The organism is Thermohalobacter berrensis, from assembly GCF_003609645.1.
Classification (GTDB): domain Bacteria; phylum Bacillota; class Clostridia; order Tissierellales; family Thermohalobacteraceae; genus Thermohalobacter; species Thermohalobacter berrensis.
The window spans coordinates 57,672-115,342 of the sequence record NZ_MCIB01000034.1 but is presented as its reverse complement, the minus strand read 5'-3'; the positions used below and the strand labels follow the sequence as shown (position 1 = coordinate 115,342).

Below are 57,671 nucleotides of genomic sequence, written 5' to 3'. Positions count from 1 at the left end.
GGTTGATACAAGTGCAAATGCCAAAAGAGAGGGTCTTTTAAATAATACAGCAATTAAATGTCCTTCTTCAGTTCTTTCATCGGTTTTAAGCTTTTTACCTTCTTCCATTTCTTTTTCCGAAGGAATTGTTTCTTCTACATAGATTAAAACTAAAATAAGCGAAATTAAAGTCGTAAAAGCATCCCCTAAAAATATCCATTTAAGATAGTTGTTATAAAGAAAACCTGCAATTAATGGTCCAATACTAAAACCAATATTAGTCCCTAGGTATAATAATGAAAATGCTCCTTTTCTATTTTCTGCAGTAGTTAAATCTGCAGTCATAGCACTACTTGCAGGCTGTGCTGCCCCTCCAAATACACCTGCTAATATAAGTAACCACGGGACAATCATAGAATTTCCTAAAAATGCACAAGGGACAAAACATAATGCAGCTAATCCCTGGAAAAATACTAGTATTTTTTTACGGCCAAAGTGGTCTGATAACTTTCCTCCTATAATGGAACCAGGTACATATGATACTGCTGATAACATCACATAGGTTCCTGCTACTTCTTCCCTTATCCCTAAATTTTCAGTTAAATAAAAAGTTAGAAATGGAAATACGAATGCTCCCATAGTGTTAATTATTCGTGCAAAAAATAATACATAAATACTCCTTGGAAGGCCCTTATAAGTATTGAAGGTTTCTCTTAATTGCATATTACCAACTCTTTTCTCAATTTTAATTAAATTCCATTATACATTATATTTTTAAGGGATTCAATTTAAAACAGAAAATTGTTTTTAAATTTTTGTAAATTTTAGAAAATAATTAAGGACTCCATTTAGGAGTCCTTACAAAATATTATCTCATTCTTCCTCCGCCAACACCTTGAGCTTGAGTTAATTGAGATTTAAGTTGTTGTCTTTCTTGAGAGCTTACTTGCCCTGCTGGTTGATAATAATTCTTTTGAGTAGCTATTTGAGCTAATTGACTTTGAAATTGCTCAGCTTCTCCTCTTAATTGTTGTAATGCTCCTCTTAGTTGTTGATTTGAGCATTCACTTATAGCTTTTGTATAATCACTTAAACTAGCTTTAGTCATAGCTAAAACATCATTAACAATATCTCTTTCTTGCATAATCATACCTCCCATTTATTTTTTATAGTGAATTAATTAAGTTTTGAGCAGTAGTTCCTGCTGAACGAGCTCCTTGCTCAAACATTTGTTTAAGTTGTTGATCTCTACAATTTTGTGCATAAGTTCTTAACTTAGATTCCATCATTTGATGGTTCATGATAATGTGTCTTAAATTTTGTAATTCCTGTTGATTCAAATTACTTAAGTTTAAAGTGTTTTTAAGAGTCATAAAACCTCTCCTTTCGTTATACTTATTTTTTCTTTGTTCCTCTAATATTTTGTGCAACAGAAGATATTATATTCATAGCTAAAAATTTTTTTGCAAAAAAAGATAAACCTTCGCTTTAAATTTAAAGCGAAGGTTTCGGCTATCTATTATAATTGAAAAATGGGCTATTCATCATTCCAGGTCCAAATCCTTGTCTATTTCCAAATCCTCTTTTATATCCTCTAGGACCAAATCTATGACATCCACCTGGAAAACCGAATCCATTTGTACTATGGAATTCTTCCATATATTCAAAGTGTTCTTCCCAGGCTTTAGCTTGTTCTTCTGTTATATATCCCTCTTCTAAAGCATCCTTTACTTGTTCTTTTCTCCATTCAATCATTTCTTTAAACCAATTAGGTACTTCGTCATTATCTGCTGCAAAAGCAACAATTCCCATCGTTAAAACTAATACAACTACAAGTGATAATCCTAAAATCTTTTTCATAACTTCTCTCCTCCCTTAACTTATTTTGTACTTTAATTATAGGTTATAATTTTGAAGATATTATGAAGATATAGGAAGGATTATTATAAATTTAGTCCCTTTTTTCTCCTGACTTTCTACTCTAATTTTACCTTTATGTGCCTCTACTAACTTTTTTGCAATAGTTAAACCAATACCTGCTCCTCCAGTTTTCCTATTTCTTGATTTTTCACTTCTATATAATCTTTCAAATATAAAAGGTAAATCTTCTTTCGGAATACCAATGCCATTATCTTCAATTTCAATTATTATATTCTTCTTATCTTGTCTTAATTTTAAATTTACCCTTCCACCGGTTTCAGTAAATTTTAAAGCATTAGATATAATATTAATCATTACCTGTCTTATTTTATCCCTATCTGCCATAATATCTACGTCTTTCTCAATATCACTTTCTAAAGATACTTGTTTATTGTAGAACTCAACCTTAAAGCTTTCCACTATTTCCTTTAATAGCTTTGTTAAATTTATTTCTTCTATTTGAAGTTCTATTTTATGATTTTCAATATCTGTAAGATATTTTAACTGTTCAACCAATTTTATAAGTCTGTCTACTTCATTTTTAAATATAGTCATTCTCTCAATATTTGGCTCCCATACTCCATCTATAATAGCTTCAATATGACTTTGAAGTATTGATAATGGCGTCCTAAGCTCATGGGCTATATCTGATGTAAGTCTTTTTCTTAATCTTTGTTGTTTTTCTAATGAAGCTGCTAAATGGTTTATGGAATTTGTAAGTTCATTTAATTCATTTATATTATTTAATTTACTTATTCTCGTATCTAGTTTCCCATTTCTTATATCATTAGAAGCCTTTGTGATATTTATAATAGGCTTTGAAATAATTTTTGATAAATATGCTCCTAACCCAATAGCAATAATAATTGATATAAGTGCAGAAAAGATAATAGATGTATTTATTCCCTTTGCAAACTCTATTTCTCTTTCAGATACCATGAAAGGACCTATATAACCTATTTCCACATGTCCAATTATTTCTCCATTTTTATTTAGTTCAATAACCTCACTTTTATACTCTCCATTTTCCAAAAAGCTTCTTCTTCGTCTTCCCATTCCCATCATACTATGACCCATTTTTCTCATCATTTCAATATGCATTCTCATCATATTATTTTGCACATAGTGAGTAAATATAACATTCCCTTTATTATCTCTAATTACAATATCAAAATTTTTAATAAGGGAAGAAGTAGCAATATTTTCTAGACTATCTATTGTCCAACCAACTTCTGGTTCATATGACTCTTTAATAAGATGAGTTAATTCTTTTATCCTATTTTTCTGTTCTTTTTTCATGTATAAATCAAACTTATTAAACAGGGTAATATTTGATATTATACTAACTAAAATAATAGAGAATATAGTTCCTCCTAAAATAAAAAGGGTTAACCTTGTCCTTAGTCTATTAAACATTTTTATCCTCCTAAAAACTTATATCCCACACCATAAATAGTTTTGATATATTTATTTTTTTCATCTTCAATTTTATGTCTAATATTCTTTATATGGGCATCTATTGTTCTATCATATCCTTCAAAGTCAAACCCTAAAGCCTTATTAATTAGCTCTTCTCTACTAAAAACTTTCCCTATGTTTTTGCTTAGTAAAGATAATATCTTAAACTCAGTAGGGGTAAGTTTTATTTGTTTACCCTTTTTTCTAACTTCCATTTTACTAAAGTCAATAGCTAAATCACCATTATTAAATTCAATTATGTCTGCCTTTATATTACTATTTTCAAGCCTTCTTAATATTGCCCTAACCCTTGCTACTAATTCCTTAGGACTAAATGGTTTTACCATATAATCATCTGCCCCTATATTTAATCCGTTAATTCTGTCGCCTTCTTCTACCTTTGCTGTTAGCATTAGTATTGGCACTTGTGATTTAACCCTTATTTTTTTACAAACCTCCTCACCTGATAAATCAGGTAACATTAAATCTAGCACAATAAAATCTATAGTTTCTAAATTAAATATATCAATTGCATCTTTACCACTAAATGCTGTAAAAACCTTATAACCTTCCTTTTCTAAGTATGCTTTTACAACATTAACTATTTGCTCCTCATCATCTACTACAAGAATACTTTTTTCATTTTCCACTATATCACCTCTATTCCTTAACTTTCCCTTCTAAATTAACTTAAAACAGAGAAAGCCCAGTATTATACTGGGTTTCTAACTAATCCTTTAAAATATCCATTTTTCTTCTATACTCTTCTTCATCTATTTCTCCCTTTGCATATCTTTCTTTTAATATTTCAATAGCCCTATCATTTTTTCTATAATTATTATTTGAATTTTTATTTATCAGTTTGAAAACTAAAACAACTGCAATTACTATTACTACTATTCTAATTAATCCCATACCAAATACTAACCATAACATATTTCCCGGTAATCCAACATTAAACATATGCCACATTAAATTTCCTCCTTATTATCTTAATCTAATAATACCCTCTTTTTCTCAAGATATTCTTCTTCTGATATTTCTCCCCTTGCATACCTTTCTTTTAATATATCTAAAGGGTCTCTTCTACTAGATTGTTCTCTAAAAATATTATCACCCTTTGAACTAACAAGCCAATATACTACTAAAAGGGTTAATATTAGCCCAAATCCCATCATATTTATCCCTCCTTACTTCTTGTTTACATTATAATCTAAAAATTTGAAGAAAATATGAAGGAAAACAAAATTTAAATTAGCTGAAAACCTTCTCTATTTTATCTTTATAAACCTCAAAATCTTCCCCTGAATAAAGAATAAACCTTACTTCTTCAAAGGTTATTTTATTCAACACTTCTTTAACTGCATTTAATGCAACTATACTAGCCTTTTCTATTGGATATCCATAGGCTCCTGTGCTTATTGATGGGAAAGCTATTGTTTTAATATTATTTTCATGGGCTAATTTAAGACTATTTTTATATGCATTTGATAACAATTGAGGTTCTTTATTATTCCCTCCCCTCCAAATTGGACCTACTGTATGTATTACATATTTTGCTTTTAGGTTTCCACCTGATGTTATAACAGCTTCTCCTGTTGGACATTTACCCTGATTTTTCCTTATTTCTTTACATTCCTTAAGTATTTCAGGACCTCCCGCCCTATGTATAGCTCCATCTACTCCTCCACCGCCCATAAGTGAGCTATTAGCTGCATTTACTATAACCTCTGTATCCTGTTTTGTTATATCACCTTTTAAAAGAGTTATTTTAGTCCCATTATATGTAAAACCTATACTCTTCATTATAATCCCTCCTAATATATTATTTTTATAACACATAGGAAAGTATAATCAAATAAAAACTATGGATAAAATATGATTTCCGTTATGTGTTTCAAAAAAGTCAACCTTGAGAATTTTCTATTTTAAATAGAAGATTTTTTTATTTATTATATCAGGAAAAATTTTGTATTAAAATATTTTTACCTTTTCTGGTAATAATAAATTAGAGAAATGGAGGTGAAACGATTGGATTATAAAAAAATAGTTGTTGAAAATACTCTAGAGCCATATATAGAATATTTAAAAAACAATGGATATGATGTCCATAAACTATACTTAAACAAAAATGCAAATAATATTACTTCACCAGAATATGAAGCTATTATACTTTCTAATAAAAATAAAATGAATACAACACAAGGAAATATAAATAATCTACCTGTGATTGAAACTAAAGGAAAATCACCTCAAGATGTTTACAATGAATTAAGAAATTTAAGATAATAAAAAAGTGACTGCTATATTGGCAGTCGCTTAACTTATTTAAACATCACTAATTTTTTTACACCTTAAAAATAAAAATTGTGGCCTCTTTGTCAGTCTTTGATAACTTTCTGGTTGTTTTCTTTTAAATTCTTCCGTTGGCATAGGTTCATCTAACTTTTCTATCATGAAACCTGATTTAATTACAGGAGATATTATATCCTTCAATGGTCTTCTATAAAATTGTACCTTTACCTTACCTTCATGTGTATCCCATTCATCATCTAGTAGTTCAATAGCAAAATAATTTTCTCTATTAAACACTGTAAAATCCATAAAGGGATGATGTACTGAAAATACTAAATAGCCAGATGGTTTTAATATTCTATTAAATTCCTTCATAACATTATTCCAATTTTTAATATAATGAAGTGTTAATGAGGATATGACTAAATCAAAATTTTTATCTTCTAAAAAATCTAATGGTCTATTTAAATCAGTCCTTATAATTTCAGCCCTATCCCCAACCCTTTTTCTAGTCATTTCTATCATTTTAGGACTGAAATCTATAGCAGTTACCTTTGCTCCATGTTCTATTAACCACTCTGTATACCATCCAGCTGCACAGGCTGCATCTAAAACCCTTTTATTATTTACATCTGGTAATAAAGCTAATGTTCCAGGTCTTTCATAATATGCATTAAATGGCTTATTGTCTACATGTTTAAAGTAATATTCAGCCAATTTTTCATATGAATCATAGGATATTCCCTTTTTACAAGTCATATAATCCCCCTATCTCTTTACTAAATAAAAAAGCATCCAACTTTGGGATGCTAACTTAAACTTATGTATAATTAATTTTATATATTTTCAATAACTTTATCAATATTATTGTACGCATTTTCATATTTTATTTTAGGTCTTTCAATAAGTAGTATATCTATCCCCATTTCCTTAGCTGATTCAATTTTTTCCTTTGTACCTCCTATATCTCCACTATCTTTGGTAACTAGATATTTAATATTATAAAAACTATAAATAGCAATATTAAGCTCCTTCGAGAAAGGTCCTTGCATTCCTAATATTTGCTTTGGTAGAAGTCCTAAATCTTCACATTTTTTTATAATCTTTGACATGGGCAAGAGTCTAATATAAAGCCTTTCTTTTTGTACTGTGTTTACAAAGGCTTCTAAATTATTACTTCCAATTGTTAATAAGATATTTCCTTGCTTATTTTTTAGCCAGTCTGCTGCTTCCTTAAAGGACTTAAAATTTCTTACCCCTTCGTATTCTCCTTTAGATCTTTCGTACCTTATATATTTAACTAAAGTCTTTTTGCTAGCATTTATGGCATTTTTTGATACTTCTTTTGCATAAGGATGGGTAGCATCAATTATACAGTTTATTCCATATTCTTTTATAATATGCTTCATTTCATTTTCAGTAAGTCGTTTTGATATTATTTTTAAGTTATGATGTTCTTTAATTAATGCTCCTCCATATTCTGTTGCAGTAGTAGCTAATACTTTATATCCCTTTTCTATAAGTTTTTCAATTATTATCCTTCCATCTTTAGTACCAGATAAGACTAGTATCAAACTTTGTACCCCCTAGGTGTCACCATTTTTCCATTTTTTATAAATGTCTGTGAATTTCCTATTACTACTACAGTAAGCATGTCTATTTTATTTTCTAGCATTTTATCTAATGTTGTTAATATTATCTGTTCTCCTTCTCTTTTGGCATTTCTTACAATTCCAACTGGAGTATCCTTATCTTTATACTTAAGCATTATTTTTCTAGCAATTTCAATTTGTTTTTGCCTTCCTTTACTCTTTGGATTATATAAACATATTATAAAATCGCCTTTAGCTGCACATTCTATTCTCTTTTCTATAACTTCCCAATCAGTCAATAGATCACTTAAACTTATAACAGCATAATCATGCATAAGTGGTGCCCCTAAACAGGCTGCAGCTGCATTTGCTGCAGTAACACCCGGAATAACTTGTGCTTCTATGTTACTATCTTCCTTTAATAATATCTCTAACATTATTCCTGCCATTCCATAAACTCCTGCATCACCACTACTTATAAGTGATACAATATTTCCTTTTTTAGCATATTCTAATGCCTTTTTACATCTATCGATTTCCTTTCTCATTCCAGAAGAAATTACTGATTTATTTTTTAATAAATCTTCAACTAACTTAATATAAGTTTTGTATCCAATTATAACCTCAGACTTTTCTATTGCTTCTAAAGCTTCTGGTACCATATATTCTCTTTTTCCAGGACCAAGACCTACTATGTAAATTTTCCCTTTTTTATAACTCATATTTCTTCCTCCCATACAGCAATGGTTATTCCATTAAATGATGTTTTTTTTAATAAAAATTTTCCCTTATTTGACGAAAGATAAGCACACGGTTCACAAACTGCACCTACACCAATAGTCTTTCTTACAAATTCAGAGGTGTTAAATTTATTTTCAACCTTTTTTATTTCATTTTTTGTAAATATCTTGATAGATACATTGTAATAATTTGAAGCTTCTATTAATCCCTTTTCATTTCTTTTTATATCAACAGTTGCAAAATTTTTAATACTCTTTGGATGAAGATTTAATTTGTTTAATACAGTATCTATTGCATTAATAATGCTTTTTTTAGGTATTCCCCTTCTACATCCTATACCTATTACAATATTCTTAGGAATTAGATGAACCTTTGATTTGTGATCATCTATTATTTTTTTATTTGTTATGTGAATAGTTCCCTTTATGTTGTGATTATTATTTAAATCATTTAAAATTATGTTTTTAGGTAGAGGAATTCTTATTTTTATATCAGATTTAATCTCTACTATTTCATCATTTACAATTAATGAGGTAATCTTTTTTGCATCCTCTAAATTTTCAATTTCACAGTTTAACTTCATGGCTAAGGTATCTACTGCTATAGTATTTTTAACATCTGAAGCAGTAGTAATTATAGGTTTTGCCCCAATTAATTCTGCAACCTTTACTGCTGCAGAATTAGCACCTCCTATATGACCTGAAAGTAGGCTTATTACATGATTTCCTTCCTCATCTATTACTAAAACTCCAGGGTCTTTAGTTTTATCCTCTATATATTCTGATATTGTCCTTACTACAATTCCTGTTGCCATAATAAATATAATTACTTCATATCTTGTAAATATATTGCCAACAAAATTCTTAAAGTTTTGAGCTATACTTATAGCATCTGTATCATTCCATTTAGGTTGTGTATATAAATCTATATCTGGTATTTTTCTCTTAATCCTTTTACCTAAACTAAGAGCTCCCCTTGTAAGGGTTATAACTGCCCATTTCACTTCTTTGCACTCCTATATTCATGGCTAAAATTTTTATCATAAAGTTTAGATAGTTCATATTTATTTCCTAGGAAATTGCCAACTAAAATCTGAGCTGTCTTAGTAATATTTGCTTCTTTTACTTTCTTTTCTATATCTTTTAATGTACCCTCTACAATTTTCTCATCTTCCCATGTAGCCCTTTGTACTACTGCAACAGGGGTATCCTCATCATAATGTTTCTTTAATTTTTCTACTACTCTATCTATCATATGTACTGATAGAAAAATAGCCATAGAAGCCTTATGGGAAGCTAAACTCTCTAAATTTTCCTTCTCAGGTACAGGGGTTCTTCCTTCAAGCCTTGTACATATTACAGTTTGAGAAACCCCTGGTAGTGTAAATTCCTTCTTTAATACTGCTGCTGAAGCCACAAAGGAACTTACCCCTGGTATAACTTCATAATCTATTCCTAACTTATCAAGTTTATCCATTTGCTCTCTTATTGCACCATAAATACTAGGGTCCCCTGTATGTACTCTAGCTATTTTTTTACCCTCGTATATACTTTCTTTAGTAATATCTATTATTTCTTCTAAAGTCATTTTTGCACTATTATAAACTTCACTTTTTTCCTTTCTACAATTAATAACTTCAGGATTAACAAGTGAACCTGCATATATTATTACATCAGCTTCTTCTATTATTTTTCTTCCCTTTACTGTAATAAGGTCTGGGTCACCTGGTCCAGCACCAATAAAATATACCTTACTCATCCCTTATCCCACCTTTTTTTACAATTACAGTCGATAAATATGGAATCTTTTCATCCTTTAAGCTTTCTATATCATAGGATATCTTTTCCTTATCAGTTCCACACTTTGATATTAAGACAAATTTATCCTCATATCCCTTATCTATTAATTTCTCTGCCAACATTTGATTAGCATGGGATGGTTTCATAATAATAACATTGTCAAAGTTGTCTAACATTTTCTCTAGTTTTTCTTCATCTTTCATTAATGGTAATATACAAAAGGATTCCTTTCCTTCAGCCAAAGGAATATTAACCCTACTGGCCACAGAGCAAAAGGAAGTGATACCTGGGATTGTCTCAATTTCTACTTTATATTGCTTTAGAAATGGAACTATATACATATATGTACTGTAAACTGTTGGGTCTCCTAATGTTAAAAATGCCACATCTTTACCCTCATTTAGTTTATTCTTTATTATTTGAGCATTTTCTTGCCATTTTTCTTCAAGGGCTTTCCTATCATGTATCATTGGAAAGTGAAGATTTATTTTTTCTATATCCTTCCTTAAATATCCTTTAGCTATATCTAAGGCAATACTTCCCTTTCCTACTTTACTTTCTGGATAAACTACAACATCTACTGATTTTAAAATTTTAACACCTTTAATAGTAATAAGCTCTGGATCTCCAGGACCTACTCCTATCCCATAAAATTTCCCCTTCATAATTAACACTCCTTATCTGCAGATATTATATATACAGGATTTTGTCCTTTCATCATTGTAAGATTTCCAATATTTTCACCCTTTGAAACAGCTATTTGCACTACTTCTATATTTTTATATTTTCGTCTCTTAATCTGTTCTAAAGCTTTATACAAGTTTTCAATAGTTATTACATTAATTACTAACCTGCCATGACTCTTTAAGTTGTCATCTACCCAATCAAAAATTTCTTTTATTTTTCCTCCACTTCCACCAATAAATACTTTATCTACCATTGGAACATTTCCTAAATCATTAGGAGCTATACCTTTTATAAGTTTAATATTTTTTATATTGAATAATTTAATATTTTTCTCTATAAGCTTTATCCCTTCCTGTTTTCTTTCAATTGAATATATAATACCTTCTTTTGCAAACAAAGCTGCCTCTATAGATATTGAACCCGTCCCTGCACCTATATCTAAGATTATATCCTTAGGTCTTATTCTAAGTTTACCAATAGTTAAAGCCCTTACTTCTTCCTTTGTCATAGGTACATTCCCTCTTATAAACTCACTATCAGGAATAGAAAAAAGATTATAATTTGTCATCCGTAATCACCACCACGCACATTCCAAAACCTTCTTTTGTTGTAAAGTACTCTATATTTCCCTTAGTTATCCTTTCATCTTCATAAGAAAGTCTCTCACCTACATACATTACCCTATCTTTTATTCCATTATCTAATAACTTTTTGGCTATTTTTTTAGGGGGCCAATTTTTATCTGTAAGTAATCCAACTTTTTTATATTCTCTAACCTTTTTAACAAAATCTAAATTCCTACCATGTAAACTTCCTATAAAGGCATCATCCCAAGTATGTCCTAATTTTGAAAACATATATTGTAGTGAACTTATACCAGGAATAACCTCTAGGTATTCACTTTCAATGTACCTCTTTAGATATCTTAATAAACTATAGAAACCTGTATCACCAGATACAATTACAGCAACTTTTTTAGTTTTATATTTCTCTTTTATAAAAGGAATAAGTTTCTTAAGATTTTTTTCAATAATAAAAATTTCCTTATCCTTTGGATTAATACTTTCAATATTTCTTCTACCACCTATTAATATATCTGCCTCATTAATTGCCCTTTTTGCAACAGGTAAAACATAATCAGGGTGTCCTGGTCCTAAGCCAACTACCTTTATCTTATTCATTTTTAAATTCCTCCAATAATTTTTTTCCATAAGGACATATACCTAATATTCCATATTGATTACTAAAAAGTAATGTTCCAACCTTAAGCTTATTTTTTACCCTATTTTCACATCTCTTACTAACCCTTTCTGCTATATATTTAAATACATCTTTATTGTTTTCATTAAGTATATAGCCTACTGCTTCCTCTGTTGTTTTACACTCTAATATCTTGCCTATTAATTCTTTAGAATTTGACATTAATCCATAATATGCTGCAAGAATTTCCATCCTTCCATCTGCAACTTTACTATGGGTATTAAATATTCCCCCTGCTACTTTTACCAATTTTCCAATATGTCCTATCCAGAGTGTTTCCTCTATACCATATTCCACTGCCTTTTCAAGCATAAACCCTATAAAATTACTTGTTTTAACTACATAATCCTCTTTTAATGAGATCTTTTTTGCAAAATCCCTTCCATAATTTCCAGGAGCAAAAATAGCCTTGTTTACACCCTCTTCCTTTAATATAGAAAGTTCTAACGCCAATGAATCCTTAAAGGCTTCTTCTGACATTGGCTCAACAATTCCAGTTGTTCCTATAATAGATATACCACCTATAATACCTAAATTTGGATTAAAAGTTTTTTCAGCTATCTTGACACCCTCTGGAGCATATATAGTGATAGTTACTCCTCTATCTTTATGTAATACCTTTTTTACCTCTTCTTTTATCATCTTCATAGGAACAGGATTTATGGCAGGTTTTCCTACTGGGACAGAAAGCCCTGGTTTTGTAACCTTACCTATCCCTATTCCCCCTGTTATCTCTATTCCTTTATCATTTTTCCTTTCAGCCTTTGCATAAATTTTTATCCCATCAGTTACATCAGAATCATCCCCACTATCTTTTATAACACAACAGCTTACACAATCTTTTTTTATTTCAATATCCTTTATGTCTAACGTTAAATTCCATCCCTTAGGAGTATTTATAGTTATGTTATTAATTTTCTCCTGTAAATAAAGCATCTTAGTAGCAGCCTTTGCTGCTGCAGCTGCACACGTCCCTGTAGTATAACCATACCTTAGCTTTTTTCCTTTTTTAATAATATAACGTTCCATACTATCACCTCTATATAAGGTAAAGAAGAGCATTAATGATTGCAGCTGACACTGTACTTCCGCCTTTTCTTCCTTTAGTGATTATGTAAGGAACATTAATATTCATTAAAGCATCCTTAGATTCTTTTGCTCCAACAAATCCGACTGGTACACCAACAATTAACTCTGGTTTTGCTTTACCTTCCTTTATTAGATTTATAAGTTGGAATAAAGCAGTTGGAGCATTTCCAATTGCAAATATTTTAATATTTTTATTATCACATGCCTTTTCAATGGCAACCATTGAACGAGTAACTCCTCTTTCTTTTGCCTCTTTAACAACCTCTTTATCATGTACTAAATTGCACACTTTTCCACCTAGTGTTGAGAGTTTTCTTTTGTTTATCCCAGCTTTTATCATCTGGGTATCTGTATATATATAACTTCCATCCTTTAAAGCCTTAATACCTTTGTCGATAGCTTCAGGATGAATTTCAAGTAAATCGGCATATTCAAAATCAGCAGTAGTATGTATTACCCTTTTTATTATTTTATCTTCCCTATGATTAAATTTCCTATCTCCTAGCTCCTTTGTAATAATTTCAAAACTCCTTTTTTCTATTTCCCTTGGATCTTTTATATACTTCAATTTTTGTCCCCCTTCTAAATTATTCTTGGACCACCCTTTACAATATTATGTTCCCTCAATCTTTCATAATTTGGGGAAAACCCCCTTTGTTTAAACTCATATTTAAATGCTTTTTTATCAAAATATGCTTCATCATAAAGGATTCCTATAACTGAACCACTATGGGCTACATTTACTCCATACGCCCCTAGTTTTTTAGCTAAATTCACTATATCCTCTAACCTGTCCTTATATAAAATTTTTTGATTTGCAATTCCACTTATAATGGCAGCTTGTCCTATATAGTTTAAATCCTTGTTTTTAATCCCATTTTCAAAGTAAGTAAAAGCCTTCTTTAAAAGCTCTTCATTTTTCTGTAATACTTCTTTTCTGTCTACCCTTCTAAAACTTATAGTATCTACAATTTCCTTTCCCTCTAACACTAAAACACTACACTTTGGAAAATCTCCATATTCTTTTATATAATCTCCTTTTAAATGGTCAAAAAGGGTTATATTTGGGAAAACAATACTATCTGTAGGCTCAATTTCTACACATAGTTTTGCTATTTCCTCTTTTGATATTTCTTTTCTAAGATATTCTGCAGTAGCTAGGGCTGTTGCAGCAAGGTCGGCAGTACTACTGGCCATACCTTTACCTATGGGAATATTAGATTCTATCTCAATTGATAATAAATTGCTAGCCTCTTTAGGGTAATTAAAATATTCAAAAACCCTTTCAACCATTTCATGGGCCTTTGACCATTTTGTCTGCTTTTTATTACCTTCAGTAATAGTTACATAGGTATAGCAGTCTATTGGATATGATATAAGCTTTTCACTTCCGTAAATCCATCCCTGCAACAATTCACCACATGAAGCAGGACACTTTGCTGTTATCATCAATAACCTCCTATATTTATATAAACTTTCCTATAGTTCGTATTGGTATATTAAAACTTTCTTTTAAATCTTTAAATCTATTTTTATCTACAGACAATACTGCACATGTAGAAGGCCCAGCCGATTTATTTAAATCTATATCAATATCTTTATTAAGGATATATTTTAATCCATTTGTTCTTGCCATTTCGTTAATTTCATATAGTATCCCCTTTGAGCCTACTGGTAAAATGTCATATACATAAGACTTTTCCCTTAACTTAATAAGAGTAGAAACTGATAATATCTCATTATCTCCCATTTTTACCTCATTTCCTACTTTGGGAATACCTGCAACTACAACCATTGAATTTTTAGGTATATTTATACTATTTAGTTTACTTTTATTTATAATTCCTATAACAGTAATACCCATACCTGTCTGACATACAGGGAAGTTTTCCTCTGTACTACCTGTAATTATCTTATTCTCATCCAAATTTAATGGTTTAATTGCTTCTTTAATTCCCTTTAATATTTTCATTCCAGTGTTGTCCATTTCAACAGAAAGGGTATTTATAATAGTCATGGGTTCTGCCCCTACACTAATGACCTCTGATAAAGCAACATGGGATGTAAAGTATCCTAAAACATTAGGTGGTACCTTAATTACATCCCTTTCCTTGTTCCCAACCCCTCCTGATGAATCACAGGATACTACTAAAGCCCTTTTAGCATCTATAGAAATTATTGTTAAATCCCTAAATTTTTCTATTTTCATATAATCCCTCTTTCTAGCCTATCCTCTTTTGAAGGACTTTATATAACATAAAAGCTAACACCACATTTGCTGCTGATGCTACAGTAAGTGGAATTATAACTGCATAAAATAAAGACCATCCCCTTAAGGGTAATCCTAATATTAAAGAAGTGGGCACTGCTATTAATGCTGCTACTGGACCGTTTAAAATTATTGCTATCATTGACGCAATTATTCCATTGATTTTCTTATATACAATTCCAAATATATAACCAAATAAAGCCATTTCCAATGCAACAATTATATGCATTGGAATAGTAAGCCAAAATCCACTAAGGGTTGCTGTAAGAAAATGACCTATACCTGCCACTACTGCACCATAAACAGGACCAAGAAAAAGTGCTGCAAAAAATCCCGGCATAGAATCAAAGGCTATACTTCCCTGGATTTTTATCATTGAACCTATTGCTGATAATGCAATTAAAAGGGCACAATAGGTTAGTTTTGTAACTTTACTCCTTTTAATAATAGAACTTTCCCTCATATTAATCCCCCTTTGGATTTTTCTTTGAATTCTTCACATTTATTAATAAACTTTAATAGAAAATTTGGATTACTATAAAAATGAATATGTGCATATGCTGCAAGGGTATTATTCTTTATTACCCCACATCTCCATCTTTTCTTTACCTTTCCATCTCTTATTTTATAAACATTATAGCTATAATTAAGCTTTTCATTATCTTCTATCATTGATCTATGGAATTCATGTCCCCTAATTTTAAGTTTAGAATCAACCTCTATCTCAACATATCCAAAACGCTGAAGTCTCTTAGTCATTTTAGCTTTAGTTGGAATAAAACCAACCATTTTATAAAACTCTCCATTAAGGTCTTCTATACCTTCAGTTAGGTACATTAATCCCCCACATTCAGCATATGCTGGCATTCCCTTTTCTAAACTCTCCTTTAAATTTTCTCTAAACCTTAAATTTTCTTCTAACTCTTTTCCAAATACCTCAGGAAATCCACCACCAATATAGAGACCAGCTAAATCTTTAGGTAACTCTCTATCCTTTAATGGACTAAAGTGAACCAATTCAATCCCAATATCTTTCATTAATTGTAGATTATCTTCATAGTAAAAGCTAAAGGCCTTATCCATTGGAATTCCTATTTTTAATCCTTTAATTTTTTCATTTATTTTAGGAAAATTTAAATCTACTTTATCTATAGGCTCAGCATTTGCTGCAATATCCTCTAATTTATCTAAATCAATATATTTTTCAATTAATTCAGCAATAGTATCTACTTTATTTTTTAAATTATCTACTTCTTCAGCTGGTATTAATCCTAAATGTCTACTATTTAAGGATATTCCTAAGTTTTTGGGAAGATATCCTATACAAGGTATATTAGTATCCCTTTCTATAACCTTTTTTAAAATCTCATAATGAGCCTTACCTGAAACCCTATTTATTATGACACCCTTAATTGGAACCTTTTCATCATAAGCTTTATATCCTAATACCATTGCAGCAGCGCTGGAAGACATACCACTGCCGTCAATCACGAGAATTGTGGGAATTTTTAATATTTTAGATATATGTGCTGTACTTCCGCAATCTTTATTAACACCAAAGCCATCATATAGACCCATTACCCCTTCAATAATTCCAAAATCCTTATTTTCCATTCCCCTTATAAATAGATATTTAAGAGTCTTTTCATCTAAAAGCCAGCTATCAAGATTTCTTGAAGGATTTTCTGTTACAAATCTATGAAAACCTGGATCTATATAATCAGGTCCAACTTTAAAGGGTGCAATACATCTACCCCTTTTTGTTAGGGCTGCCATTATACCTAGACTTATTGTAGTCTTTCCAACTCCACTTGAAGTTCCTGCAATTAACACTCTTTTCATAATCTTAACCCCTTTTAAAGTAAATCTATTCTTTACTTACAAATCAATCTATTTAAAATTCCATAATTTTCTTTATATTCTATTTCTAATAAACATCCTGTTGATGTTCTAAAATGCCACATTTTTTCTAATTCAAGATCTAATAAATAGGTTAATATAATCTTAATAATTCCACCATGTGTTACTAAAAGATAGGTTTTATCTTCCTTTTTTAATCCATCTATAAAACTAATAACCCTATTGTAAGCATCATTTAGTGACTCACCTTTTGGTATTCTGTAATTTATATAATCATTAGTCCAATTATTCCACTCACTTTTATGTTCTTTTACAATTTCATCTACTCTTTTCCCATCAAATATACCAAAGTTCATCTCCTTTAAGGAATCAGTAACTATGATATCCTTATTTAGCTTTTTTGCAATAGCCTTTGCTGTATTATAAGTTCTAGTAAGTGGACTTGAATAGATTAAATCAATTTTTTCATTTTCCAAAAGTTTTTGTAATTTCTTTACTTGTTTTTGTCCATCTTCCGTTAGTGGAAAATCTGTCCATCCACTATATCTTTTTTCTTTATTTGCCTTTGTTTCTCCATGTCTTACCAATATTACCTTCATTATCAAATACTCCTTAATACATAGTTTGATAAAAGAAAGAATGTTTGGGATAATTCAATAACAAATCCAACAGTATCTCCTGTCATCCCACCAATTTTTCCTTTTATATTTTTAGTTAGCAAATAAATAATTACTAAAACTATTAAAGTTGTAGCTAAACCTTTTACATACCCTAAAACTATAATAGAAGTAATTAAAGAAAAAATAACTCCAAATATAGCTTCCTTAGTTCCACAGTTTTTTATAAAGGATTCTCCCATTCCATCTTCTCTAGCATAATTACTTAATGAACAGGAAAATAAAGCCATTGCCCTACCTATTATAGGTACAAGTAATAATACTTTAAAATCAAGATAATATGTCAATGTAATATTAAATATAAGGACAAAGAATATAGATAAAACACCAAAGGTACCGATCCTACTGTCCTTCATTATCTCTAAAATTCTTTCCCTATTGCGATTACTAAAAAGGCCATCAAAGGAATCAGCTAATCCATCAATATGTAATCCTCCTGTAACCCATAAATAGACTAACCAAACTAAAACTGAAATAAAAAATCTATCAAAATATACATATAAAAATGTAGGTAACCAAAGTATTAAACCAATTACTAATCCCACAATTGGAAGATATAAAATCCCCTTTACAAAATCATCTTCTTTAAACTTATATGGGTACTTTATAGGCAGTCTTGTCATAAAAGTCAACATTAAAAGTAAACCTTTCATTTTTTCACCTACTTTATTTTCATTGGTATTCCAGAGACTGTAAAATAAACTTCTTCAGCTTCACTAGCTAAATATTGATTAACTCTACCGGCAATATCTCTAAATATATTCCCAAATCTATAGGGGGGAACTAATCCCATTCCAACTTCATTAGTAACAAAAACTAAATTTTTATTGTATTCCCTTGCTATTTTAATAAGCCCTTTAACTTCATAAAAAACCTCATCTTCCACCTTATCTATTTCTTCCATTGAACATTTATCAAAATCTAGACCACTATCCATAAGTATGTTAGTAACCATAAGTGTTATACAATCTAAAAGTACAGTATCTGCCTTAATAAAATTCTCATCTTTATCTAATTTTTTAAAATCTTTATATTTTTCTATAGTGTTCCATTCCTGAGGCCTTGATTCTTTATGTTTTTTTATTCTATCCTTCATTCCCTCATCAAATGGAATAGCAGTAGCAATATAAGTTATTTTATTGCCTGTCCCTTTAGTAATTTTTTCTGCAAATTTACTTTTACCGCTCCTAGCTCCCCCTGTTATCAGGATAATTTTTCCCATATTTTCACCTACCCTTAAACTAAGGTCATATCTTTTAAAGCCTCAATTAACTTCATATTTTCACTTTCTCTTTTAACAGCAATTCTAAAAAAACTATCATCAAGTGCATAAAAATCCTCACATGTCCTTATAAAAATATTTCTTTTTAGAAGTTTATCCTTTAAAATATTTACATTTCCTTTTTTAAGCTTACATAGATAAAAGTTAGATTTGCTTGGAAAAACATCTATATAATCTAAATCTTTTAGTTTACTAAATAAAAATTCTTTTTGACTATTACACCATTTTTCAACCATTTTTATATATTCTGCATCCTCTAAAAGAGTAGGAATAATATCTAAAGACAAACTATTTAAAGTCCAAGGCTCTTTATATTGATTAAGCCTATTAATTATTTTTTTATTTCCTATTCCGTATCCTAATCTCAATCCAGGAACTGCAAAAAATTTAGTCATAGACCTTATAATAAATATTGGATATTTATAGATTAATTTAAGGTACGACTTTTCATTAGTAAAATCTATAAAGGATTCATCTACAAATAAAAAACCACCTATTTCATTTAATACATTAACAACCGGAATGATCCTTTCAATTTCAGTAAAGGTTCCAGTTGGATTATTAGGATTGCAAATTATAACAACTTCTGGCTTAACTTCTTTAATTTTCGTTATTAAAGAAGTTATATCTATGTTAAAGTTATCCCTTTTATCTGTAACAAAATGATATACTTTTGAACCATTTATTTTAAAAGCCCTTTTATATTCTGTAAATGTTGGTTGTATAATAATCACTTTTTTAGCTTTAATAGACTTAGCAAAGAGATATATAAGCTCTGTAGCACCATTTCCTAAAATTATCTCTTTATAATCTAAACCTAACTTTTCAGCAAGTTTTTTTCTGGCACTTAATCCGTCTATTTCTGGATATTTAACTATATTTTTTAAACTCTCCTTTAATTTTTCTAAAACTTTTTCAGATACACCTAATGGATTAATATTTACGCTAAAATCAATAACATTATTCTTTTTCCCATAGTATCCACCATGTTTATTCAACTTAAAACACCCCATTTAAAAACTAAAATAAATATTATAATTAATAAAAGTATCTCAGAACAATACATTATTTTAGCAGAATCCTTTATATTTTCTGGTATTAATTCATTCTTGTTATCTCCTATTGTAGGTTTATATACCCTTTGCCCAAAATAAGTATTAGTACCTCCTAATTGAATATTTAAAAGTCCAGCTACAGCAGCCTCAGGGTATCCAGCATTAGGACTTTTATGATTTCGTCTATCTCTTAAAAGTATCTTAAAGCCTGCTCTTCCATCATATCCTAAAATGATACCTGATAATACCATTAAAACACTTCCTAATCTGGCAGGTATATAATTTATAATATCATCTAATTTAGCCGAAGCATAACCAATTTCTTTATATGGTTCTTGCATATATCCTACCATTGAATCTAAGGTATTTATAGTCTTATAAGCAACTAACATTTCAGCTGGAACTTTTAAAAATAATCCTACACCTATATAAAAGATAGGCGCTAAAACACCATCTATAGTATTTTCTGCCAATGTTTCTACTGCTGCTCTTGTTACCTCTTTTTCATTTAATTTAGTAGTATCCCTTCCTACTAAATAGGACAATAGTTTCCTAGCTTTTTTAATATCGTTATTTTTAAGTGCCTTATAAACCTTAAAAGTTTCTAAATGAAGGCACTTTGCAGCTAATAGGGAATAAAAAATATATATTGTTACAATAATTTCAGCTATTGGATGAACTAACTTTGATATTTTTAATATTAAAAAAGTAGCTGAAACTGTTGTTATAAGTGTAAAAGTAGTTAACAAAAAACCCCCTATTTTTAATGGTACAATTCTCCAACTCCTAATTATTCTTTCGTATTTACTTATAATTTGTCCTATATATTTAATTGGATGGGGCCAGTTAGGGGGATCACCAATAATATAGTCTAGTATCACTGATAAAGTTATTATATAAACATATTCCATACCTATAACCCCATTATTTTTTTTATTTTGTTAATATCTATATTTTCCTTAACTATTCTTGCTAGCTTTTCATATTCCTTCTCCTTTAATTCTCTATAGCTTAAATTACTCTCTTTTATTTCTATTCCTTTTTTAGCCCTTAGGGTATTAATAATACTATTTCTAAAGGAATCATTTTCAAAAATACCATGTAAATATGTACCAAAAACATTACCTTTGGAATTAATTGCTCCATCTAATCTTCCATTTTCTAATTCTATTAATGATTTATTACCTTCAAAAATCTCCGTTTCTCCCATATGTATTTCATATCCAGTAATAACTTCTTCTTTCATATTAGAGCATACCCTTGGAATTATCTTAAATTTTCCTTTTACCTGTTTAGTCCTTTTTTCCTTTGCCATTACAGTTTTTGTATTAAGGAGTGATAATCCATTTATCCTGTTTATTGGTGACTCTACAGAATATGGATCCACTATTTCCTTTCCTAATATCTGATATCCTCCACAAATGCCTATTATAGGCACACCATCTCTATGTTTTTTATATATTTCTTTATCTATTCCTGAGTCATATATAAACTTCATATCCATTATAGTGTTTTTGCTTCCTGGAATTATGATTAAATCAGCATTTTTAAGCTGTTCTTTGCTGGATACATATTTTACTTTCACTCCACTTTCTATTTCCAATGGAGTAAAATCCGTAAAATTTGAAATATAGGGAAGTTTTATTACTGCTATAGTTATATCACCACTAATTTTGTTTCTAAACCTATCTGTAACACTATCTTCATCATCTATATTTATATCCATAAATGGTATAACACCTAAACATTGCTTATTTACCTTTTCCTCCAACATTTTAATCCCTGGTTTTAAAATTTCTACATCTCCTCTGAATTTGTTTATTATAAAGCCCTTTATTCTTTCTCTTTCTTCTGGCTCTAAAAGCTCTATTGTTCCATATATTGAAGCAAATACTCCTCCCCTATCAATATCTCCCACAAGAATCACAGGAGAATCTACTAGTTTTGCCAATCCCATATTCACTAAATCATTTTCCCTTAAATTTATCTCTGCAGGACTTCCAGCCCCTTCTATAATAATTACATCAAATTGTGAATTAAGCTTATCATAGGCCTCTTTTACTCTATTCTTAAATCTAGGTTTAGCTTTATGATATTCTTCAGCTGACATGTTCTTATAAACTTCTCCATTTAATATTACTTGACTTCCTACATCACTAGTTGGTTTAAGTAAAATAGGATTCATTTCAACCATAGGGTCTACCATTGCTGCCTCTGCTTGGACAACTTGAGCCCTTCCCATTTCTTTACCATCCTTTGTAACAAAAGAGTTTAATGCCATGTTTTGTGACTTAAAGGGGGCAACCTTATAACCTTCCCTTTTTAAAATTCTACAAAGAGCTGCAGTAATAATACTCTTCCCTGCAGATGATGCTGTACCTTGAATCATTATATTTTTGGCCAAAATCCCCATCCCCTTACTCTTTAATCTTTTACAAAAAATAAAAAAACACATAGAGAAGCTATGTGTTTTAGTTAAGGGTATACTATACCTTTACTAAAACTACATACTTCCCTCCGAAGTAGTAGTTTTCCCCTTCAAAGCAGGTCTCCTGGCTTGTAGATCATCTTACTCTCTCTCCCTTCCCAGGTAAAACCCAGTGGATGTGAGAGATTTCATCCCTACACACAGTAGCGGGGGCTGCAGAGGATTCGCACCTCTTTCCCTTTTAAACCCTCAAAAGGGTACTTTGAAGGTCGATATTAATTTGTCAATGTTATTTTAATTATAGAAAATATAGTAATCTTTGTCAATTTAAATAGACCATATAAAAATTTGTCCTAACTAAATCCTTGGATTTATTTTAATTTTTTTGAAAAATTATTGACATATTTTTAAAAAACAGTTAATATGTTAGTTAATAAAAATAAATAATACGCTCTTATCAAGAGAGGTGGAGGGACTGGCCCGATGAAGCCCGGCAACCTGTGTTATCCAAAAGATAACATAAGGTGCCAATTCCTGCGGTACTAAATGTACCGAGAGATGAGAGAGGTCTAATTAGAATTTTATGCCTCTTTCATCTGAAAGAGGCATTTTTTATTGCCTAAATTACTTTAATATTAAACCTAAAGGGGTGATATTTTGATAAGTATTAAAAATCTTAGTAAGAAATATACAAGTGAAAACAAAATAGTTAATGCCCTAAATCACATTAACTTTGAAATTAAAAAGGGAGAAATATTTGGGATTATTGGATTAAGTGGGGCTGGTAAATCAACACTTATTAGATGTATTAATCGATTAGAAGAACCATCTGAAGGAAATATTTTTATTAATGGTGTGGATATAACAAAACTAAATAAAAAAGAACTTAGAGACTTAAGAAAACGAATAGGTATGATATTTCAACATTTTAATTTACTTGACTCAAAAACGGTATTTGATAATGTAGCCTTTCCCCTTCAAGTTTCAGGTTTTAAAAAGAGTGAAATTAAAGAGAGGGTAGAAAGGTTATTGTCCCTTGTGGAACTATCTGATAAAAAAGATGAATACCCATCTCAATTAAGTGGTGGACAAAAACAAAGGGTTGCAATAGCCCGTGCATTAGCAAATAATCCAGATATCTTATTAAGTGATGAAGCAACTTCTTCCCTTGATCCTAAAACTACTAAGTCTATCCTAAGCTTAATAAAAAAGATATCTAATGAATTTAATTTAACTGTTGTACTTATAACTCACGAAATGGAAGTAATCAAACAAATATGTGACAGAGTAGCCGTAATAGAAGATGGAGAAATTATTGAACTTGATACAGTAGAGAGGATTTTTTCAAATCCTAAAACTGAAACTACCAAGTCCTTTGTATCCAGTATACTAAATAATTCTGAAAATGAGATAGTATATCCTAAGATACCAAATTCTAAAGTTATAAAGCTAAACTTTTTAGGTGACACAGTAAAAAAGCCTATTATTTCACAAATGATTAAGAATTTTAGTATAGATGTAAATATTTTATCAGGTAATATTAATGAGCTACAAACAACAAGCGTAGGAAATCTCCTTGTTCAAATTTTAGGTAAGGACAAAGATGTAAATAAGGCTTTAAATTGGTTAAAAAAAGAAGAGATTAGATGGGAGGTTATATGGAATGGTTAAATATATTGACTTACTTTTGCCTACATTATTGGAAACTATATATATGGTTTCAGTATCAACCCTATCTGCAATATTATTAGGTTTTCCACTGGGCATCTTGCTTGTTATTACTGAAAAGGGAAACATCTTAGAAAATCAATCTATTAATTCATCTTTAAGTCTAATAATTAATATAAGCCGTTCTTTTCCCTTTATAATTTTGATGATTTTGGTATTTCCTCTTTCAAGGCTTATAGTAGGAACTACCATAGGTACTACAGCTAGTATTGTACCTTTAGCTATAGCAGCAACTCCTTTTGTTGCAAGGATAGTGGAAAATTCTCTAAAGGAGGTTGATAAAGGAATTATAGAAGCTGCTGAAGCAATGGGAGCAAATAACTTTCAAATTATCTTTAAGGTTCTTTTACCTGAGGCAATGCCGTCATTAATTTTAGGAATTACATTAACTATAATTAATTTGATTGGCTACTCTGCTATGGCAGGGGCTATTGGAGGAGGTGGTTTAGGTGATTTAGCAATACGTTATGGTCTATACAGATTTAAAACTGATATTATGATAGCTTCTGTTTTACTTATTATTCTTTTAGTCCAAATAGTTCAATTAACAGGTAATAAGTTGGCAACAGTCCTTAATAAAAAAAGATAGGGGGAATAAAAATGAAAAGAAATTTACTTATATCACTTGTAGTAACTTTAATAGGTGGTTTGCTTTTAACTGGATGTGCAAATTCAAAGGCTGATAATAATGTTTTAAAGGTAGGAGCAACTCCAGTTCCACATGCTAAAATTTTAGAGCTAGTAAAGGATGATCTTAAAAAAGAAGGAATAGAACTAAAAATAATAGAGTTTACTGATTATATTAAGCCAAATCTAGCCTTGTCAGAAGGTGAGATTGATGCTAACTTTTTTCAACATGTTCCATATATGAAAGCATTCGCTAGAGAAAATGATCTAGACATTGTGTCTATTGGAAAAGTTCATGTTGAACCTTTAGGGTTATATTCAGAAAAGGTAAATTCAGTAGAGGATTTAAAGCAAGGTGCTGTAATTGCAATTCCAAATGATCCTACAAATTGTGGAAGGGCCCTTTTACTTCTTGAAAAAAATGGACTTATAAAACTTAAAGAAGATGCAGGGCTTGAAGCCACTGAAAGGGATATTGTTAAGAATCCTAAATCACTTAAGTTTAAACCATTAGAAGCAGCCCAGCTTCCAAGGGTGTTAAAGGATGTGGATGGTGCTATAATTAATGGAAATTATGCCTTAGAAGCTGGACTTGTACCAACAAAAGATTCATTAATCCTTGAAGATGGTGATTCACCTTACGCTAATATTATAACAGTTAGAAAAGGTGATGAAAATAATCCTAAATTAAAAACTCTAGTGAAAGTACTTCAATCTGAAGAAGTTCGTAAATTTATTTTAGAAAAATATAATGGAGGAGTTGTACCAGCATTCTAGTATAAGGTAGCTATTTAGCTACCTTATACTAGAATGCTACTCCAGATTATCATCGTAAATATAAAAAATAAAAGCATTAAATTAGAAGTTTGAAAGGAAATCTTTGTATGCCTTATTTTCTTTATTAAACAATAATCTCTGTCAATAACTTTTTTATATATAACATATCCTATGGCTAAATTAACAATATACTTAACCCATTTTATGATATCTAAGTGACAAACATATGGTAAATCTATATTTAATAAGTGACTGGCTATAGGATTGTAAAAGTTACCAATTATTATGCACATTAAAGCCAATAAAAATATTGAGAAAGTTCTATTTATATGTTTGTTGATTTTTACATCAGAATTGCCGAAAAATATTTGGGAAAATTTCACAAAGGATATTATAGTTCCTAAATTTACAATATTAAGCATAATAACCTTAATAAAACTATTTTTTAATTCATATTCAATAATACTTTTACTAACAAAACCATTAAATAAAGGTGCTCCAGTAATAGATAGTATTCCAACAATCATGTATATTGACATAAATGGGAAGTTCTTAAAAACTCCTCTTATTTCTGTAACTCTCCTCACTTTATATTCATTAATTATAAGTCCTGCTCCTAAAAATAAAAGTGATTTAAAAAAGGCATGATTAAAAAGATGTAACAACCCTCCATAATATAAATTTCCTGACATCGAACTTAATCCCATAAGAACAATACCTATTTGTGAAATTGTATGAAAGGCTAAAATTTGTTTAATATCTTTTTGGCTTATTGCAAATAACACCCCAGAAAAAGCCGTAAAAAAGCCTATTAGGAAAAAGAATTCATTAAAATAATTAAACTGGAAAATTTGACCTATTCTAATAAATCCATACAATCCACTCTTTACTAATAACCCAGAAAGTAAAGCCGATATTGACGCTGGTGCTGCTCCATGGGCTTTGGGAAGCCAGTTATATACTGGAAAGAAGGCAGCTTTAACTCCCATTGCTACTATCATAAATATATATGCCATTTTTACAATATTGGTATCTTTAATTAAAATAATAGTATTAGAAATTACATCCATGTTTAATGTACCTACTACTATATATACTAATATTAAACCTATTAGGTAAAATATCATACCTACACTATTAAAAAGCAAATAGTAGAATCCCGCCCTAATTGAGTAACCATCTTTTTTATAGATAATAAGGATGGCAGATATTATAGTAGTCGCTTCAACAAACACAAAAAAGTTAAATAAATCATTTGTTTGAAGTAGCCCTAAAAATACCCCTTCTAAAAACAAAAAGAAAAATAAAAACTTATAATCTACTTTCCTTCTATCCCAAAAATAGATCAAAATTAACCACCATATAATTATACTAAGACAGATAAATGCCAGCGATAACATATCATTTTTTAATGCTATCCCTATAGCCTTGTTCCAACCTCCTATATAAAGCTCATGAATTCCATGTTCCTTTAAAAAATTAAAGTAAGGGATAAATATTATTGTAATCAATATTTGAGATACCAAAGCCAAATAACTAATATATTTATTATTAAATAAATATACTATCATCGAAGCTATAATGGGTATAAATATTATATATACTGGGATAAACTCCATATCAGCCCTCCCTTTTTATTAACTCATCCCAATCAAGTGTCCCATAATAATGGAAGATTTTTATACTAAACATAAGAGCTAAGGCAGTTATAGCAGCTCCTATTACAATAGCTGTTATCATAAGAGCTTGTGGTAAGGGATCTACTATATTTTTGTTTGAATCTATGGAAGATAATATGGGAATGACAGCTTCTTTGGAATGGACAAAATTTAAAAACAAAAGTACTGCTGATGCCTGTAGCATGTTAAAACAGATTATAGATTTTATTATATTTCTACTAACTACTAATCCAAACAAAGATATGAGTACAACGAAAAAAGATAATAATATGTCTATATTCACTATCTTCCCTCCTCAATAAAAGCTGAAAATACAGCAATAAGCCCTGTAGTTACTTTCAATCCAATGAAGAAATTAAGCAAAATTAAAAAAATCCTTTTATTTTCTATAGGACTATCAACAGGTATAAAGTTAGTAAAAAATTCTCCATTTGTAAAATAACTTATACATGCAACAATCAATATTAAAGCAAAAAGATATTTCTCTATTTTAACCAATAATTTTAAATTGATTATTTTCTTAGGGTCAATAAAGTAGGTAATGAAAAAAGCAGTGGCTAATATTACTCCTCCTTGAAAGCCTCCACCTGGGGATTTGTCCCCATTTAATATAATATAAAATCCGAACAAAAGAATAAAAGGATACAATAACCTACTTATACATACTAAAATTAAAGATATCCTCAATATACCACCCCATTAACTTATAATTCATCTACGTTCATCATTTTTAGACATAAACATTATTCCTGTTACAGCTAGTAGCAAAATTCCTGCCTCAAATATAGAGTCAAATAGTCGATAATCTAAATAAATAGCTGTAACTAGATTTTTTGATCCTGTTTCTTCAAATCCTTTATCTAAATAATAATTTTTAGCATATTCATTTTTCAGTTCACCAATTTCTAGATATGCAAGCCAAAAGGCAAACATAATTACAACTAAAATAATAATTGCAAACATCCTTTTAATCATATCTTTCACTCTCTTCTACTTTTATTATTTTTATATCTTCTATATCTTTGGTCATTTGTTCTAACTTATTCATAAGGATACTTGCTTTTTTTCCTATAAAAAGATATTTTCTATTATCTTGAGGAGATTTTTCAACAATTAAATCAATATTTCTTTCTCTAAAAGCCCCTTGTATTTGTCCATCATCGTTTTTGTATACTGATAACTTTAGTCCATAATGCTTAGCAAATTCCTCTAAAACCTTATAGCCTTTTCCAGTATCTCTATCTAAAAATTCATCATTTAAATGGTTTACTACAATAAATTGCTTTTGTTTCTCTATTGCTATTATAAAAATCAAAGGAATTATAGCACTTCCAATTGCAGCTTCAGCTAGTGCAACATCTGGAGATTTATTCATATAATATAAACTAGCTGCTATAAGTGAAAAAGCTGATGAAAATATTACTAATCTTAAATTGTCCTTATCTAAAATAATAGTTAAAGCAATTATTATCATAATAATTTGTAATAATGTTTCTATTCTCATCCTTTCCCCTCTTTCTTTACTTCAATACCATTTAGATAAGCAGATCTTGCTAAAACATGATTACTTATTGGATTGGTAACCATTAAAAATAACAATATTAAAAGTAATTTGATGGAAAATTGACTTATTCCCGCTCTAATAATTAAGGCTGCTATTATTGTTATACTAGCAGCTGTATCAATCTTACTACCTGTTAATAACCTTGCATACATATTATTAAACCTAAAAATACCTATAACTCCAAAGATTACATATATCCATGAAATAATAAGAAGGATTTTGTAAATCATTTTTGTCTTCCACCTCTTGAAATGAATAGTGACAATAAAGTTATAGTTAAAAAACCTATAATTCCATACGCTATACTTACATCTAAGACGTGTATATTATCAGTATAAGACCCATATAAGGTAAGCAATAAAATTGTTTTTGCAGAAATTAGATTTAGGGCTAGAAGTCTATCCCAAACTGTAGGACCAATAATCATTCTAATTGAGGTTATTACCATTGCTACAACTATAAGGACCATAGTTATCAGTAGAAACAATATTTTCATCCTTTCTTAATAGAATACTTTCGAACTTATCTTTTATATTTCTCTCAATTGATTTCCCAAATTCTCCATCATTCTCTATAGATAATACCAAAAGTTTGTTATCATATGAGTCAATAGTAATAGTTCCTGGTGTTAAAGTTATGGAATTAGCAATAATAGTAATTATTAAAGGGTCTGTAGTACTTAATTCTATTTCAACAATCATTGGAGCATATTCTTTTTTTATTATTCTGAAAATATGGAAAAACGAAGCCTTATATATTTCACATATTAATCTAAGTGAATACTGTATTAGTACGGTAAACCTAGGAATTTTAATCTTAAACCCCTTAATATCATAATAAATTCCAAAGGATAATCTGCTAATAATATAACTAACTATTACACCGGCAATTAAATTCCACATGCTAAAATCTAACGTAAACATTATCCAAAATATAACTAATACAATAAAAAGTCTATAGCTAATTTTCTTTTTGTACATATAAGCCTCCTTTAGCTTGTTTTTAAATGTACAATGTTTATTTTAAATTTTTTATTAATTTTAGAATTTCTTTTTTATCCACTATAGTATATCTATATTTGTTTAAAGTTTCAATGTTTTGTTTTTGTTACTTTCTATAAATATAAAATAACTGAAGTAGTCAGTAATTGTAAATATAAGCATTTTGATTTGTACTTTCTATCTTCTTTAAAAACTTTAATTTTTAAGAAAGTTTATAATAATTTTATTCTTAATTTTCTATAAAAAGACATAAAAATGTCTACTTAGATTTTATGTCCTTCATCCTACAAATAACTATCTTAAATTCTTGGCTTTTGTTATAATACACATTTGAATCATTAATCATATTTCCTATTAAAAATAAACTTTCTTTTCCTTCTATATTACCGGCTAATTGCCAATAATACTCCTCTATTTCTTCTACTCTAGGAATATCTAATTTTTCTTTAAGTTCTCTAATTTCCTTTTTATCGATATAAAATTTATCTTTTATAGTAAGCTCTACTATGGTAAATTTTTCTTTATCTTTTATCTCAATGTTAATATTTGTGGCATTATTTTTAAGTAAGAAATAAATCAACTCATTAATAATTGAAGCAATTCTCTTTTTTTCTTTGTTCATAAAAATCACCTTCTTTGAAAGAATATTATTTGTAATACAAATATTAACTTTAATCATTATATATAACTAAAAGTTTTTTTGTTTTTTTACCCTTTATAAAACTATTCAAACCTATCAATATTTAGCAAAAAATCAATTCATAGGTATATAAATATAGAACAAATGCGTTTGACGACGCTTTGTTAGCCCTCAGGTCCTAGCTCTTAGCTCTTGGTTTTAAGGTCAATCTTTAAGAATAAAAATATCATTTTATGGTAAATATTTACAATTTATTATCTGCCTTAAATTCACTTAGATTCACACCTGCAATTTCTTCCAAAAAATGTTTGAGTTCCTAAACAGGGAAAACATCGACTTTATAGATTTGTTAGTTAGTTGTTATTTGTCTTTGTTTGAGCAATTTATAGAAATATACTTTTTACTTCGACAATAAAAAAAGCGAGCAAAGCTCGCTTCCGCTAGGGGAACCTAGTTCCCCTTCGGCGGGTACTTCTTAACCCTTAAGCACCCCTCTAATAAGGCAGGGGATTTAATCCCCTACAACCCCTCTTTTTTTATTGTCTTACAAAATTTTCAATAATACATAAATACAGTATTCTTCATTGTTTCAACAATTCATAGAAATATACTTTTTACTTCGACAATAAAAAAAGATTGCCAGAGGGCAACCTTTTTCTATTTTCAATTGATTTATATCTTTATTCTCCCCTTAACTTACTTAATATAATCTTTTGTTCAACCTGTGCAACAAGTTTTCTAGTATATGCAACAGTATCCGGGTTTATACTCATACTATCTATACCCTCTTTTACTAAGAACTCTGCAAATTCTGGATATAATGAAGGTCCTTGGCCACAGATTGATACAATTTTTCCATACTTATGGGCAGCTTTAATTAGTGTAGATATTGCCTTTTTAACAGCAGGGTCCCTTTCATCAAAATATCCCATACTATTTAATATTCCTGAATCCCTATCTGCACCTAAAATTAATTGTGTTAAATCATTACTACCTATACTAAACCCATCTACAAGTTGTGCAAATTCTTCAGCTTGGAATATAACTGATGGTACTTCCGCCATTATCCATATTTTAAAGTTATTACTTTGAACAAGACCCTCTGATGCCATTATTTCCTTAGCCTTTTTAAGCTCCCATGTAGTTCTAACAAAAGGAAGCATAGTCCATACATTGATTAAACCATATTCTTCTCTAACCTTTCTTATAGCTTTACATTCTAATCTAAAACCTTCTTCATATTCAGGAGAAATATATCTTGATACACCTCTCCAACCTATCATAGGGTTATTCTCTACTGGTTCTACCTCTTCTCCACCCTTTAGTCCTCTAAATTCATTGGTTCTAAAGTCACTTAATCTTACTACAAGGGGTCTTGGATATATTTTTTGAGCTACTTTTGTTATTCCCTCAGCCATTTTCTCTATAAATAATTTTTCTTGGCCTGTTTTAAGTAAATACATTGGATGGGCACCAACTAGATTTGTAAAAATAAACTCTGTTCTCATAAGACCTATGCCATCAAAAGGTAAGTGCTTATATTTATCTATTATAGAAGGTTCTCCTAAATTCATATATATTTTTGTTCCTGTTATTGGTGCTAATTGGTGTAATAACTCTTCATTTATACTTATATTACCTGACTGTTCCTTTTTACTTTCTTTATCTTCATCAATAACCTTTCCATCATATACTACTCCTCTAGTTGCATCTACTGTAATAACCTTTTCATCCTCAAGTATCTTACTTGCATTCTTAGCTCCTACTATACAAGGTATTCCCAATTCCCTTGAAACAATAGCTGCATGACAAGTTCTTCCACCTTCATCAGTTACCACTGCTTTAGCCCTTCTCATTGCAGGAACCATATCAGGATTTGTCATTGTAGTTACAAGAATATCTCCTTCTTGAACCTTTGATATTTCATTTATATCTTTTATATTTCTAACCTTACCAGCACCCATTCCAGGTGATGCAGCTAATCCCTTCACTAAAACTACCTTTTCCTTTTTCACTTCAACCACCTCTTCTTTTTTGTCTTTAAGTGTAGTAATAGGTCTAGATTGTAATATATATAACTCTTCAGTATCATTATCAATTGCCCATTCAATATCCTGTGGAGAGTTATATAGTTTCTCAATTGTAATTCCACTATTAGCTAAATTCTTAACTTCCTCATCACTTATACATTGTGCATTTACAGCATTTTCTCCTAATATATCCTTTACCTTTACTTCTATAGTTCCAATACCTTCTTCCTTTTCTATTATCATAGTATTTTTTTCTGCTATATTCTTTTCAACAATACTTAACCCTTCCTTATTTACAATAAATTCATCTGGAGTAACTGTTCCTGAAACTACTGACTCTCCTAATCCCCAGCTTGCATTAATCATTATTTCTTTAGAATCGTTTGTAATAGGATTAGCAGTAAACATTACACCAGATATCTTACTATTAACCATCTTTTGTACAACAACACTTAATGAAACTATAAAATGGTCAAATCCCTTTTTCTCTCTATAATATATTGCTCTACCTGTCCAAAGAGATGCCCAACACTTTTTGGCATATTGAATAACTTCTTTAACTCCCTTTATATGAAGGTAAGTATCCTGCTGTCCTGCAAAGGAAGCATCAGGAAGATCTTCTGCTGTTGCAGAACTTCTTATTGCAACCCTTGGATTCTGTAAATTTACTTTTTCACTAAATTCTAAATAAGCATTTTCTATTTCCTTAACTAACTCCTCTGGAATATCTGCCTCTTCAATTAATTTTCTTATTTCTGCACTTTTTTCTTGAAGCTCATTAGAATCTTCTATATTAAGACCTTTAACAATCTTTTTTATTCCATCATCTAGATTAGCACTGTTTATAAAGTAAGTATATGCAGGTGCTGTTATACAAAAACCAGGTGGTACATTAACACCCTTTATGGTTAATTCACCTAAATTAGCTCCTTTACCCCCAACTAGTGAAATATTATCTTTATTAATTTCATTGAACCATTTTATATACTTATAATTACTCATGTTTTTCCTCCTTTTTTATATCATTATCATGAATATTATAACATACTTTTTATTGTTTGTGTTATACTATTTAGGATTTTATTTTGTTTTATGTATACTATTATTAAATATGTTACACATTTACCTTCTACTTTTCTGAAAAAACAAGTCCCCTAATAGCTAAGATTTAACTATTAGGGGTTTTTTATCTAAGAAAATATATTTAAATAAATTACTAAAATACTGAGTAACTTCCCTCGCCTTTTTAAATAATATAATCAATTGTACTCTTTTTAAAAAGAGAATTTATATTATCATTAAAAAATTCTTTTATTTCTTCTAAGTCTTCTTTTTTATATACATATTTGCCATAACCAAATTGTCCATACTTAAATTTTCTTTCTTCTTCATCCATAGGAAGCTTTGTTTTTGGAAATACCTCTAATATTCTCTTTTTAGCACTACTAGTAAATCTATGTGAAATAACCTCAAAACGAATTTCCCTATCTATATCTTTCCCTAAGCTATTTTTTAGGGCTTTTAACATATTCAAATAATCTTCCTTCCAACCATCATATCTAATAATAGGGGCAATTATGAAACCAAGATGGTATCCATGATCAAAAATTTTTTTACTTGCTTCTATTCTCTTTTCCAAAGGAGATGTACCATGTTCATACTCCTTTATTACCTTTTCTGAATTTATGCTAAATCGTATAGTAGTATGACCTTTATGGTCTATACCTAATAAGTTGTCTACTTGATGAAATTTAGTTACAAATCTTAATCTTCCAAGTTCCTCTCTTCCAAAAAATTTTATAGTTTCTGCTAAACTTCCAGTATATTCTTCAAATGGAATAGGGTCTGAAGTTGCTGCAGCTTCAAAATAAGTAATATCAGGTTTTCTTTCTTCTATATAATCCTTTGCCTTCTCTAAAATTTCGTTAATATTAGCATAAATAGTAGTATATGGCTTGTTTCCAAACCTTGTATTTAAATAACAATATTCACATTTTCCAGCACAGCCAGACACTAAAGGAAGCTGATAATGTGCCGAAGGCTTACAAGTTTGAAATTCTTGTTTTTTTCTTACCCTCACAACTAAAGTATTTTTCCCCTCTCTGTAAGCCTCTTGAGGTGTCTTTCCAGGTATTGATGTAACTCTATTTGATTTTAAAATTTTAATTTCAACATTTTCTTTTTTATTAAAAAGATTATAAAGTTTTTCTCCTAATGGATATTCTAATGCTCTTTTTTCAAAATATACCCTTTTGGGAATATAATTCATATATTATCTTCTCCTTTAATTTACTTTTATCTATAGTATTTAAAAAAACCTAATAATAAATTCTAGCCTTTTTATGTATATAAAAAAAAGTTCTTGAAATACTATATATGAAAAAGTTTATAACAAGGAGTGATTTAATGGATAGACTAGCTCTAATTTTAGTAATTATTGGAGCCTTAAATTGGGGGCTTATTTCATTATTCCAGTTTGACCTAGTAGCTTCATTATTTGGTGGTCAGACTTCAGCTTTAAGTAGAATAGTATATGGTCTTGTAGGTTTAGCTGGTTTATATTGTATATCATTATTATTTAGAGAAAGAGAAAAGGTTGAATAATTAAAAAAAGAAATTCGCCAGTTAAAAGTTGGCGAATTTCTTTTTAACAAAATTTTTTCTTCTTGTATAATCTATATAAGTTTAAGATCATATAAATCTGTTCTTCTATGCTTTAATAATGGTAATTGATTTCTTATTTTATCAATTTTTCCTAAGTCTAAATCTTCCACAAGTATACCTTCTTTTTCATCTAATTTATTTACTATACTTCCCCAAGGGTCAGTTATAATAGAGTTCCCATAAGATACATAAGGTGAGTTTTCATCCCTTGCAGGTGCTGCACCTATCATATAAACCTGATTATCTAATGCCCTTACTTTAAATAGTGGATCCCAATGGGCTGGTCCAGTTGTCATATTAAAAGCTGCAGGAATTATAATTATTCTGGCTCCTTTTAAAGCCATAAGCCTAATAAGTTCAGGAAATCTTATATCATAACATATAGCTACACCCATTTTTCCATAATCTGTATCAAAAACTGTTATGTCTTTACCATAACTTAATGTATCAGATTCCTTAAAGCTTATTCCTCCCTCAATATCTATGTCAAACAAATGTACTTTTCTATGTCTCCCTAGAATATTACCTTTATTATCAAAAGTATAACTAGTATTGTAAATATTACCCTCTTTATCCCTTTCAGGTATTGAGCCACCTATTAAGTAAATATTTTTCTCCTTTGCCAAATTAGATAAAAACTTAATGGTTCTTCCCTCTGGATAACTCTCTGCAAATTTAGGAAAATATTTATTGCTATAGGGACAATTAAATATTTCCGGAAGAACTACAAGCTTTGCACCTTTTTCTACTGCTTTATTAACCATATTTTCTGCTTTTTCTAAGTTTTTATCTTTATCTGTAGTAATAATCATCTGGCATATACCTACTTTTAGCTTATCCAACAATCTCCCTCCCATTTACCTTTTATATTATTACTTCTATACCTATTATAGGAACCCTTGAACTTTTTATTATTTTTAATATATTAATTAAACCATACATTTATTTCTCTCTTTGCTGATTCTACACTGTCTGAACCGTGAACAATATTCTTCGTAATACTACTTGCAAAGTCTCCTCTTATTGTGCCAGGGATTGCCTTAGTAAAATCCTTATTACCATTGATATTTCTTACTAATTTAATTGCCTCATTACCTTCAAGTACCATCACTATTATCGGTCCTTCTTGCATATATTGAATAAGTTTTCTAAAATAATCCTTACCCTCATGCTCTACATAATGTTTCCTTAGTGTTTCTCTATCTGCATTAATTAACTTACAGTTTTTTATTTTTAATCCTTTCCTTTCATATCTATTAATTATTTCTCCCACTAATCCCCTTTTAACACCATCTGGCTTAATAATAACTAAGGTTTCTTCCAAGATTCTTCCTCCTTTCTTTAGTAAAACTTTATCTTGAAAAAAAACATCCAGCTTGAAATAGCTGGATATTTATCTTCCAAATAGACTAAATAGGAGCACTACTATTATTATTCCTATTATATACATTAAATTTACATTTTTATACCATTTTTCTCCTTCCTCTGGTACAAAACTTTTTATTTGTTGTTTCTTTTTCTCATCTTTTTTCTTAAGTTGAGGCTCTATTTGAAAAATTTTATTCTTATAATATCTTACAAGTAAGTTTTTAACTATTAAATAATATGTAAATGTAATTACAAAGAAAGTAAATTTATTATTACTAATACTAAAATATCCAAAATAATTTAAGGTTACAGATAATGCAATATACAACACAAGTAGAAGTGATAAAACAAAATAATAACTTCTAATAAGCCTCTCCTTTTTCTTTGCCATAAATCTTCCTCCGTTTCCTGCTTATTTCCCTGAAATTGAAAGTTTTTTAATTTTCAATGAAGGAGATCCTATAAATCCATTACCTGAAGGTAATACAAATTTAAGATCATCAGCTATAACCTCTATTTCTTTTAACATATCAAAAAAGTTACCGGCGATAGTTATCTGATTTATAGGCCTTTTTATTTTCCCTTTTTCTATTTCATATCCATATGCAGAAAGGGAAAAATCTCCTGAAACTGGATTAAGTCCAGAATGTAGTCCCTGCACATCAATTATTAATATTCCCTTTTCAATATCTTCTATTATTTTATTAAAACTATTTTGTCCTTTTTTAATATACATATTTGATGGAGCTATGGAAATAGGTGATTTATAAGAACCTTTATATCCATTACCTGTAGACTCTACACCATCTTTTTTAGCTGTTTTTAAATTATGTAAATAAGTTTTTAATATTCCATTATCTATAACCTTTTTATATTTTGTACTAACACCTTCTGCATCAAAAGAACTTGATGCTATTCCTCCTTCCATATATGGGTCATCTACTATTGTTATATTAGAATTAGCTATTTCCTTACCTATTTTATCTTTAAGCAATGATAAACCCTTTTGTACATTTTCTGCAGAAAAAATTGGAACAAAGGCTTCTAAAATATTAGCAGCCACATCATTTCTTAATATAGTAGTATATTCTCCGGATTCAATGCTATCAGCACCTAGCATTGAAATAGCCTCATCAACTGCCTCTTTTGCTAATGATTTAACATGAAACTTTGAAAAATCATTTGTAATTATATATTTTCCTGATGTTTTTACATCATCTCCATCTTTAACCACCACAGAGATATAGGAGTATGCAATATTAGAGTTGTTTTCTAAATCTAATCCTTTAGTATTAACTATCCTACTATAGACAGTTTCTTCTCCATAAAAACAATAATCTACGGCTACTACCCTTTTATCTAAGGCAAAGGCTTCTTTTTCTAACTCTTTTACAAAATTTATTTTTTCTTTTGTAGATATATTTTCTAGTTCTTTATTAAAACTTTTTACTTCTTTGTAATTTTTAGAACCTTTAAATATAAACTCCTCATCATCACTATCAATGTTTAAAGCATTATCCATTGCATCTGTAACAAGGGTTTTTATAGAATCCTTATCTAATTTTTCTGTATAGGAATATCCCATTTTTCCCTTATATATTCCTCTAAAGGATAATCCCCTTTCATCTGCAAGACTATATTTATCTATTTCCCCTTTAAATATTTTTATATCTAACTTTTTATTGCCATGGATATAAACTTCCATATCTTCAAAACCTTGCTTTTTTCCATATTCAAATAATCTATCTACTAGCTCTTTAATGTCCATTATTCTGCCCCCTTTTTGTTAATTCTAAATATGACTATTTTAATTTCAGTTTCTTTAGTAAATTAGTGTTCTCAAATTTTTCTCCGAAGTCTTTTTTAAACTCTGTAAATAATGGTAGTGGGGAAGCTTTTATTTTTTTGCCTTTCTTCCCCCTACAGTTATAGATCTTACCCTTATTGTTGGTTGGCCAACATTAACTGGTAAAGAACCACTTAATGAACCACACATCCCTTGACCAAAGGCAAGATTATTCCCAACCATATCTATTTCTTTTAAAATATTTCTTCCATTACCAATAAGTGTAGCTCCTCGTACTGGTTTTTCTATTTTTCCATTTTTTACAATATATCCTTCCATTACTGCAAAGTTAAAATCTCCCGTTGAAGGATTTACAGAACCCCCTCCCATATATTTTGCATAGAGTCCATATTCCGTATTCTCAATAATTTCCTCTCTAGTAGATTTTCCATTACATATATATGTATTTGTCATTCTTGATGTTGGGGCATATTTATATGATTGTCTTCTCCCTGAACCTGTAGGCTCCATATTCATTTTTCTACTATTTAGCTTGTCTATTAAATATCCTTTTAATACTCCCCTTTCTATTAATACATTTTTTCTAGTCTCCATACCTTCGTCATCTATATTTTGTGACCCCCATTCATTAGGTATAGTTCCATCATCTACTACAGTTACTAAGTCTGATGCTACTTTTTCACCAATTTTCCCTGTAAATATGGAAGTACCCTTTGCAACTGATGTAGCCTCTAATCCATGTCCACATGCTTCATGTAATATAACTCCTCCGAATCCATTTTCTATAACAACAGGCATTTTCCCACTAGGGCATAGGTCAGCATTTATCATAGTTTTAGCAATTCTAGCTGCTTCCTTAGCATATTCTTCAATATTAATTTTCTCGTAAAATTCAAATCCCATATGGGCACCTGGACCAAAGAAACCGGACTGCATTTCTCCATCTTTTGAAGCAACAGCGTTAATTGCAATTCTAGTCCTAACCCTTTTATCTTCAACAAATAGCCCTTCTGAATTTGCAATCAAAATATTTTTTTCTACATCCATATAATTAACTGTAACCTGAGAAATTACTTCATCATAATTTTTAGCTGTATTATAGGCCCTTCTCATAAGCTCTACTTTTTTAGCCTTTTCTACGTTATTTGGAAGTACCTTAATAAAGTGTTTATTGTCTAATGAACTTTTCCTTAAATCAATAGCAATATCCTTCTTATTTTCTGATAGAGCCTTTGCAGCTTCCCTTGCTACTTTAATAAGGTTTTCTTTAGATGAATTATTAGTGTATGCATATATGCTATTGTTTTTATTAAAAATTCTAATACCTACTCCATAATCCCTTCCCGAAAGACCTTTCTCAACCTTTCCACCTATCATAGTTAATCCAGTATTATACTTATCTTCTAAATAAACTTCTGCAAAATCCCCTCCAGTAGATAGTGCATCATTAATTACAGCCTCTATAACCGATTTATTCAACATACAATTCCCTCCTTATATTTAAATTCCAATATTTTATTGGTGTAAATATTCATATACAAATACATCTAATGGTTTCTCATTAAAGAATATTAAGTTTAATTTTTGTGCAGTCTTACGTAATTTTTCTATATTTGGACACATAAAGACTAATTCACATATCCTTTACTTTTAAATTTGTTAACTGCAAATTTTAATCCATCCTCATAATAATCCTCACCATCTATATATGAAAGTGATAGACCATTTGCTTTAGACATTTTATTACTTAATATTAATGTTGATTTGACTTCATTGTTTTCTTTTAATACGTAAACATCCCCTCTATTAATTAATTCTTCTAATAATTTTTTATCCAATTTTATAAAAGTCCAATCAAAAGCTATATAATTTTTTCTTAATTTCATCTGATTACTATCTAAAATATAAGATATATCATCAAAGTTATCTACCTTTTTATATTTCTTGGCTTTTTTGGTACTTTGGTAATTATCATTACCATAAAATATCTTAAAAGAAACAGATTTTTTAAATCCATTTTTCTCAATAATTTTTATACTTTCATGATTTTCTATATAAGTTGAAAGTGATATTGATTTTGCTTTCATCCTTTTTGCTTTATCAATAAAATACCTGGTCATCTCTTTTCCAATTCCTAACCCTCTATACCTTTTATCTACCCTTATACCTTCAAGCCATATATCCCCTGGTTTTAATACAGTAAGTTTTGCAAATCCTACAACTTGTCCATTAAGCTCTGCTACTGTGAATTCTCCTTCTCTATCATCAATCCATTTATCCACAATATTAGGTATGTAATCATCACCTTCCCAAATTGTCGTTGATATAGAGATTATATCTTCCCTATCCTCCTTATTGACTCTCCTTATATTAAGCATTTTATTTATCCTCCTTTAAAAAGACCCTAATGTTATATTTCTCTAAAATATAGAATTTTCCTCTCATATTTTAAATTTATAATTACTTTCATAAAATGTTTAGGGCTGAATAAATTCAGCCCTACAATAATTTTCAATTTTTTATTTTAGATTTTTAATTTGAAATATCTATTTCTCAAACAACTGAAGCTAAAATTAATAGTTCCTCATTATCATTATATATTCTGTCAAATTGAGTTATTGGCAATGGATTTCTACCCCTTCCAACCTCTATTGTGTATCCCGGCTTTCCATATCTATAAATAAACCAGTCTTTGTAACCTGCATATGAAGCAATTCCATAAGCTTCAGCAAGTCTATATCCACTTACCTGTGATAATAATTCTCCTATTCTTCTAGCTACTGGTGGAGCCATGTTTTGAAAATCCCAAAAGATAACTTCTCCTTGACTATGATATGCTAATACTAATCTAAAATTATGTTGTCTAGTAAAGTTTGCTACTGCACTTGATTCCGGTTCTGATTCTGGATAAGGTCCTGAATATCTTGTAGGTCCTGGACCATCAACTCCATATCTAGGTTCTGCTTCCTTTGAAAGCTCCCATAGAGCATTATAGTTATGATTTAAATCTACTCCCCTTATGTTTGCCTGCCACACCTGTGAGAAGGGCAGACCGGTATCATTCCATTCTAATAATTCTTCATAATATGGGTTATCTCTCTGGAGGCCATTAAGAACTAAATCAATACCATCAGGGTTTACCATAGGTACAATATAAATTGTACTTTGATTCCAGATATCCCTTATATCATATCCGCGAATTGAACTTCCTTCTGCATAAGCTTCTGAAAAATTCTCAATAAATTTCATTAATAAAGGTACAGTTATCCATTCAAGGGCATGGTGTGCACCATTATAGAATACTTCATTAGGGCCATTTCCCAGTTTAATATAATATAACTCTCTTCCTAACACACTATTACCTATAGAACCTACTTCCAAAAATGGATACCTAGCCTGTAATCCCCTTATATCCCTTTCCATTATTTCATGGGTATATTCAATATCTGTATCTACTACATCAATTCCATATGGAACAACAATTTCTCTGCCTATAGTTAAATTATAAGGGTTAAGACCAGGATTGGCAGTTAAAATTTTATCTACTTGAGTATAATACCTTCTAGCTATGTCATATAATGTATCTCCTGGTCTTATTACATAATTATCATATCCAAGTAAAAACCTTTCAAGTATACTATATGTTCTAGGTCCAACGATACCGTCTGGTACAAGGCCATTATCACGCTGAAAATTAATAACTGCCTGCTGAATTCTATATCCAAAAATACCGTCAATAGGTCCAGGGTTATATCCAATTTTATCTAAAAGTGATTGTATTTCCATTACATCTGTTCCTGTGGAACCTAATCTTAATACTCTCATTATCACCACCTCTTATTCTATAATCTATTCAAAATAATCAAAAACGGTACAAATATCATGAGTCAGAGGAATATCCCCTGACTCATGATTCATTAATTTTTAAGTATTTTAGTAGCCGTATCCAAATAGTATAACTAATAGTAGGAAGAAGAATAGTAGGCTTTCATCTCCTTCTTCTCCAAACCAATTTCCATTATTAAAGAACAATACTAAAAGTAAGAAAAAGAAAAGTAAACTTTCATCTCCATCTCCAAAAAATCCTTTAGACATTAGAAAACCCCCTTAAACAATTAGTTGATTTAATTTAATACATAATATTCATCAAGGGGTATTTCCGTTACAATTTTAAAACTCATCATCTGATTCTCTTAAAATTCTAATTATTTTTTCTAACTTTCTTATTGTCTTCCTGGAGCTTTCATTCATTACAGGTTCAAAACTTTTTGCAACCATTATTAAAGGTTCAATACTACTATCTACACTAGAAACAGCATTTTCTCTATTAGAAAGGACTTTAGTTTGTACTTGTTGCAAGTTTTTCTTAACAGTCAAGGCCTTTTCCATAATATCTCTATTTTTTCCTTCTGAATAGTTTATCAATTCTTCTATTATTCTTTCCTTTCTTTCATCTCTGGTTAACTGATCCACAGTACTTGCACTTACTTCCTCATTATATTTTTCCCTTTTAATCTTTTTCATTTTGTTTAAAATTTCTAATACATCTTTTGCTTTACATAGGTTAACCTGGTCATTATAATAGAAATAATTCTTAATTCTATCTAACATCTCTATTTTTTCATCTAAATTAGTATCAAGGTTTAGTTTTTTAAAATTAAATCCACCTTGGTTAGTTAGTAAGATAGCCATGAAGGGCAAAAGCATAGTGCCTATACCTTTAGACCCTTTTTTATCATCAGTTAAATCGGTAACAGATGAACCTTTACTAGGCAGTTTATTATTCATGCTAATATAATCACCTCTATTCAAATTATTAATCCCTATTATTCCCTAATTTATACTATGCAAAGAACCAATTTTAGTGAAAAAAAAAGCAGCCATAGTTGGCTGCTTTTTGTTTACAAGTCTTCTAATCCCAATTCCATTCTAAGTTCACCTAGTGATTTTGAAGTGACATTTTCCCTATTTAATTCTAAAAGCTTTATAGCCTTTTCTAAATCATCCTTACTATTTACTTCAATCTCTAAATAAGGATATGGATATGTTTCTTTATCCCATGTGTCTATATCAAATCTTATATCTTCATATTTATAACTAATCCTTTCCTTTTCACCTTGATGCTTTTTATTTAATTTTAGATTCTTTAGTATTTCCGTTAAAGCTTCCTTATCTTCTACTTTAGTTTCAATCTCAACATTTTCCCTTAAACCATCTTTACTTATATTCCTTTTTAAGGTAAATATGTATTCTGTATCTTTATTAACTAAATCCCTTCTCTCTCTTATTCTTAAATAACCATTCTTTTCATTTTTTATATATCTGTCTTCTGTATCAAATATGGTATTAATCTGATACTCCTTCTTTATTAGTTTAGCTCCCAAATCCTTTAATTTCTTTTCAATCTCATCCTTATTTATATTAAGTACTTTAACCTCTAGCTCTTTTCCCATTGCAACTCACCTTCCTATTGTGCAGTATTTTTCATAATCATTACATGATTTTTTTAAGTTTAAAGTTAATGTAATCACATGAAATACAATGAAAGTCTATTCCATCAATTTTCCCTTCAACAGCAAATTTATGTCCCTCACTATGTAAATGACCATAGACGCAAACTTCTACATTATATTTTTTCATTACCTCTACAAACTCGTTAGGTGTTTTATCTATATTAAAAGGTGGATAATGAAGCATAACAATTATTTTATTTACTTGTTTACATACTGAGTTTAATGATAGTTCTAGCCTATTTACCTCTCTATTAAACACCTTCTCATCATGTGGGTCAAACTCCTCACTATCTTTAGAGGGCCATCCCCTAGTTCCACATATAGCTATATCTTTATATATAAAATGGTCATTATAAAGAAAGTGAATAGAATTAAGCTTTAGGGAGTTTAGTTTTGATTTAGTACCCCACCAATAATCATGGTTACCTTTACCTATAACTTTAATACCGGGAAGTTCATCTATTTTCGTTAAATCTACTTTAGCTTCATCAAGCTTTAATGCCCATGATATATCTCCTGGAATAAGAACTAAATCATCATCAGAAATAACCTTATTCCAATGGTTAAATATTTTTTTTTCATGGTCCACCCAGTTTTCTCCGAAAATATCCATAGGCTTATCTCCAATGGGGTCAAGATGCAAATCTGCTATACCATATACTGCCATATTTTCACCTCTAATCTATGTTAAAGTTAAAGTTTAACTTTAAGTTTAAATTGGCTATTTTTCAACATTTCTCTGGGTTGAAGTAAAACTTTTAAAGTTCTACTTTAACCTATTTCAATAAAATTATAATCTGTATTTATTTTATCTAATACTTCTTTTTCCCTTTTATGGCATGTAAATAATATTATCTGCCTTTTATTAGACTCCTTTATAAGGAAACTAAGTATATTATATAACCTTTTATTGTCATATTGTACAAAGCAATCATCTAAAATTAATGGAAGATTATTATCTCCTCTAATTATATCAATAATTCCAAACCTTGTGGCAAAGTAAAACTGGTCAATTGTACCTCCACTTAGCTTTTCTATATCTATAAGATTTGCCCCATGTGGGTTAACAGCCTTAATATCTATACTATCTGTAATCTTTACTTCATTATATTTACCATTAGTAATCTTTTCTATTATTGTACCAACCTTTTTATTTAGCTTAGGTGCAAAATCACTTTGAATTTCCTTTGAAATCCTATTTATTGTATCTCTAGCAATATTTAATGCTTTAATCTTTCTTTCAAAGTCCCTTTTCAATTTAGTTTTTCTAATGATTTCTTCTTCTATATCAACCAATGGTTCTGTATTTGAAGTTAAATTCTTAATCTTTTCTTCTAGCCTTGTCTTTTCCTCTTTTTGTCTTGATATTTCCCTTTCTAATTCCTCTAATTTGTTAATAAAAAATTCTCTATCTAATTCTTCATCTAATTCCTCGATATCTTTTGTATCTATATCCATAAATTCTTTAGCCCTATGTTCAAGGGTTTCAAGGTCTTCATTATCTAAAACTCTGTTTAATAATTCTTCTTTATTTTTTAGTGATTGGCAAATTTCAATATATCTGTTTTTCTTATTTAGTTTTTCTTTAAACTCTTGTATATTCTTTGATTTGTTTTTAGAAATAATTTCTTTATACTTTTCCTTAGTATCCAAATGTTTTTGATTAATTTCCTCTACTGACTTTGAAAGTTTTTCTTTAGCTTCGATTATCTGTGTTTTTCTATTCTTTAATTTAGTATATTCTTTATACATATTTCTTACCTGCATAATATTTTCAAGATTTATTTCTTCCTTTAACCCAACTAAAGTCAAATATTTATTAATAAACCCTTTTAAATTTTCTATTTCCTTTCCTAACTCTTTTTTCTGATTTTCAAGTCTTTTAATAATAGTTATATTATTTTGCAAGTTATTGTTCCTATTATATTCATTAAACTTCCTTGTAAGTTCAGCCTTTGATAAACATCCATGCTTTCTTAAAATATTTTTCATTTCTTCTTCGAGCTTATTAACTTTTTGTTCAATCTCATATTTTCTCTTTTTTGTTTCTTCAACTTGTTTTACTAAAGAATTAATATCACTTTTTAATGTCTTAGACTTAACAATAGAGTATAATAAAGTACCCAACGGTATAATGTTAGCAGTTAAAATCAATGGATTTATTAAAAAACCTAATATACTAAGTAAAATCATTCCTATACCTGATACTCCCACAAAAATATTTAACCTTTTTAAACTTCTTTTCTTCTCACCTAGCTTTGATTCAAGCAAAATATTCTTTGATTCATTTTTAGAATATATTAATTTGTTTCTTTCTTCTTCCTTAGCTTCATGTTCATAAAAGTCTTTTTCAATGTTATTGAACTCTTTTTTACAGTTAGTTTTATCTAACTCTTCTTTATACTTTTTAATCTCTTCATCTATTGATTTTACTTTTTCTTCCTTTTCCATTAAAATATTAAAATTACTCATTACATTATCTATTTCATCATCTTCTATATCTTCAAAGTATTTTAATTTTTCTATTTCCTTTTCAATATCATTTAAGCCATCTAGCAGATTATTATGCTCTTTCTTGGCTTCATTTAAGTTTTTCTCTAACTCTTTAATCCTATCATCTAATCTTAAAGTTTCTGTATAATCATCCCCATTTATATTTTTATATTCCTCAAGTTTTAAAATTTCTTCCTTAAGCTTTTCTATTTCATCATATAACTTTTTACCTTCTAAGTAACGCTTCTTAGTTTTTAAACCATCAATTAGTGATACTTTATCTTTTACTTTATCCCTTTTACTTAATAAAGAATCAAGCTCCTTCGATACAATATTTAATCTTTCCTGATATATTTTTATGTTATCGTATATTTTTCTTGTTTCATCTCTCTTTTCATAAAGCTTGTTTAAATCATTTACCAACTTACCATATGGTGAGGTTTTTATCCTATTTTCTGTCCCTATATCTTCAATTTTTTTATCAAGTCTTTCTAAAACCCTTTTTATTGATATATCTTCATCTAAGCTTCCCCCAAGGTTAATAAGGCTATCCTTTACTTCCTTTGCTAGAGATTCTTCTGTTTTATTGCCTAATTGCTTTATACTTACTGTATTATTATATACTATACTATTTAATCCTAAATGAAGAGAAGCTGGATTGTGAAGTCTAGTTACATTATCATATTCAAACATATGTGTGACATCTTCACCAGTTTTATCATCATATATTTTAACTTCATCATTTCTCTTCATAAAATTCCTTTCAATTCTATATATAGAATCTTTGTATCTGTATTTAAGGATTCCTTTATATTCATTACAATCCCATGGAAGATATTTATGATAGTCATCAGTATAAAGTTTTCGTTTAGTATATGGTTTAAAAAAGCCATAAAACATTCCTTCTATAAACTTATGTATAGTTGTTTTTCCAGCCTCATTGTTGCCATAAATTACATTCAATCCATCTTTTAACTTTAAATGCTTACCTTTAAATTTACCAAAGGCACTTAAAATTAATTCCTCGATAATCATTATTTTATCACCTTCTCTTTAAAAAGCTCTTCTAAACCATAATATAATGCCTCTTTTACTATAGGATCATCTAACCCTTTCTTTTTCATTTCTTCTATAAAACATCCAATTATATTTCCTTTATTATCTTTTAATATTTTGTCTATATCATAGTCAGGCTTTGATTTATCTATTAATTCTATATAGTAAAACTTATCATTTAAAATATTCTTTAACTCCTGTAAATCTATGTTAATATCACTGTCCCTTACCCCTTTTAAAACAATTCTATAGAGGTTTTTCCTTCTATTTTTCTCTTCATCACAATTAGAGACTAAATCTATTATGTCGTTAAAACTCATACTTTCATTTAGCTCTAAAGATTTTATAACAAATTCCCTCTTTCTTAAAGAAGTAAAGGTCATTTTTATTTTTTCCTTTGATATAACTCCTTCTATTATTCCATGGTCACCAGGTTCTCCAAAATCTAATGGTTCTGGACTTCCACAATATGCTATATTATCATCTATAAATTGAGGTTTATGAATATGTCCCAATGCTATATAGTCAAACCTACTGTTTATTAACTTTTCTTTAGAAATTGGTAAATAATTTGATCTATCATTTAACAGATCCCCATGAACCAATAAAATATTTATTTTTTCATCATTTTCTACCTCTAAATTATCTAAAAGACTTTCCTTCTCTTCTTTTTTATCCCAACTTAATCCCCATACAACGGTATTTATATCTTGAAACTCAATTTTTTGAACAGTATTACTATCAAAAATATGTACATTATCTGACCATTCAATTAATCTATATAGGGATTTGTTAGAGCATGGGTCATGATTTCCTGCTGCAATTACTACCTTTGTACCTTTAATATCCCGAAATCTGTCACTTATCCGCTTTACATCTCCAATAGTACAATACTTATCTTCAAATAAATCCCCTGCAATTAGTAATAGGTCTACTTCTTTCTTTTTAGCCCTATCTATTATTCTATTAAATGTTTCCCATAACTCTATTCTCCTATTATAGGCCTGTTCCTTATCAAAGCTAGCATTTTTAAATTCCATCCCAAGATGGATATCTCCTGTATGAATACATTTAATTTCCATTTTATCACCCCACTTCATAGAACATTTATTCGATATTTACAATGTTTATTCCTCCTTTTAAACAAAAAAAGGGTCGGGCCTGAATAATTGAAAGTTAGAAATAATTCAATTATTCAGGCCTGACCCTAAAAGTTTATTCCTTATTTTTTTATCTGCCTCAGCTAAATCATAATCCTTTAATTCTTCAATTTCTATCCATTTAAAATCATTACATTCTATTGCCCTTGGATTACCTAATATATATTTTGCCATATAGCATAGTAATAATATTGTTACATTTTCATATTTATGATAGACAACCTCATATATATCCTCTATTTCTATTTTAATATCTAATTCCTCCATTATTTCCCTTCTAAGGCATTCCTTTGGAGTTTCATCTTCTTCTAATTTCCCACCTGGAAATTCCCACTTAAGTGCCTGATTCTTTTCATCTTTTCTCTGGGTTATAAGTATTTTATTTCCCTTCTTTATTATCCCCGCTGTAACTATTAACACTTAACTCACCAACCTTAAATTTCAACCTTTAAATTAATAGTTTTCAATAAAATCTTCCATCCTTCGTATAGCTTCAACTAAAATATCCATATCGCATGCATATGATATTCTAATATAATCATCCATACCAAATGCAATTCCAGGGACTACAGCTACCCTTTGACTTTCCAATAACCTGTTGCAAAATTCAATTGAAAAACTATCATCAAAATTAATTTTATCCTTAAGCTTAGATATATCAATAAATATATAGAAGGCACCCTCTGGATTTACAAAGGATATACCATCAATCTTAGATAGCATGGCTTTAGCTTTATCTCTTCTCTTTTTATAGGTTTCTACCATTTTATCCATTTCTTCTTGTGAGTAGTTTAGTGCTCCATATGCTGCCCATTGTGAAATAGTTGATGGGTGTGATACTAAATGTCCTTGTATAGTTGAAATGGCCTTTGCTATTTCCTTTGTTGAAGCTGAATATCCTATTCTCCACCCAGTCATAGATGCTGACTTAGATAACCCATTAATCGTTATAGTTACCTCTTTAGCCTTATCTGATATAGAAGCTATACTTACAAAATTATCAATATATCTAATTTTTTCATATACTTCATCTGCAATTATATAAATATTATTTTTACTACATACTTCAATTATTCCCTCCAATTCCCCTTTACTATATATTGCTCCTGTTGGATTAGAAGGGTTAGATATTATTATCCCTTTAGTTTTTGGTGAAATATGTTCTTCCAATTGAGCTGGGGTAATTTTAAAGTCATTTTCCTTTGAAGTTTTAACAAATACAGGTTTTGCACCTACTAATTTAACCATCTCAGGGTAGCTTACCCAATATGGAACAGGAATAATTACTTCTTCTCCATAGTTAAGTAGTGCCAATAACGTATTAGTAATTGCATGTTTTGCTCCACTTGAAACAACTATCTCATCTATTTCGTATTCTATATTATTTTCCCTTTTAAGCTTTTCTAAGATTTTTCCTTTTAGTTCTATTATTCCTGCAGGATGATCGTATTTAGTTTTATTATTTTCTATTGCTTTAATACCCTCATTTTTAGCAGAATTAGGGGTTAAAAAATCGGGCTCTCCAATGCTTAAATTTAGTATTTTTACACCCTTCCTTTCTAACTCACTAACTTTACTACTTATTGCTATTGTATAGGATGGTGTTATGTATTTTAATCGTTCTGATAACATTTTGTTTTCCTCCTTTAATATTTCTTGTATATAGTTTACACTAAAATAATAATTTTTTGAAATTTATTTAAAATAACTTTAATAGCAAACTATTAATCTTCATATAATACCCCTTGATTAATTATAGGAAACAATATACAATAAGAATATAAACATATTAGAATTTTCTAATATGATAATATTAGAAATAGGTGGTGAGCTATATGAATGATATAATATTTAAATTATCAGCTTCTTATTTAAAAGCCCTTTCACATCCTACAAGATTAAAAATATTAGATATACTTAAGGATGAAGAATTATGTGTATGTAAGATTTTTGAAGCTTTAGAATTAGAACAATCAAATGTTTCTCAACACTTAAGGGTTTTAAAGGACCAAGGGATTCTAGTAAGTAGAAGAGAAGGTGCTAACATAATGTATAGGGTAAAAGATAAAGATGTATTTAATATAGTTAATAAGGTAAAAGAAATATTAATTAGACAACTTAATGAAACTCAAGATCTATTAGAGAAGGAGGGCGACTAAATTGTTTAAGCATATTGCAGATATACTTTCACCTTATATAGTAAATTTCATAAACTGGCTTTTTAGTAAGTTGGGGTCAAATTTAAGGGTTGGAAATGCCTTTAATGAAGCTGTAAACTTTTTTATATATGATACATTAAAGATAATATTTATTTTAAGTTTTATGATTTTTGTTATTTCTTTTATAAGAAGTTTTTTTCCACCAGAGAAGGTTAAAAAAGTTCTAGCAAAGTTTGGTGGTGTATGGGCCCATGTAGCCGCTTCCGTCTTAGGAGTTCTTTCTCCATTCTGAAGCTGTAGTACAGTTCCGATTTTTATCGGATTTGTGGAATCGGGGATTCCACTTGGAGTAACCTTTACATTTCTAGTTACATCACCTATAGTTAATGAGATTGCCTTAGGGTTTTTATTTATAACTTTTGGAGCAAAAATAGCTATATTATATACTTTAGCAGGAATGATAATAGGTATTGTAGCAGGTATACTTATTCAAAAGCTTAAACTAGAACACCTAGTAGAAGAATATGTATATCAAATACACATGGGAAAAAGTGAAGTAGAAGAAATGGATATAAAGGAAAGGACAAATTTTGCATTAAATGCCGTAAAGGATATTGTTAAAAGGGTTTGGATATATATAATTATAGGTATTGGTATTGGAGCAGCAATACATGGTTATGCACCTTCAGATTATCTAGTAAGATATGCAGGACCAAACAATCCCTTTGCAGTTTTCGTAGCTGTAATACTAGGAATACCTCTTTATTCAAATGCTGTTGGAACAATCCCTGTAGTAGAGGCACTTATAGGAAAGGGAGTTGGTGTTGGTACAGCTTTAGCTTTTATGATGTCAGTAGTTGCTCTATCTTTACCTGAAATGATATTATTAAAAAAGGTTATAAAACCAAAATTGATTGGTATCTTTGTATCAATAACTGGAGTGTCAATAATTTTAGTAGGATATTTATTTAATATAATTTTATAGGAGGGATATTATGAATATTAAAATCCTAGGACCCGGCTGTAAAAACTGTCAAAAACTTTATGATATGGCTAATGAGATAGTAGAGGAATTAGGAATTGATGCTAAAATTGAAAAAGTGACAGAATTTAAAGATATAGCAAGTTATGGTATTATGAAAACACCTGGTATAGTAATAAACGAAAAAGTTCAAGTTTCTGGAAGGGTTCCATCTAAAAAAGAAGTTAAAGAATTAATTAATAAAAACCTATAAGGAGGTATTAAAATGGATATTAAAATTCTAGAAATGGTTTGCTGAGGAGGAAGTAAACTAGCGCCCATCGTTGATGAGGCCTTAAACAGATTAGGTTCTGATGAAGATTTTGAAATTATTGGCGATGTTCCTACTATTGCAAAAATGAGGGTAAAACAAACTCCTGCTTTAGTAGTTAATGACAAAATATTATTTGAAGGCAGAATTCCTTCCCTTGATGAGGTTATTGAAAAATTAAAAGAAGTTATTTAAAAAAGGATAATGGGATATCCCATTATCCTTTTTGATATGAGTTTAAAACTCTTTTACTATATCATTATATCCCAATCTTTTTCCCCTCGGCTTTAACTCTTTACTCTCATCATGATACCCTAAGGCTATAAGCATTGTAACTATTTTATCCTCATCAATTGAAAAAACTTCCTTTACTTTATCTTCATCAAATCCTATCATTGGATGGGTATCTAATCCATAGTATTTTGCTGCATACATTATTGACATGGCAAGCAGAGAACTATTTCTTGCTGCAAAAGCAACTTTCTTCTCTTCAGATGGAAAAAGCTTTGTTTTAGAATAATTTATATATCCTTGTATTTCTTCTTCAGTAGCTCCTTTGTCTATTTTTTCATCCCAAATAGGATTTTCTCTAAGGAAGCCCCTTGTATTTCCTATAATAGCTAATACTACCGGAGCCTCTAATACCTTATCCTGTTTACAAGCCTCATTATATAGTTTTTTCTTCCATTCTTCAGACTTTATTACTAAGACCTCCCATGGTTGAAGATTAAAGCATGAAGGAGCTAATGTTGATAATTCAATAATTTCCTTTAATACTTTATTGTCTATTTGTTTATTTGGGTCAAAATAGTTAACTGATCTTCTGCTTTCAAATATCTCTTTTAAATCTTTCATATAATTTACACCTCTTTTATAATACTATTTACTCATCTTTTACCCAGTAAAATAACAGATAAACTATCTTTTCCTCTTATTTTTAGCCTTTATAAGCCTAGAGGTGTCTAGTTTTTGTTTTTCCCTTTGACCCTCAGTTTTATTTAATTCCTTTTTACTTTCTACTTTTTTCTTACTTATATTCTTAGTTTTCTTTGACTCATCTTTTTTCCTATTGTCTAAGGGATTAAATCTAATGCTAATATTTAGTCTCCTTATTGCAATATCTAAAATAAATAGTACTAAAACTATAATTAGAAAAGCCCTTGATAAATCCTTTATACCGTACACTTCCTTTAAGTTACCCTTAAAAACCTCCTTAGGATCTGTAATAAACTTACCACCTGAGGTAACTGAAAGTTGTTTTAATATGTTCCTTGAAGTACTATAATCATATTCCTTTGAATAATTTACAGCTATAGCATGATTTGCAGTTTTTACTCTCTTACCTTCTTTAGATTGATTAACTTTTATTAAATATACTCCCTTTTTATCAATAGTTATTTCACCATAATATTCTCCTGGTTTAGATAAGTCCAAATTTATCTGTCTTTTTTCAAGATTTGGAGTTATAATTAAAGCCTTAGTTTCATATTCCTGATTAAAATTATTTCTATCTTTAGCTGAAATTTTAACTTTATTTCCTTCTAAATTAGAGGTTATTGATAACCCCTTGTTATTCTCTAGATTAGAAAAGGTCCATTCTACTATTCTCTTAAAAAACTCTATACCTTCATTAGAATTAAGATATTCCATTGTCCACTTTCCATTCATATCTGACATCCATGCAGCAGATTTTCCTAATCCATATTGCCATATAGCAAGGATAGGATCCTCTTTATCACTCCATAAAATGACCTCTGCCCTCCCTTTAGGAGATGTACCTATATATCCGTCTAGGTTTAACAATCCCTTGCTAAAAACATCTAATACTTCATGATACTGTCCAATTAAAGGTGTAAATGTTCTATTGTTTATATATGCCTTTGATGCTAAAAAAGCTTCCTTTGTAAATATTTTTGGTATATTTGAAGCCTCATCTACATAATAATATCTTCCCTTTCCCTTGTTAGCTAAATCTTCTAAAAGGTAAGTATCTGCACCCTGTCCTACTGCTACAGTTGATATAGTTATCCCTACTTTTTTCATATCATTTATAAGTTTTTCATATCCATGCTTTTCAGCTTGTCCATCTGTAAGCAATATAATATGCTTAAGCTTAGTATCTGCATCCTTTAAAGAGTTATATGCTTCTTCTAGGGCTGGTATTATACTTGTTCCTCCCTCTGCCCTTAAGGTCCCAATAAGTTCTTTTATTTTTTCTCTATCATCAGTATTTCTTAATTTTACTACCCTCTCTGTGCTATCATCAAAGGCGATAACACCTATTTTATCTTTTATTTTTAGTGAATCTAATGCTTTAATAGCAGCTTCTTTAGCTAATTCAATTTTACTTACTCCATATTGTTCTGAACCCATACTACCTGATTTATCTATAATTAACATTAAAGCTAAATTAGGAACTTTTCCATCTATTTTCATTTCCATATTAACTGGAAGGATTTCTTCCAAAGGAGTTTTATAATATCCCCCTAAAGCATAGCTGTTTTCTCCTCCTGTTACAAAAAGACCTCTTCCATAGTCTCTAACATAAATCTTTAAGGCATTAATAAAATCGTTATTTAGATTTTCTAAGGATACATCACACATAACAATAGATTTATATTTCAATAATTCACTTAATGAATGTGGAGCTTCCCTTGCCTTTATATAATCTACACCTATATTGGATTGTTTTAATATTTTATTTATTTCCCTACCACCATTACTTGTATCATCCACTAAAAGTATTCTAGGTCTACCTTTAACTTCGGAAAAGGTAGAGTATGAATTGTTTACAGTTTTTGTATCATCCTCTGGAGTTATTAATGCTCTATATGATTTTAACCCACTACTAGTTGCTTTATCCTTAAAAACAAACCTATTTTCTCCTTTTTCAATAACAACTTCTTCTTCACCAATTTTTACTCTATCTGAATAAAGGGTAAGCTTTCCCCTTGTTTTGACATTACTCCATATGTGAACATTTATATCAAATTTCTGATTTTCATATAATTTGTCTGGAACCTCAATTTTTTTAATTTGAACTTCACTTTTCAATTCACTATCCACTCTATAGATCTTAAAGTCAATATCATTATATTTTATTAGGCTTCCCTCTTTAATGCTATTTCCTATATTCTCCTCTCCATCTGTAAATAAAACTATTCTCTTTTTTGTTCCATTAGGAATTAACAATCTTGAAAGCCTTAGTCCATCTTCTATATTAGTAAAATTATTACCTGGATTAGTCTGAAATTCCGTTAAATCTAATCTATCTGTTAAAGTATTTTCCACTTCCCCCTCTTCACCAAAGGTAACTATCCCTACTCTGTCCTTTTTAGTTGTGTATTCTAAAGAATCATTTATAAAATTTATAAAATCATTATGATTTTTTGTAGTACTTTCCGATAAATCAACTGCAAATATTGTTGTAACTGTATCTACATATGATTTTAATGTCAAACCACTTATTGATAGGATCAGTAGTATGAAAATAAGAGTTCTAATTCCTAATATAGCTCTCTTTTTTGCTTTAGACATTCTATTTAAGTTATTTGATGTATAAAAAATAAATATTGTACTTAACGGAATCAAAAATAGTAAAAATGGATTTTTCAAACTAATATCCACGATTATACACCACCCACTCTAATGCCAGAAAAATAAGTGCTAACCAAATAAATAAACTTTGTAAACTGCTATAGACTTCACCTTTATTATCACCTAACTCAGTTGTAGTACCTTTTAAAGTATATTCAAAGTTAATATTAGATTCCTGTTTGGTATTTATATTTGTAGCGAAATAACTTATAATATCTCCACTAGCAGACTCCTGGATTATTTTGTATATACCTGTTTCATTTGTATCAGTATAAGGTGCTACTGGAAATGGCGGAGCTATTTTTTTCTTTAATCCACTAGGGGTAATAACATAAGCTATCTCAGTTTTAGGTAAAATTTCAATATTTATCTCTTCTCCAGAAAATATTTTTATGTTTTCTTGCCCCTTTATATTTAATGTGTAATCTAATATATTACTAATAAAAATCGGAAAATCAGTCTTAAGTGGAAAATCTGTTTCATGTAAATCAAACCCTGCTATAATAAACTTTTGTTTGTCTTTCATTCCTTTTACCATAACTGGATAATCATTTAATAACAGAATTGGAACTCCCCACTTAGGTGTTTCAAACACTTTCATTCCCCTTGAAGCAAAATCCATATCTACATAATTAAACAATTCATCTTCCTTTATTTTTAATTCACCTTCCATTACCTTACCCTTTACATTGATTATTCCATTATTTTTAGGTGGGTCAAATATTACAATATTTCCATCCAAAGGTAATTTATCAGGTATCATTCCATCATAAACATATAAATCATAACCTCTTATATCTTCTAAGATTTTATTTGACTTATAAAGTTCAACATTATTATTTAATGATATAGCCTTCTCTAAAAATAGATTTCCCTTAGTAGTAAGTAAAACTTTTTTATATAATGTATTTTTAATAACATGATATCTCTTATTATCAATTTTTAAATCATCATTTATATCTATTTCTGCCTCTAATAACCCAGAATTGGAAGGTACATCAAAATATATATTTCTACTATTTTTTCCTTTGATAGTTACTTCCTTCACATCATATATTTCATTATCTACATAGAGGGTTAAGTCTCCAGTCTTTTCTAAGTTTGAATAATTTGTTACAGTAATTAATACACTCATTTTTCCATTATCTACAGCATGTGTTAATTTTTCAATAGCTATATTTTGGCTTTTATCTTTTTTTATATTTTTTACTGTTATATTCTTTAGCTCTTCTTCTATACCTTTATCTGTATAAAAAATTACTCTATAATTTTTCATCCCTTTTGTCATTGCTCTAATTAATGATAAAGTATCTTCTATATTATCACTGCTATTGCCTACCTGTATGTTTCTTAGTTTTTTTCTAATTAATCCTTTATCATTACCCTTATTTAATAATATTTCCGGTTTATTTCCCATAGTTATTAAGGTTACATAAGACTCTTTTCTTAGATTGTCAACAATTTTTTCTATTTCTTCTTTTGCCATATTAAATCTACTTTCTTTAATATCTGTACTCTGCATACTGGTAGATTTATCTAGCACTATAATTAAGTTTTCAACATTCATACTTTCTGATATGATATAAGGTTCTGTAAGGGCTAACACTATTAAGGTAAATATTAAAATCTGTAATAAAAGAAGTAAATTCTTTTTTAGTTTTTGCCAAGGAGTATTGGCTTCCATATCTTTTATTGCTTTTTTCCAAAGATAGGTACTAGATATTTCAATCCTTTCATGCTTCTTTTTTAGTAAATACATTAAAATTATAGGAATTATTCCAAGTAAAAATAGAAAGGATATTGGAGAATAGAAATTCATTGTATCACCTCAAAATACCAGCCTTAATAAGGCTATCAAAAATAATTTTTTCTAAAGGTGTTTCATTGGATAAAAATGTATAATAACAACCATACTTTTTACATATTTCATTTATATTGTTTAAAAATTTATTAAGGTTTTTTTCATATGCCTTTAAAATAGAATTGCTACCTGAAATATCAATCTCATTTTCTGTTTCGCTATCTATTAGTTTAACGTCCCCCCTAATTGTTGGATTAAGTTCTTCCTTACTTAAGATTTGTAAAACTATAATATTTTGTTTCAAATAAGATAAATACTTTATTA

Annotated in this window: 67 protein-coding genes, 1 pseudogene and 2 riboswitches (2 of these 70 cut by a window edge); of the genes and pseudogenes, 9 read left to right on the top strand and 59 right to left on the bottom strand. The window is 29.4% G+C overall.

What is annotated here, in order from left to right:
* From BET03_RS10630 to BET03_RS10590, 9 genes are all read right to left on the bottom strand, one after another.
* A protein-coding gene (locus BET03_RS10630) for an MDR family MFS transporter (RefSeq protein ID WP_120170137.1) crosses the window boundary here: on the bottom strand, nucleotides 1-702 show its 5' portion. 549 nt of this gene lie to the left of the window's left edge; the window shows 702 of its 1,251 coding nt (coding positions 1-702); its start codon is at nucleotides 700-702; its stop codon lies beyond the left edge, outside the window.
* A 145-nt stretch (nucleotides 703-847) separates the two neighbouring features.
* A complete protein-coding gene (locus BET03_RS10625) occupies nucleotides 848-1,123 on the bottom strand; it encodes a spore coat protein (RefSeq protein ID WP_120170135.1) in 276 nt (91 codons plus the stop codon).
* 22 nt (nucleotides 1,124-1,145) lie between these two features.
* Nucleotides 1,146-1,268 (bottom strand): hypothetical protein, encoded by a 123-nt coding sequence (locus BET03_RS13980; protein ID WP_279230386.1) that lies wholly within the window; start codon nucleotides 1,266-1,268, stop codon nucleotides 1,146-1,148.
* Nucleotides 1,269-1,491: 223 nt separating this feature from the next.
* Entirely contained in the window at nucleotides 1,492-1,839 is a 348-nt protein-coding gene (locus tag BET03_RS10615) for a DUF2680 domain-containing protein (RefSeq protein ID WP_120170131.1), read from the bottom strand.
* 60 nt (nucleotides 1,840-1,899) lie between these two features.
* Nucleotides 1,900-3,315: a sensor histidine kinase gene (locus tag BET03_RS10610; RefSeq protein ID WP_120170129.1), complete on the bottom strand. Its 1,416-nt coding sequence runs from the start codon at nucleotides 3,313-3,315 to the stop codon at nucleotides 1,900-1,902.
* A 2-nt stretch (nucleotides 3,316-3,317) separates the two neighbouring features.
* Complete coding sequence (locus tag BET03_RS10605) at nucleotides 3,318-4,007, bottom strand: response regulator transcription factor (protein WP_120170127.1); 690 nt, start codon at nucleotides 4,005-4,007, stop codon at nucleotides 3,318-3,320.
* A 79-nt stretch (nucleotides 4,008-4,086) separates the two neighbouring features.
* Nucleotides 4,087-4,329, bottom strand: a complete 243-nt coding sequence (locus BET03_RS10600; protein WP_120170125.1) for an SHOCT domain-containing protein — start codon at nucleotides 4,327-4,329, stop codon at nucleotides 4,087-4,089.
* Between the two features lie 20 nt (nucleotides 4,330-4,349).
* A complete protein-coding gene (locus BET03_RS10595) occupies nucleotides 4,350-4,535 on the bottom strand; it encodes an SHOCT domain-containing protein (protein ID WP_120170123.1) in 186 nt (61 codons plus the stop codon).
* Between the two features lie 76 nt (nucleotides 4,536-4,611).
* A complete protein-coding gene (locus BET03_RS10590) occupies nucleotides 4,612-5,163 on the bottom strand; it encodes an O-acetyl-ADP-ribose deacetylase (RefSeq protein WP_120170121.1) in 552 nt (183 codons plus the stop codon).
* Between the two features lie 225 nt (nucleotides 5,164-5,388).
* Here BET03_RS10590 and BET03_RS10585 point away from each other — a divergent pair, with 225 nt between their 5' ends.
* Nucleotides 5,389-5,646: a YkuS family protein gene (locus tag BET03_RS10585; protein ID WP_183108832.1), complete on the top strand. Its 258-nt coding sequence runs from the start codon at nucleotides 5,389-5,391 to the stop codon at nucleotides 5,644-5,646.
* Nucleotides 5,647-5,685: 39 nt separating this feature from the next.
* Here BET03_RS10585 and BET03_RS10580 read toward each other — a convergent pair whose 3' ends face one another.
* From BET03_RS10580 to BET03_RS10485, 20 genes are all read right to left on the bottom strand, one after another.
* Nucleotides 5,686-6,411: a class I SAM-dependent methyltransferase gene (locus BET03_RS10580; RefSeq protein WP_120170116.1), complete on the bottom strand. Its 726-nt coding sequence runs from the start codon at nucleotides 6,409-6,411 to the stop codon at nucleotides 5,686-5,688.
* Nucleotides 6,412-6,488: 77 nt separating this feature from the next.
* Nucleotides 6,489-7,226 carry a precorrin-6A reductase gene (cobK, locus tag BET03_RS10575; protein WP_120170114.1) on the bottom strand — a complete coding sequence of 246 codons (738 nt, stop codon included), beginning with the start codon at nucleotides 7,224-7,226 and terminating at the stop codon, nucleotides 6,489-6,491.
* Nucleotides 7,223-7,966, bottom strand: coding sequence for a precorrin-3B C(17)-methyltransferase (cobJ, locus tag BET03_RS10570; RefSeq protein ID WP_120170112.1), 744 nt, complete (start codon nucleotides 7,964-7,966; stop codon nucleotides 7,223-7,225). The genes cobK and cobJ overlap by 4 nt, the downstream gene beginning before the upstream one ends.
* Nucleotides 7,963-8,988, bottom strand: a complete 1,026-nt coding sequence (gene cbiG / locus BET03_RS10565) for a cobalt-precorrin 5A hydrolase (RefSeq protein ID WP_120170110.1) — start codon at nucleotides 8,986-8,988, stop codon at nucleotides 7,963-7,965. Before cbiG ends, cobJ begins: the two co-directional genes overlap by 4 nt.
* Nucleotides 8,985-9,743: a precorrin-4 C(11)-methyltransferase gene (gene cobM / locus BET03_RS10560; protein ID WP_120170108.1), complete on the bottom strand. Its 759-nt coding sequence runs from the start codon at nucleotides 9,741-9,743 to the stop codon at nucleotides 8,985-8,987. Before cobM ends, cbiG begins: the two co-directional genes overlap by 4 nt.
* Nucleotides 9,736-10,449 (bottom strand): precorrin-2 C(20)-methyltransferase, encoded by a 714-nt coding sequence (cobI, locus tag BET03_RS10555; RefSeq protein WP_120170106.1) that lies wholly within the window; start codon nucleotides 10,447-10,449, stop codon nucleotides 9,736-9,738. Before cobI ends, cobM begins: the two co-directional genes overlap by 8 nt.
* Before the next feature lie 2 nt (nucleotides 10,450-10,451).
* On the bottom strand, nucleotides 10,452-11,039 hold the full coding sequence (gene cbiT / locus BET03_RS10550) for a precorrin-6Y C5,15-methyltransferase (decarboxylating) subunit CbiT (protein WP_120170104.1): 588 nt from the start codon (nucleotides 11,037-11,039) through the stop codon (nucleotides 10,452-10,454).
* On the bottom strand, nucleotides 11,026-11,652 hold the full coding sequence (gene cbiE, locus BET03_RS10545; protein ID WP_120170102.1) for a precorrin-6y C5,15-methyltransferase (decarboxylating) subunit CbiE: 627 nt from the start codon (nucleotides 11,650-11,652) through the stop codon (nucleotides 11,026-11,028). The genes cbiT and cbiE overlap by 14 nt, the downstream gene beginning before the upstream one ends.
* Entirely contained in the window at nucleotides 11,645-12,760 is a 1,116-nt protein-coding gene (gene cbiD, locus BET03_RS10540; protein WP_120170100.1) for a cobalt-precorrin-5B (C(1))-methyltransferase CbiD, read from the bottom strand. Before cbiD ends, cbiE begins: the two co-directional genes overlap by 8 nt.
* Before the next feature lie 10 nt (nucleotides 12,761-12,770).
* A complete protein-coding gene (locus BET03_RS10535; protein ID WP_120170098.1) occupies nucleotides 12,771-13,388 on the bottom strand; it encodes a precorrin-8X methylmutase in 618 nt (205 codons plus the stop codon).
* A 14-nt stretch (nucleotides 13,389-13,402) separates the two neighbouring features.
* Nucleotides 13,403-14,269, bottom strand: a complete 867-nt coding sequence (locus BET03_RS10530) for a GHMP family kinase ATP-binding protein (RefSeq protein ID WP_120170096.1) — start codon at nucleotides 14,267-14,269, stop codon at nucleotides 13,403-13,405.
* A 16-nt stretch (nucleotides 14,270-14,285) separates the two neighbouring features.
* Nucleotides 14,286-15,029 carry an AIR synthase related protein gene (locus BET03_RS10525; protein ID WP_120170094.1) on the bottom strand — a complete coding sequence of 248 codons (744 nt, stop codon included), beginning with the start codon at nucleotides 15,027-15,029 and terminating at the stop codon, nucleotides 14,286-14,288.
* A gap of 13 nt (nucleotides 15,030-15,042) precedes the next feature.
* Entirely contained in the window at nucleotides 15,043-15,552 is a 510-nt protein-coding gene (locus BET03_RS10520; RefSeq protein WP_120170092.1) for an ECF transporter S component, read from the bottom strand.
* A complete protein-coding gene (locus BET03_RS10515; RefSeq protein ID WP_207666065.1) occupies nucleotides 15,549-16,931 on the bottom strand; it encodes a cobyrinic acid a,c-diamide synthase CobB in 1,383 nt (460 codons plus the stop codon). The genes BET03_RS10520 and BET03_RS10515 overlap by 4 nt, the downstream gene beginning before the upstream one ends.
* A 32-nt stretch (nucleotides 16,932-16,963) precedes the next feature.
* Nucleotides 16,964-17,548: an alpha-ribazole phosphatase gene (cobC, locus tag BET03_RS10510; RefSeq protein WP_120170088.1), complete on the bottom strand. Its 585-nt coding sequence runs from the start codon at nucleotides 17,546-17,548 to the stop codon at nucleotides 16,964-16,966.
* A gap of 2 nt (nucleotides 17,549-17,550) precedes the next feature.
* The gene (cobS, locus tag BET03_RS10505; protein ID WP_279230389.1) at nucleotides 17,551-18,261 is read right to left on the bottom strand and encodes an adenosylcobinamide-GDP ribazoletransferase; all 711 of its coding nucleotides are present in this window, start codon (nucleotides 18,259-18,261) and stop codon (nucleotides 17,551-17,553) included.
* Between the two features lie 26 nt (nucleotides 18,262-18,287).
* On the bottom strand, nucleotides 18,288-18,848 hold the full coding sequence (gene cobU, locus BET03_RS10500) for a bifunctional adenosylcobinamide kinase/adenosylcobinamide-phosphate guanylyltransferase (protein WP_120170084.1): 561 nt from the start codon (nucleotides 18,846-18,848) through the stop codon (nucleotides 18,288-18,290).
* A 14-nt stretch (nucleotides 18,849-18,862) separates the two neighbouring features.
* Nucleotides 18,863-19,906 carry a threonine-phosphate decarboxylase CobD gene (gene cobD, locus BET03_RS10495; RefSeq protein ID WP_120170082.1) on the bottom strand — a complete coding sequence of 348 codons (1,044 nt, stop codon included), beginning with the start codon at nucleotides 19,904-19,906 and terminating at the stop codon, nucleotides 18,863-18,865.
* Nucleotides 19,903-20,874, bottom strand: coding sequence for an adenosylcobinamide-phosphate synthase CbiB (cbiB, locus tag BET03_RS10490; RefSeq protein ID WP_120170080.1), 972 nt, complete (start codon nucleotides 20,872-20,874; stop codon nucleotides 19,903-19,905). The genes cobD and cbiB overlap by 4 nt, the downstream gene beginning before the upstream one ends.
* Nucleotides 20,875-20,876: 2 nt before the next feature.
* Entirely contained in the window at nucleotides 20,877-22,376 is a 1,500-nt protein-coding gene (locus BET03_RS10485; RefSeq protein WP_243096921.1) for a cobyric acid synthase, read from the bottom strand.
* Nucleotides 22,377-22,488: 112 nt separating this feature from the next.
* Nucleotides 22,489-22,671: riboswitch (cobalamin riboswitch) on the bottom strand.
* A 171-nt stretch (nucleotides 22,672-22,842) separates the two neighbouring features.
* Nucleotides 22,843-22,956: riboswitch (SAM riboswitch) on the top strand.
* Between the two features lie 92 nt (nucleotides 22,957-23,048).
* Between BET03_RS10485 and BET03_RS10480 the strand changes: the two genes are divergently transcribed.
* The 3 genes from BET03_RS10480 to BET03_RS10470 are packed head-to-tail and all read left to right on the top strand — an operon-like array spanning nucleotide 23,049 to nucleotide 25,523.
* The gene (locus BET03_RS10480; RefSeq protein WP_120170076.1) at nucleotides 23,049-24,062 is read left to right on the top strand and encodes a methionine ABC transporter ATP-binding protein; all 1,014 of its coding nucleotides are present in this window, start codon (nucleotides 23,049-23,051) and stop codon (nucleotides 24,060-24,062) included.
* The gene (locus tag BET03_RS10475) at nucleotides 24,055-24,708 is read left to right on the top strand and encodes a methionine ABC transporter permease (RefSeq protein ID WP_120170074.1); all 654 of its coding nucleotides are present in this window, start codon (nucleotides 24,055-24,057) and stop codon (nucleotides 24,706-24,708) included. The genes BET03_RS10480 and BET03_RS10475 overlap by 8 nt, the downstream gene beginning before the upstream one ends.
* Before the next feature lie 11 nt (nucleotides 24,709-24,719).
* The gene (locus tag BET03_RS10470) at nucleotides 24,720-25,523 is read left to right on the top strand and encodes a MetQ/NlpA family ABC transporter substrate-binding protein (protein ID WP_120170072.1); all 804 of its coding nucleotides are present in this window, start codon (nucleotides 24,720-24,722) and stop codon (nucleotides 25,521-25,523) included.
* Nucleotides 25,524-25,546: 23 nt separating this feature from the next.
* Here the strand turns inward: BET03_RS10470 and BET03_RS10465 are convergent, their stop codons facing one another.
* The 11 genes from BET03_RS10465 to splB all read right to left on the bottom strand — a co-directional run bounded on the left by BET03_RS10465 (nucleotide 25,547) and on the right by splB (nucleotide 34,706).
* A complete protein-coding gene (locus tag BET03_RS10465; protein ID WP_120170070.1) occupies nucleotides 25,547-27,142 on the bottom strand; it encodes a complex I subunit 5 family protein in 1,596 nt (531 codons plus the stop codon).
* A gap of 1 nt (nucleotide 27,143) precedes the next feature.
* On the bottom strand, nucleotides 27,144-27,485 hold the full coding sequence (locus BET03_RS10460; RefSeq protein ID WP_120170068.1) for a sodium:proton antiporter: 342 nt from the start codon (nucleotides 27,483-27,485) through the stop codon (nucleotides 27,144-27,146).
* On the bottom strand, nucleotides 27,485-27,889 hold the full coding sequence (locus tag BET03_RS10455; RefSeq protein WP_183108831.1) for an MnhB domain-containing protein: 405 nt from the start codon (nucleotides 27,887-27,889) through the stop codon (nucleotides 27,485-27,487). The genes BET03_RS10460 and BET03_RS10455 overlap by 1 nt, the downstream gene beginning before the upstream one ends.
* Before the next feature lie 24 nt (nucleotides 27,890-27,913).
* Nucleotides 27,914-28,177: a Na(+)/H(+) antiporter subunit B gene (locus BET03_RS10450; protein ID WP_120170064.1), complete on the bottom strand. Its 264-nt coding sequence runs from the start codon at nucleotides 28,175-28,177 to the stop codon at nucleotides 27,914-27,916.
* Nucleotides 28,170-28,706 (bottom strand): Na(+)/H(+) antiporter subunit B, encoded by a 537-nt coding sequence (locus BET03_RS10445; protein ID WP_120170062.1) that lies wholly within the window; start codon nucleotides 28,704-28,706, stop codon nucleotides 28,170-28,172. The genes BET03_RS10450 and BET03_RS10445 overlap by 8 nt, the downstream gene beginning before the upstream one ends.
* Nucleotides 28,703-28,996 (bottom strand): monovalent cation/H(+) antiporter subunit G, encoded by a 294-nt coding sequence (mnhG, locus tag BET03_RS10440; protein ID WP_120170060.1) that lies wholly within the window; start codon nucleotides 28,994-28,996, stop codon nucleotides 28,703-28,705. Before mnhG ends, BET03_RS10445 begins: the two co-directional genes overlap by 4 nt.
* On the bottom strand, nucleotides 28,993-29,235 hold the full coding sequence (locus BET03_RS10435) for an MrpF/PhaF family protein (RefSeq protein ID WP_243096920.1): 243 nt from the start codon (nucleotides 29,233-29,235) through the stop codon (nucleotides 28,993-28,995). The genes mnhG and BET03_RS10435 overlap by 4 nt, the downstream gene beginning before the upstream one ends.
* Entirely contained in the window at nucleotides 29,195-29,746 is a 552-nt protein-coding gene (locus BET03_RS10430; RefSeq protein ID WP_120170056.1) for a Na+/H+ antiporter subunit E, read from the bottom strand. Before BET03_RS10430 ends, BET03_RS10435 begins: the two co-directional genes overlap by 41 nt.
* 280 nt (nucleotides 29,747-30,026) lie before the next feature.
* Nucleotides 30,027-30,446, bottom strand: coding sequence for a hypothetical protein (locus BET03_RS10425; protein WP_183108830.1), 420 nt, complete (start codon nucleotides 30,444-30,446; stop codon nucleotides 30,027-30,029).
* Between the two features lie 641 nt (nucleotides 30,447-31,087).
* Nucleotides 31,088-33,439 (bottom strand): phosphoenolpyruvate synthase, encoded by a 2,352-nt coding sequence (gene ppsA / locus BET03_RS10420; protein ID WP_120170052.1) that lies wholly within the window; start codon nucleotides 33,437-33,439, stop codon nucleotides 31,088-31,090.
* A 244-nt stretch (nucleotides 33,440-33,683) separates the two neighbouring features.
* Nucleotides 33,684-34,706, bottom strand: coding sequence for a spore photoproduct lyase (gene splB / locus BET03_RS10415; RefSeq protein WP_120170050.1), 1,023 nt, complete (start codon nucleotides 34,704-34,706; stop codon nucleotides 33,684-33,686).
* Nucleotides 34,707-34,843: 137 nt separating this feature from the next.
* On the opposite strand from splB, the gene BET03_RS10410 reads away from it, so the two are divergent.
* Nucleotides 34,844-35,041, top strand: coding sequence for a DUF378 domain-containing protein (locus BET03_RS10410; protein WP_120170048.1), 198 nt, complete (start codon nucleotides 34,844-34,846; stop codon nucleotides 35,039-35,041).
* A gap of 71 nt (nucleotides 35,042-35,112) precedes the next feature.
* Here the strand turns inward: BET03_RS10410 and BET03_RS10405 are convergent, their stop codons facing one another.
* From BET03_RS10405 to BET03_RS10340, 15 genes are all read right to left on the bottom strand, one after another.
* Nucleotides 35,113-35,943 (bottom strand): carbon-nitrogen hydrolase family protein, encoded by an 831-nt coding sequence (locus BET03_RS10405; protein ID WP_120170046.1) that lies wholly within the window; start codon nucleotides 35,941-35,943, stop codon nucleotides 35,113-35,115.
* Nucleotides 35,944-36,026: 83 nt separating this feature from the next.
* The gene (gene ndk / locus BET03_RS10400; protein WP_120170044.1) at nucleotides 36,027-36,425 is read right to left on the bottom strand and encodes a nucleoside-diphosphate kinase; all 399 of its coding nucleotides are present in this window, start codon (nucleotides 36,423-36,425) and stop codon (nucleotides 36,027-36,029) included.
* A 69-nt stretch (nucleotides 36,426-36,494) separates the two neighbouring features.
* Entirely contained in the window at nucleotides 36,495-36,860 is a 366-nt protein-coding gene (locus tag BET03_RS10395; protein ID WP_120170043.1) for a hypothetical protein, read from the bottom strand.
* Nucleotides 36,861-36,881: 21 nt separating this feature from the next.
* Nucleotides 36,882-38,237 carry a TldD/PmbA family protein gene (locus tag BET03_RS10390; protein ID WP_120170041.1) on the bottom strand — a complete coding sequence of 452 codons (1,356 nt, stop codon included), beginning with the start codon at nucleotides 38,235-38,237 and terminating at the stop codon, nucleotides 36,882-36,884.
* A 129-nt stretch (nucleotides 38,238-38,366) separates the two neighbouring features.
* Nucleotides 38,367-39,758 (bottom strand): TldD/PmbA family protein, encoded by a 1,392-nt coding sequence (locus tag BET03_RS10385; protein WP_120170039.1) that lies wholly within the window; start codon nucleotides 39,756-39,758, stop codon nucleotides 38,367-38,369.
* A gap of 146 nt (nucleotides 39,759-39,904) precedes the next feature.
* A complete protein-coding gene (locus BET03_RS10380; RefSeq protein WP_120170037.1) occupies nucleotides 39,905-40,654 on the bottom strand; it encodes a GNAT family N-acetyltransferase in 750 nt (249 codons plus the stop codon).
* A gap of 175 nt (nucleotides 40,655-40,829) precedes the next feature.
* Nucleotides 40,830-42,101 carry a M14 family metallopeptidase gene (locus tag BET03_RS10375; protein ID WP_120170035.1) on the bottom strand — a complete coding sequence of 424 codons (1,272 nt, stop codon included), beginning with the start codon at nucleotides 42,099-42,101 and terminating at the stop codon, nucleotides 40,830-40,832.
* A 108-nt stretch (nucleotides 42,102-42,209) separates the two neighbouring features.
* Nucleotides 42,210-42,371 carry a hypothetical protein gene (locus tag BET03_RS13695; RefSeq protein ID WP_183108829.1) on the bottom strand — a complete coding sequence of 54 codons (162 nt, stop codon included), beginning with the start codon at nucleotides 42,369-42,371 and terminating at the stop codon, nucleotides 42,210-42,212.
* Between the two features lie 75 nt (nucleotides 42,372-42,446).
* Nucleotides 42,447-43,064, bottom strand: a complete 618-nt coding sequence (locus tag BET03_RS10370; protein WP_120170033.1) for a hypothetical protein — start codon at nucleotides 43,062-43,064, stop codon at nucleotides 42,447-42,449.
* A gap of 113 nt (nucleotides 43,065-43,177) precedes the next feature.
* Nucleotides 43,178-43,729 (bottom strand): class IV adenylate cyclase, encoded by a 552-nt coding sequence (locus BET03_RS10365; RefSeq protein WP_120170031.1) that lies wholly within the window; start codon nucleotides 43,727-43,729, stop codon nucleotides 43,178-43,180.
* A 40-nt stretch (nucleotides 43,730-43,769) separates the two neighbouring features.
* On the bottom strand, nucleotides 43,770-44,456 hold the full coding sequence (locus BET03_RS10360) for a metallophosphoesterase (RefSeq protein WP_120170029.1): 687 nt from the start codon (nucleotides 44,454-44,456) through the stop codon (nucleotides 43,770-43,772).
* Between the two features lie 104 nt (nucleotides 44,457-44,560).
* Nucleotides 44,561-47,317 carry an AAA family ATPase gene (locus BET03_RS10355; protein ID WP_120170027.1) on the bottom strand — a complete coding sequence of 919 codons (2,757 nt, stop codon included), beginning with the start codon at nucleotides 47,315-47,317 and terminating at the stop codon, nucleotides 44,561-44,563.
* Complete coding sequence (locus tag BET03_RS10350) at nucleotides 47,317-48,420, bottom strand: metallophosphoesterase family protein (protein WP_120170185.1); 1,104 nt, start codon at nucleotides 48,418-48,420, stop codon at nucleotides 47,317-47,319. Before BET03_RS10350 ends, BET03_RS10355 begins: the two co-directional genes overlap by 1 nt.
* Before the next feature lie 105 nt (nucleotides 48,421-48,525).
* Nucleotides 48,526-48,918 carry a (deoxy)nucleoside triphosphate pyrophosphohydrolase gene (locus tag BET03_RS10345; RefSeq protein WP_120170025.1) on the bottom strand — a complete coding sequence of 131 codons (393 nt, stop codon included), beginning with the start codon at nucleotides 48,916-48,918 and terminating at the stop codon, nucleotides 48,526-48,528.
* Nucleotides 48,919-48,951: 33 nt separating this feature from the next.
* Nucleotides 48,952-50,130: a pyridoxal phosphate-dependent aminotransferase gene (locus BET03_RS10340; protein WP_120170023.1), complete on the bottom strand. Its 1,179-nt coding sequence runs from the start codon at nucleotides 50,128-50,130 to the stop codon at nucleotides 48,952-48,954.
* A gap of 203 nt (nucleotides 50,131-50,333) precedes the next feature.
* Between BET03_RS10340 and BET03_RS10335 the strand changes: the two genes are divergently transcribed.
* The 4 genes and pseudogenes from BET03_RS10335 (at nucleotide 50,334) to BET03_RS10320 (ending at nucleotide 52,144) form a co-directional block, all read left to right on the top strand.
* Nucleotides 50,334-50,657 carry an ArsR/SmtB family transcription factor gene (locus BET03_RS10335; RefSeq protein ID WP_120170021.1) on the top strand — a complete coding sequence of 108 codons (324 nt, stop codon included), beginning with the start codon at nucleotides 50,334-50,336 and terminating at the stop codon, nucleotides 50,655-50,657.
* Nucleotide 50,658: 1 nt separating this feature from the next.
* Nucleotides 50,659-51,642: pseudogene (locus tag BET03_RS10330) on the top strand (permease).
* Between the two features lie 10 nt (nucleotides 51,643-51,652).
* On the top strand, nucleotides 51,653-51,892 hold the full coding sequence (locus BET03_RS10325) for a thioredoxin family protein (RefSeq protein ID WP_120170019.1): 240 nt from the start codon (nucleotides 51,653-51,655) through the stop codon (nucleotides 51,890-51,892).
* Between the two features lie 66 nt (nucleotides 51,893-51,958).
* A complete protein-coding gene (locus BET03_RS10320; RefSeq protein ID WP_120170017.1) occupies nucleotides 51,959-52,144 on the top strand; it encodes a thioredoxin family protein in 186 nt (61 codons plus the stop codon).
* Nucleotides 52,145-52,186: 42 nt separating this feature from the next.
* Here BET03_RS10320 and BET03_RS10315 read toward each other — a convergent pair whose 3' ends face one another.
* From BET03_RS10315 to BET03_RS10300, 4 genes are all read right to left on the bottom strand, one after another.
* On the bottom strand, nucleotides 52,187-52,804 hold the full coding sequence (locus BET03_RS10315) for a nitroreductase family protein (protein ID WP_120170015.1): 618 nt from the start codon (nucleotides 52,802-52,804) through the stop codon (nucleotides 52,187-52,189).
* A 63-nt stretch (nucleotides 52,805-52,867) separates the two neighbouring features.
* Nucleotides 52,868-55,576 (bottom strand): VWA domain-containing protein, encoded by a 2,709-nt coding sequence (locus BET03_RS10310; protein WP_120170013.1) that lies wholly within the window; start codon nucleotides 55,574-55,576, stop codon nucleotides 52,868-52,870.
* Entirely contained in the window at nucleotides 55,566-57,365 is a 1,800-nt protein-coding gene (locus BET03_RS10305; protein WP_120170011.1) for a vWA domain-containing protein, read from the bottom strand. Before BET03_RS10305 ends, BET03_RS10310 begins: the two co-directional genes overlap by 11 nt.
* A gap of 4 nt (nucleotides 57,366-57,369) precedes the next feature.
* Nucleotides 57,370-57,671, bottom strand: partial view of a DUF58 domain-containing protein gene (locus BET03_RS10300; protein WP_120170009.1) — the end only. 568 nt of this gene lie beyond the right edge of the window; the window shows 302 of its 870 coding nt (coding positions 569-870); its start codon lies off the right edge, out of view; the stop codon is at nucleotides 57,370-57,372.

Excerpts from the sequence above, each read along its gene's own strand:
- BET03_RS10475 (WP_120170074.1), top strand. The coding sequence starts at position 24,055 with ATGGTTAAATATATTGACTTACTTTTGCCTACATTATTGGAAACTATA.
- BET03_RS10470 (WP_120170072.1), top strand. The coding sequence starts at position 24,720 with ATGAAAAGAAATTTACTTATATCACTTGTAGTAACTTTAATAGGTGGT.
- cbiE (WP_120170102.1), bottom strand. The coding sequence starts at position 11,652 with ATGAATAAGATAAAGGTAGTTGGCTTAGGACCAGGACACCCTGATTAT.
- cobM (WP_120170108.1), bottom strand. The coding sequence starts at position 9,743 with ATGAGTAAGGTATATTTTATTGGTGCTGGACCAGGTGACCCAGACCTT.
- BET03_RS10610 (WP_120170129.1), bottom strand. The coding sequence starts at position 3,315 with ATGTTTAATAGACTAAGGACAAGGTTAACCCTTTTTATTTTAGGAGGA.
- cbiB (WP_120170080.1), bottom strand. The coding sequence starts at position 20,874 with ATGGAATATGTTTATATAATAACTTTATCAGTGATACTAGACTATATT.
- BET03_RS10365 (WP_120170031.1), bottom strand. The coding sequence starts at position 43,729 with ATGGGAAAAGAGCTAGAGGTTAAAGTACTTAATATAAATAAGGATGAG.
- BET03_RS10355 (WP_120170027.1), bottom strand. The coding sequence starts at position 47,317 with ATGATTATCGAGGAATTAATTTTAAGTGCCTTTGGTAAATTTAAAGGT.
- BET03_RS10615 (WP_120170131.1), bottom strand. The coding sequence starts at position 1,839 with ATGAAAAAGATTTTAGGATTATCACTTGTAGTTGTATTAGTTTTAACG.
- BET03_RS10350 (WP_120170185.1), bottom strand. The coding sequence starts at position 48,420 with ATGGAAATTAAATGTATTCATACAGGAGATATCCATCTTGGGATGGAA.
- BET03_RS10430 (WP_120170056.1), bottom strand. The coding sequence starts at position 29,746 with ATGTACAAAAAGAAAATTAGCTATAGACTTTTTATTGTATTAGTTATA.
- BET03_RS10340 (WP_120170023.1), bottom strand. The coding sequence starts at position 50,130 with ATGTTATCAGAACGATTAAAATACATAACACCATCCTATACAATAGCA.
- BET03_RS10380 (WP_120170037.1), bottom strand. The coding sequence starts at position 40,654 with ATGCTTAATATAAGGAGAGTCAATAAGGAGGATAGGGAAGATATAATC.
- cbiT (WP_120170104.1), bottom strand. The coding sequence starts at position 11,039 with ATGACAAATTATAATCTTTTTTCTATTCCTGATAGTGAGTTTATAAGA.
- BET03_RS10390 (WP_120170041.1), bottom strand. The coding sequence starts at position 38,237 with ATGGACATTAAAGAGCTAGTAGATAGATTATTTGAATATGGAAAAAAG.
- cobU (WP_120170084.1), bottom strand. The coding sequence starts at position 18,848 with ATGGGAAAAATTATCCTGATAACAGGGGGAGCTAGGAGCGGTAAAAGT.
- BET03_RS10360 (WP_120170029.1), bottom strand. The coding sequence starts at position 44,456 with ATGGCAGTATATGGTATAGCAGATTTGCATCTTGACCCCATTGGAGAT.
- BET03_RS10485 (WP_243096921.1), bottom strand. The coding sequence starts at position 22,376 with ATGGGGATTTTGGCCAAAAATATAATGATTCAAGGTACAGCATCATCT.
- BET03_RS10600 (WP_120170125.1), bottom strand. The coding sequence starts at position 4,329 with ATGTGGCATATGTTTAATGTTGGATTACCGGGAAATATGTTATGGTTA.
- BET03_RS10530 (WP_120170096.1), bottom strand. The coding sequence starts at position 14,269 with ATGATAACAGCAAAGTGTCCTGCTTCATGTGGTGAATTGTTGCAGGGA.
- BET03_RS10370 (WP_120170033.1), bottom strand. The coding sequence starts at position 43,064 with ATGAATAATAAACTGCCTAGTAAAGGTTCATCTGTTACCGATTTAACT.
- cobS (WP_279230389.1), bottom strand. The coding sequence starts at position 18,261 with ATGTTGACTTTTATGACAAGACTGCCTATAAAGTACCCATATAAGTTT.
- BET03_RS10435 (WP_243096920.1), bottom strand. The coding sequence starts at position 29,235 with ATGGTCCTTATAGTTGTAGCAATGGTAATAACCTCAATTAGAATGATT.
- BET03_RS10525 (WP_120170094.1), bottom strand. The coding sequence starts at position 15,029 with ATGAAAATAGAAAAATTTAGGGATTTAACAATAATTTCTATAGATGCT.
- BET03_RS10325 (WP_120170019.1), top strand. The coding sequence starts at position 51,653 with ATGAATATTAAAATCCTAGGACCCGGCTGTAAAAACTGTCAAAAACTT.
- BET03_RS10450 (WP_120170064.1), bottom strand. The coding sequence starts at position 28,177 with ATGATTAAAAGGATGTTTGCAATTATTATTTTAGTTGTAATTATGTTT.
- BET03_RS10520 (WP_120170092.1), bottom strand. The coding sequence starts at position 15,552 with ATGAGGGAAAGTTCTATTATTAAAAGGAGTAAAGTTACAAAACTAACC.
- BET03_RS10515 (WP_207666065.1), bottom strand. The coding sequence starts at position 16,931 with ATGAAAAGAGTGTTAATTGCAGGAACTTCAAGTGGAGTTGGAAAGACT.
- cbiD (WP_120170100.1), bottom strand. The coding sequence starts at position 12,760 with ATGGAACGTTATATTATTAAAAAAGGAAAAAAGCTAAGGTATGGTTAT.
- ppsA (WP_120170052.1), bottom strand. The coding sequence starts at position 33,439 with ATGAGTAATTATAAGTATATAAAATGGTTCAATGAAATTAATAAAGAT.
- BET03_RS13695 (WP_183108829.1), bottom strand. The coding sequence starts at position 42,371 with ATGTCTAAAGGATTTTTTGGAGATGGAGATGAAAGTTTACTTTTCTTT.
- BET03_RS10425 (WP_183108830.1), bottom strand. The coding sequence starts at position 30,446 with ATGATTAAAGTTAATATTTGTATTACAAATAATATTCTTTCAAAGAAG.
- BET03_RS10410 (WP_120170048.1), top strand. The coding sequence starts at position 34,844 with ATGGATAGACTAGCTCTAATTTTAGTAATTATTGGAGCCTTAAATTGG.
- cobC (WP_120170088.1), bottom strand. The coding sequence starts at position 17,548 with ATGAAGGTAATATTGGTAAGACATGGAGAAACAAAGGCAAATAAAGAA.
- BET03_RS10395 (WP_120170043.1), bottom strand. The coding sequence starts at position 36,860 with ATGGCAAAGAAAAAGGAGAGGCTTATTAGAAGTTATTATTTTGTTTTA.
- BET03_RS10305 (WP_120170011.1), bottom strand. The coding sequence starts at position 57,365 with ATGAATTTCTATTCTCCAATATCCTTTCTATTTTTACTTGGAATAATT.
- BET03_RS10465 (WP_120170070.1), bottom strand. The coding sequence starts at position 27,142 with ATGGAGTTTATCCCAGTATATATAATATTTATACCCATTATAGCTTCG.
- BET03_RS13980 (WP_279230386.1), bottom strand. The coding sequence starts at position 1,268 with ATGATGGAATCTAAGTTAAGAACTTATGCACAAAATTGTAGAGATCAA.
- BET03_RS10580 (WP_120170116.1), bottom strand. The coding sequence starts at position 6,411 with ATGACTTGTAAAAAGGGAATATCCTATGATTCATATGAAAAATTGGCT.
- BET03_RS10590 (WP_120170121.1), bottom strand. The coding sequence starts at position 5,163 with ATGAAGAGTATAGGTTTTACATATAATGGGACTAAAATAACTCTTTTA.
- mnhG (WP_120170060.1), bottom strand. The coding sequence starts at position 28,996 with ATGATTTACAAAATCCTTCTTATTATTTCATGGATATATGTAATCTTT.
- BET03_RS10385 (WP_120170039.1), bottom strand. The coding sequence starts at position 39,758 with ATGTTGAATAAATCGGTTATAGAGGCTGTAATTAATGATGCACTATCT.
- BET03_RS10445 (WP_120170062.1), bottom strand. The coding sequence starts at position 28,706 with ATGAGAATAGAAACATTATTACAAATTATTATGATAATAATTGCTTTA.
- cobI (WP_120170106.1), bottom strand. The coding sequence starts at position 10,449 with ATGAAGGGGAAATTTTATGGGATAGGAGTAGGTCCTGGAGATCCAGAG.
- BET03_RS10625 (WP_120170135.1), bottom strand. The coding sequence starts at position 1,123 with ATGCAAGAAAGAGATATTGTTAATGATGTTTTAGCTATGACTAAAGCT.
- splB (WP_120170050.1), bottom strand. The coding sequence starts at position 34,706 with ATGAATTATATTCCCAAAAGGGTATATTTTGAAAAAAGAGCATTAGAA.
- BET03_RS10595 (WP_120170123.1), bottom strand. The coding sequence starts at position 4,535 with ATGATGGGATTTGGGCTAATATTAACCCTTTTAGTAGTATATTGGCTT.
- BET03_RS10375 (WP_120170035.1), bottom strand. The coding sequence starts at position 42,101 with ATGAGAGTATTAAGATTAGGTTCCACAGGAACAGATGTAATGGAAATA.
- BET03_RS10315 (WP_120170015.1), bottom strand. The coding sequence starts at position 52,804 with ATGAAAGATTTAAAAGAGATATTTGAAAGCAGAAGATCAGTTAACTAT.
- cobJ (WP_120170112.1), bottom strand. The coding sequence starts at position 7,966 with ATGAGTTATAAAAAAGGGAAAATTTACATAGTAGGTCTTGGTCCTGGA.
- BET03_RS10335 (WP_120170021.1), top strand. The coding sequence starts at position 50,334 with ATGAATGATATAATATTTAAATTATCAGCTTCTTATTTAAAAGCCCTT.